At 51.5% G+C, this 57,671-nt stretch carries 57 protein-coding genes and 1 riboswitch (1 of these 58 running past the window's edge); of the genes, 17 read left to right on the top strand and 40 right to left on the bottom strand.

The features are described from left to right. The 20 genes from atpG to DYA43_RS14040 all read right to left on the bottom strand — a co-directional run. Positions 1-810 carry the 5' portion of a F0F1 ATP synthase subunit gamma gene (gene atpG, locus DYA43_RS14135; RefSeq protein WP_020430349.1) on the bottom strand. It extends 57 nt beyond the left edge of the window, so 810 of the gene's 867 nt are visible here — the first part of the coding sequence; it begins with the start codon at positions 808-810; the stop codon falls past the left edge of the window. A 43-nt stretch (positions 811-853) separates the two neighbouring features. Beyond that, entirely contained in the window at positions 854-2,395 is a 1,542-nt protein-coding gene (gene atpA / locus DYA43_RS14130; protein WP_020430350.1) for a F0F1 ATP synthase subunit alpha, read from the bottom strand. Positions 2,396-2,408: 13 nt separating this feature from the next. Beyond that, positions 2,409-2,942 carry a F0F1 ATP synthase subunit delta gene (gene atpH, locus DYA43_RS14125; protein ID WP_020430351.1) on the bottom strand — a complete coding sequence of 178 codons (534 nt, stop codon included), beginning with the start codon at positions 2,940-2,942 and terminating at the stop codon, positions 2,409-2,411. A 15-nt stretch (positions 2,943-2,957) separates the two neighbouring features. After that, a complete protein-coding gene (gene atpF, locus DYA43_RS14120) occupies positions 2,958-3,428 on the bottom strand; it encodes a F0F1 ATP synthase subunit B (protein WP_024373978.1) in 471 nt (156 codons plus the stop codon). 78 nt (positions 3,429-3,506) lie between these two features. Next, the gene (gene atpE, locus DYA43_RS14115) at positions 3,507-3,761 is read right to left on the bottom strand and encodes a F0F1 ATP synthase subunit C (RefSeq protein ID WP_002540812.1); all 255 of its coding nucleotides are present in this window, start codon (positions 3,759-3,761) and stop codon (positions 3,507-3,509) included. A gap of 54 nt (positions 3,762-3,815) precedes the next feature. After that, complete coding sequence (gene atpB, locus DYA43_RS14110) at positions 3,816-4,628, bottom strand: F0F1 ATP synthase subunit A (RefSeq protein ID WP_020430363.1); 813 nt, start codon at positions 4,626-4,628, stop codon at positions 3,816-3,818. Positions 4,629-4,631: 3 nt separating this feature from the next. Then, entirely contained in the window at positions 4,632-5,027 is a 396-nt protein-coding gene (locus tag DYA43_RS14105; RefSeq protein WP_024373979.1) for a F0F1 ATP synthase subunit I, read from the bottom strand. 187 nt (positions 5,028-5,214) lie between these two features. Beyond that, positions 5,215-6,096 (bottom strand): ParB/RepB/Spo0J family partition protein, encoded by an 882-nt coding sequence (locus DYA43_RS14100; protein WP_032082195.1) that lies wholly within the window; start codon positions 6,094-6,096, stop codon positions 5,215-5,217. A gap of 23 nt (positions 6,097-6,119) precedes the next feature. Beyond that, the gene (locus tag DYA43_RS14095; RefSeq protein WP_020430367.1) at positions 6,120-6,893 is read right to left on the bottom strand and encodes a ParA family protein; all 774 of its coding nucleotides are present in this window, start codon (positions 6,891-6,893) and stop codon (positions 6,120-6,122) included. Positions 6,894-6,908: 15 nt separating this feature from the next. Beyond that, entirely contained in the window at positions 6,909-7,541 is a 633-nt protein-coding gene (gene rsmG, locus DYA43_RS14090; protein WP_020430370.1) for a 16S rRNA (guanine(527)-N(7))-methyltransferase RsmG, read from the bottom strand. Next, positions 7,541-9,436, bottom strand: coding sequence for a tRNA uridine-5-carboxymethylaminomethyl(34) synthesis enzyme MnmG (gene mnmG / locus DYA43_RS14085; RefSeq protein ID WP_020430372.1), 1,896 nt, complete (start codon positions 9,434-9,436; stop codon positions 7,541-7,543). Before mnmG ends, rsmG begins: the two co-directional genes overlap by 1 nt. 495 nt (positions 9,437-9,931) lie before the next feature. Next, positions 9,932-10,366 (bottom strand): FMN-binding protein MioC, encoded by a 435-nt coding sequence (mioC, locus tag DYA43_RS14080; protein ID WP_061057055.1) that lies wholly within the window; start codon positions 10,364-10,366, stop codon positions 9,932-9,934. 298 nt (positions 10,367-10,664) lie between these two features. Beyond that, positions 10,665-12,026, bottom strand: a complete 1,362-nt coding sequence (gene mnmE, locus DYA43_RS14075; RefSeq protein WP_047461794.1) for a tRNA uridine-5-carboxymethylaminomethyl(34) synthesis GTPase MnmE — start codon at positions 12,024-12,026, stop codon at positions 10,665-10,667. A gap of 94 nt (positions 12,027-12,120) precedes the next feature. Further along, complete coding sequence (yidC, locus tag DYA43_RS14070) at positions 12,121-13,743, bottom strand: membrane protein insertase YidC (protein WP_020430377.1); 1,623 nt, start codon at positions 13,741-13,743, stop codon at positions 12,121-12,123. A gap of 2 nt (positions 13,744-13,745) precedes the next feature. After that, a complete protein-coding gene (gene yidD, locus DYA43_RS14065) occupies positions 13,746-14,003 on the bottom strand; it encodes a membrane protein insertion efficiency factor YidD (protein WP_075989131.1) in 258 nt (85 codons plus the stop codon). Further along, positions 13,970-14,293, bottom strand: coding sequence for a ribonuclease P protein component (rnpA, locus tag DYA43_RS14060; protein ID WP_020430379.1), 324 nt, complete (start codon positions 14,291-14,293; stop codon positions 13,970-13,972). The genes yidD and rnpA overlap by 34 nt, the downstream gene beginning before the upstream one ends. A gap of 46 nt (positions 14,294-14,339) precedes the next feature. Beyond that, positions 14,340-14,477: a 50S ribosomal protein L34 gene (gene rpmH / locus DYA43_RS14055; RefSeq protein WP_004728723.1), complete on the bottom strand. Its 138-nt coding sequence runs from the start codon at positions 14,475-14,477 to the stop codon at positions 14,340-14,342. 254 nt (positions 14,478-14,731) lie between these two features. Continuing rightward, positions 14,732-15,469: an amino acid ABC transporter ATP-binding protein gene (locus tag DYA43_RS14050; RefSeq protein WP_061057054.1), complete on the bottom strand. Its 738-nt coding sequence runs from the start codon at positions 15,467-15,469 to the stop codon at positions 14,732-14,734. Continuing rightward, positions 15,466-16,137 carry an amino acid ABC transporter permease gene (locus DYA43_RS14045; RefSeq protein WP_020430383.1) on the bottom strand — a complete coding sequence of 224 codons (672 nt, stop codon included), beginning with the start codon at positions 16,135-16,137 and terminating at the stop codon, positions 15,466-15,468. Before DYA43_RS14045 ends, DYA43_RS14050 begins: the two co-directional genes overlap by 4 nt. Positions 16,138-16,210: 73 nt before the next feature. Continuing rightward, complete coding sequence (locus DYA43_RS14040) at positions 16,211-16,957, bottom strand: amino acid ABC transporter substrate-binding protein (protein WP_020430384.1); 747 nt, start codon at positions 16,955-16,957, stop codon at positions 16,211-16,213. 309 nt (positions 16,958-17,266) lie between these two features. Here DYA43_RS14040 and dnaA point away from each other — a divergent pair, with 309 nt between their 5' ends. The 5 genes from dnaA (at position 17,267) to DYA43_RS14015 (ending at position 24,096) form a co-directional block, all read left to right on the top strand. Further along, complete coding sequence (gene dnaA, locus DYA43_RS14035; RefSeq protein ID WP_020430386.1) at positions 17,267-18,673, top strand: chromosomal replication initiator protein DnaA; 1,407 nt, start codon at positions 17,267-17,269, stop codon at positions 18,671-18,673. Positions 18,674-18,736: 63 nt separating this feature from the next. Continuing rightward, a complete protein-coding gene (gene dnaN, locus DYA43_RS14030; protein WP_020430388.1) occupies positions 18,737-19,837 on the top strand; it encodes a DNA polymerase III subunit beta in 1,101 nt (366 codons plus the stop codon). 17 nt (positions 19,838-19,854) lie between these two features. Beyond that, positions 19,855-20,934: a DNA replication/repair protein RecF gene (gene recF / locus DYA43_RS14025; protein ID WP_020430389.1), complete on the top strand. Its 1,080-nt coding sequence runs from the start codon at positions 19,855-19,857 to the stop codon at positions 20,932-20,934. Between the two features lie 18 nt (positions 20,935-20,952). Next, positions 20,953-23,370 carry a DNA topoisomerase (ATP-hydrolyzing) subunit B gene (gyrB, locus tag DYA43_RS14020; RefSeq protein ID WP_024373987.1) on the top strand — a complete coding sequence of 806 codons (2,418 nt, stop codon included), beginning with the start codon at positions 20,953-20,955 and terminating at the stop codon, positions 23,368-23,370. A 288-nt stretch (positions 23,371-23,658) separates the two neighbouring features. After that, on the top strand, positions 23,659-24,096 hold the full coding sequence (locus DYA43_RS14015; protein WP_020430395.1) for an Hsp20 family protein: 438 nt from the start codon (positions 23,659-23,661) through the stop codon (positions 24,094-24,096). A gap of 40 nt (positions 24,097-24,136) precedes the next feature. On the opposite strand, the gene DYA43_RS14010 is transcribed toward DYA43_RS14015, so the two are convergent. The 3 genes from DYA43_RS14010 to glyQ form a co-directional block, all read right to left on the bottom strand. Beyond that, positions 24,137-25,387: a valine--pyruvate transaminase gene (locus DYA43_RS14010; RefSeq protein ID WP_061057053.1), complete on the bottom strand. Its 1,251-nt coding sequence runs from the start codon at positions 25,385-25,387 to the stop codon at positions 24,137-24,139. A 186-nt stretch (positions 25,388-25,573) separates the two neighbouring features. Then, positions 25,574-27,640: a glycine--tRNA ligase subunit beta gene (gene glyS / locus DYA43_RS14005; protein ID WP_061057052.1), complete on the bottom strand. Its 2,067-nt coding sequence runs from the start codon at positions 27,638-27,640 to the stop codon at positions 25,574-25,576. A gap of 14 nt (positions 27,641-27,654) precedes the next feature. Continuing rightward, positions 27,655-28,572, bottom strand: coding sequence for a glycine--tRNA ligase subunit alpha (glyQ, locus tag DYA43_RS14000; RefSeq protein ID WP_061057051.1), 918 nt, complete (start codon positions 28,570-28,572; stop codon positions 27,655-27,657). A gap of 213 nt (positions 28,573-28,785) precedes the next feature. Further along, positions 28,786-28,901, top strand: a riboswitch (yybP-ykoY riboswitch). A 90-nt stretch (positions 28,902-28,991) separates the two neighbouring features. On the opposite strand from glyQ, the gene DYA43_RS13995 reads away from it, so the two are divergent. Continuing rightward, positions 28,992-29,546: a TMEM165/GDT1 family protein gene (locus DYA43_RS13995; RefSeq protein ID WP_020332593.1), complete on the top strand. Its 555-nt coding sequence runs from the start codon at positions 28,992-28,994 to the stop codon at positions 29,544-29,546. A gap of 141 nt (positions 29,547-29,687) precedes the next feature. Then, the gene (locus DYA43_RS13990) at positions 29,688-29,948 is read left to right on the top strand and encodes a hypothetical protein (RefSeq protein WP_020332592.1); all 261 of its coding nucleotides are present in this window, start codon (positions 29,688-29,690) and stop codon (positions 29,946-29,948) included. Positions 29,949-29,983: 35 nt separating this feature from the next. On the opposite strand, the gene tusA is transcribed toward DYA43_RS13990, so the two are convergent. Next, positions 29,984-30,232, bottom strand: coding sequence for a sulfurtransferase TusA (tusA, locus tag DYA43_RS13985; protein WP_020332591.1), 249 nt, complete (start codon positions 30,230-30,232; stop codon positions 29,984-29,986). A gap of 137 nt (positions 30,233-30,369) precedes the next feature. Here tusA and DYA43_RS13980 point away from each other — a divergent pair, with 137 nt between their 5' ends. Both DYA43_RS13980 and DYA43_RS13975 read left to right on the top strand, forming a co-directional pair. Next, positions 30,370-30,555, top strand: coding sequence for a hypothetical protein (locus tag DYA43_RS13980; RefSeq protein WP_024374367.1), 186 nt, complete (start codon positions 30,370-30,372; stop codon positions 30,553-30,555). Positions 30,556-30,690: 135 nt separating this feature from the next. After that, entirely contained in the window at positions 30,691-31,647 is a 957-nt protein-coding gene (locus DYA43_RS13975) for a LysR family transcriptional regulator (protein WP_020332589.1), read from the top strand. Between the two features lie 34 nt (positions 31,648-31,681). Here the strand turns inward: DYA43_RS13975 and acuI are convergent, their stop codons facing one another. The 6 genes from acuI to ilvG form a co-directional block, all read right to left on the bottom strand. Continuing rightward, complete coding sequence (acuI, locus tag DYA43_RS13970; protein ID WP_020332588.1) at positions 31,682-32,662, bottom strand: acrylyl-CoA reductase (NADPH); 981 nt, start codon at positions 32,660-32,662, stop codon at positions 31,682-31,684. A gap of 161 nt (positions 32,663-32,823) precedes the next feature. Continuing rightward, positions 32,824-34,356: a threonine ammonia-lyase, biosynthetic gene (gene ilvA / locus DYA43_RS13965; protein WP_061057050.1), complete on the bottom strand. Its 1,533-nt coding sequence runs from the start codon at positions 34,354-34,356 to the stop codon at positions 32,824-32,826. Positions 34,357-34,359: 3 nt separating this feature from the next. Beyond that, positions 34,360-36,201 (bottom strand): dihydroxy-acid dehydratase, encoded by a 1,842-nt coding sequence (ilvD, locus tag DYA43_RS13960; protein ID WP_020332586.1) that lies wholly within the window; start codon positions 36,199-36,201, stop codon positions 34,360-34,362. Positions 36,202-36,213: 12 nt separating this feature from the next. Further along, complete coding sequence (gene ilvE, locus DYA43_RS13955; protein ID WP_020332585.1) at positions 36,214-37,155, bottom strand: branched-chain-amino-acid transaminase; 942 nt, start codon at positions 37,153-37,155, stop codon at positions 36,214-36,216. Between the two features lie 11 nt (positions 37,156-37,166). Further along, the gene (gene ilvM, locus DYA43_RS13950; protein WP_014204160.1) at positions 37,167-37,451 is read right to left on the bottom strand and encodes an acetolactate synthase 2 small subunit; all 285 of its coding nucleotides are present in this window, start codon (positions 37,449-37,451) and stop codon (positions 37,167-37,169) included. A gap of 11 nt (positions 37,452-37,462) precedes the next feature. Further along, positions 37,463-39,109, bottom strand: a complete 1,647-nt coding sequence (ilvG, locus tag DYA43_RS13945) for an acetolactate synthase 2 catalytic subunit (protein WP_020332584.1) — start codon at positions 39,107-39,109, stop codon at positions 37,463-37,465. A 483-nt stretch (positions 39,110-39,592) separates the two neighbouring features. Between ilvG and DYA43_RS13935 the strand changes: the two genes are divergently transcribed. Together DYA43_RS13935 and yihG are read left to right on the top strand one after the other, a co-directional pair. Further along, on the top strand, positions 39,593-41,116 hold the full coding sequence (locus DYA43_RS13935; protein WP_020430404.1) for a YifB family Mg chelatase-like AAA ATPase: 1,524 nt from the start codon (positions 39,593-39,595) through the stop codon (positions 41,114-41,116). Between the two features lie 103 nt (positions 41,117-41,219). Further along, positions 41,220-42,113 carry a 1-acylglycerol-3-phosphate O-acyltransferase, YihG family gene (yihG, locus tag DYA43_RS13930; RefSeq protein WP_061057049.1) on the top strand — a complete coding sequence of 298 codons (894 nt, stop codon included), beginning with the start codon at positions 41,220-41,222 and terminating at the stop codon, positions 42,111-42,113. Between the two features lie 40 nt (positions 42,114-42,153). On the opposite strand, the gene DYA43_RS13925 is transcribed toward yihG, so the two are convergent. The 4 genes from DYA43_RS13925 to DYA43_RS13910 form a co-directional block, all read right to left on the bottom strand. After that, a complete protein-coding gene (locus tag DYA43_RS13925) occupies positions 42,154-42,753 on the bottom strand; it encodes a thiol:disulfide interchange protein DsbA/DsbL (protein ID WP_061057048.1) in 600 nt (199 codons plus the stop codon). A gap of 30 nt (positions 42,754-42,783) precedes the next feature. After that, positions 42,784-43,770, bottom strand: coding sequence for a serine/threonine protein kinase (locus DYA43_RS13920; protein ID WP_061057047.1), 987 nt, complete (start codon positions 43,768-43,770; stop codon positions 42,784-42,786). Between the two features lie 44 nt (positions 43,771-43,814). Next, the gene (gene ccoG / locus DYA43_RS13915) at positions 43,815-45,239 is read right to left on the bottom strand and encodes a cytochrome c oxidase accessory protein CcoG (RefSeq protein ID WP_020332579.1); all 1,425 of its coding nucleotides are present in this window, start codon (positions 45,237-45,239) and stop codon (positions 43,815-43,817) included. A 262-nt stretch (positions 45,240-45,501) separates the two neighbouring features. Further along, positions 45,502-45,768 carry a YihD family protein gene (locus DYA43_RS13910; RefSeq protein ID WP_061057046.1) on the bottom strand — a complete coding sequence of 89 codons (267 nt, stop codon included), beginning with the start codon at positions 45,766-45,768 and terminating at the stop codon, positions 45,502-45,504. A 600-nt stretch (positions 45,769-46,368) separates the two neighbouring features. On the opposite strand from DYA43_RS13910, the gene DYA43_RS13900 reads away from it, so the two are divergent. Both DYA43_RS13900 and trhA read left to right on the top strand, forming a co-directional pair. Then, positions 46,369-47,160, top strand: a complete 792-nt coding sequence (locus DYA43_RS13900; protein ID WP_061057045.1) for a sporulation protein — start codon at positions 46,369-46,371, stop codon at positions 47,158-47,160. A gap of 76 nt (positions 47,161-47,236) precedes the next feature. Further along, positions 47,237-47,881, top strand: a complete 645-nt coding sequence (gene trhA, locus DYA43_RS13895) for a PAQR family membrane homeostasis protein TrhA (protein WP_020332575.1) — start codon at positions 47,237-47,239, stop codon at positions 47,879-47,881. On the opposite strand, the gene DYA43_RS13890 is transcribed toward trhA, so the two are convergent. The 6 genes from DYA43_RS13890 to def are packed head-to-tail and all read right to left on the bottom strand — an operon-like array spanning position 47,878 to position 54,168. Next, positions 47,878-48,456, bottom strand: coding sequence for a DUF3157 family protein (locus DYA43_RS13890; protein ID WP_061057044.1), 579 nt, complete (start codon positions 48,454-48,456; stop codon positions 47,878-47,880). The genes trhA and DYA43_RS13890 overlap by 4 nt on opposite strands. 8 nt (positions 48,457-48,464) lie before the next feature. Beyond that, positions 48,465-49,910 carry a TrkH family potassium uptake protein gene (locus DYA43_RS13885; protein ID WP_061057043.1) on the bottom strand — a complete coding sequence of 482 codons (1,446 nt, stop codon included), beginning with the start codon at positions 49,908-49,910 and terminating at the stop codon, positions 48,465-48,467. Positions 49,911-49,922: 12 nt separating this feature from the next. Continuing rightward, entirely contained in the window at positions 49,923-51,299 is a 1,377-nt protein-coding gene (trkA, locus tag DYA43_RS13880) for a Trk system potassium transporter TrkA (RefSeq protein ID WP_020332571.1), read from the bottom strand. Positions 51,300-51,358: 59 nt separating this feature from the next. Next, positions 51,359-52,639, bottom strand: a complete 1,281-nt coding sequence (gene rsmB / locus DYA43_RS13875) for a 16S rRNA (cytosine(967)-C(5))-methyltransferase RsmB (protein WP_061057042.1) — start codon at positions 52,637-52,639, stop codon at positions 51,359-51,361. 50 nt (positions 52,640-52,689) lie between these two features. Continuing rightward, positions 52,690-53,637 (bottom strand): methionyl-tRNA formyltransferase, encoded by a 948-nt coding sequence (fmt, locus tag DYA43_RS13870; protein WP_061057246.1) that lies wholly within the window; start codon positions 53,635-53,637, stop codon positions 52,690-52,692. An 18-nt stretch (positions 53,638-53,655) separates the two neighbouring features. Further along, positions 53,656-54,168, bottom strand: a complete 513-nt coding sequence (gene def, locus DYA43_RS13865) for a peptide deformylase (protein ID WP_020332568.1) — start codon at positions 54,166-54,168, stop codon at positions 53,656-53,658. Between the two features lie 139 nt (positions 54,169-54,307). Between def and DYA43_RS13860 the strand changes: the two genes are divergently transcribed. From DYA43_RS13860 to DYA43_RS13845, 4 genes are read left to right on the top strand one after another with little or no spacing between them, the layout of a single operon-like run. Further along, positions 54,308-55,426 carry a LysM peptidoglycan-binding domain-containing protein gene (locus DYA43_RS13860; protein ID WP_061057041.1) on the top strand — a complete coding sequence of 373 codons (1,119 nt, stop codon included), beginning with the start codon at positions 54,308-54,310 and terminating at the stop codon, positions 55,424-55,426. Next, complete coding sequence (dprA, locus tag DYA43_RS13855) at positions 55,426-56,541, top strand: DNA-processing protein DprA (RefSeq protein WP_047461837.1); 1,116 nt, start codon at positions 55,426-55,428, stop codon at positions 56,539-56,541. The genes DYA43_RS13860 and dprA overlap by 1 nt, the downstream gene beginning before the upstream one ends. A 2-nt stretch (positions 56,542-56,543) precedes the next feature. Next, positions 56,544-57,020, top strand: a complete 477-nt coding sequence (locus DYA43_RS13850) for a DUF494 family protein (RefSeq protein ID WP_020332565.1) — start codon at positions 56,544-56,546, stop codon at positions 57,018-57,020. Positions 57,021-57,050: 30 nt separating this feature from the next. Further along, positions 57,051-57,638, top strand: coding sequence for a DNA topoisomerase family protein (locus DYA43_RS13845; RefSeq protein ID WP_024374494.1), 588 nt, complete (start codon positions 57,051-57,053; stop codon positions 57,636-57,638). Positions 57,639-57,671 lie beyond the last annotated feature (33 nt).

Raw genomic sequence — 57,671 nt, 5'->3', positions numbered from 1 at the left:
ACGGGCTTTGTTGTACACAAGTTCTAAGTCATCAATCAGATTTGAGGCGTTATCCGTTGCAGCCTTCATCGCAACCATTCGAGCCGCTTGCTCACAAGCAAGGTTCTCAACCACACCCTGGTAAACCTGAGACTCTACGTAGCGCAGCAATAGCGCATCCAGTAGAGGTTTTGGTTCAGGTTCATAGATGTAGTCCCATGAATGCTCACGCTGCATCTCTTCGCTGTCCGATTTAGGCAAAGGTAGCAATTGATCGATCTTTGGTTGTTGTACCATGGTGTTCACGAATTCGTTGAACACTACGTACAGACGATCCAACTCGCCGTTATCATATTTCTTCAGCATCACGCCAACAGAACCGATCAAGTCTTCCAGTGATGGGCTATCGCCCAGACCAGATACCTGAGCCGCTACTTTAGCGCCGCTGTTGTTGAAGAATGCCGTTGCTTTTGAACCAATAATGGCCAAATCAATTTCAGCACCCTTCTCTTTCCACGCTTGCATGTCTGTAACAGCTTTCTTGAACAGGTTAATGTTCAAACCACCACACAAGCCACGGTCGGTAGAAATAATGATGTAACCAACACGTTTCGCTTCACGCTCTTCTAGATACGGATGACGATACTCTAGATTCGCGTTGGCGACATGACCGATCACTTTACGCATAGTTGCCGCGTATGGACGAGAAGCTTCCATGGCGTCTTGAGAACGACGCATTTTTGAAGCTGCTACCATTTCCATCGCTTTCGTAATTTTCTGAGTGCTTTTCACACTACCGATTTTATTACGTATCTCTTTTGCGCCGGCCATCGTTACTCTCCATTAGTTGGTGGCAAAACTTGCCACCGACCTATTACCAAGTTTGGGTTGCTTTGAAATCGTCAACCAGCTTCTTCAGCTGAGCTTCGATGTCATCGTTGTAAGCACCCGTCTTGTCGATCTGCGCTGCTAGTTCAGCGTGTTGACCGCGAGCGTACGATAGTAGAGCCGCCTCGAAATCCAGAACTTTGCTCAGTTCTACATCTGCAAGGTAACCGCGCTCTGCTGCGAAGATAGTCAGAGCCTGATCAAAAACAGACATTGGAGCGTACTGCTTCTGTTTCATCAGTTCTGTTACTTTCTGACCGTGCTCAAGCTGACGTTTAGTCGCATCATCCAGATCCGAAGAGAACTGCGCGAATGCTGCCAGTTCACGGTACGCTGCAAGTGCAGTACGGATACCGCCTGACAGCTTCTTGATGATTTTCGTCTGAGCTGAACCACCTACACGAGAAACTGAGATACCTGGGTCAACTGCTGGGCGAACACCCGCGTTGAACAGTTCAGTTTGTAGGAAGATCTGACCATCGGTAATCGAGATTACGTTAGTCGGTACGAATGCGGATACGTCACCAGCTTGGGTTTCGATGATAGGCAGAGCAGTCAGAGAACCGGTCTTACCTTTCACTTCACCGTTAGTGAAACGTTCTACGTAGTCAGCGCTTACACGAGCAGCACGCTCAAGTAGACGTGAGTGGAGGTAGAAAACGTCACCAGGGAAAGCTTCGCGACCTGGCGGACGACGTAGCAGTAGAGAGATCTGACGATAAGCAACAGCTTGCTTAGAAAGATCATCGTAAACAATCAGTGCATCTTCACCGCGATCACGGAAGTATTCACCCATTGCACAACCTGCGTAAGGCGCAAGGTATTGCAGAGCTGCAGACTCAGAAGCTGACGCTACCACGACGATAGTGTTCTTCAGAGCGCCATGCTCTTCAAGTTTACGTACTACGTTCGCAATAGTAGAAGCTTTCTGACCAATCGCTACGTAAATTGAGTAAATACCTGAATCTTTTTGGTTAATGATCGCATCGATCGCCATCGCTGTTTTACCAGTCTGACGGTCACCGATAATCAGCTCACGCTGACCACGGCCGATTGGAATCATCGAGTCCACTGATTTGTAACCAGTTTGAACAGGCTGATCAACTGATTGACGGTCGATTACGCCTGGTGCAATCACTTCTACAGGAGAAGTCAGAGTTGCATTGAGTGGACCTTTACCGTCAATTGGTTCGCCCAGTGTGTTCACTACGCGGCCAAGCAGTTCAGGACCAACTGGCACTTCAAGAATACGACCAGTACCAGTTACTTTTTCGCCTTCCTTAAGGTCAGCATATGGGCCCATTACAACCGCACCAACCGAGTCACGCTCAAGGTTAAGTGCTAGTGCAAAACGGCCACCCGGTAATTCAATCATTTCACCCTGCATCACGTCCGCTAGGCCGTGAATACGGATAATACCATCGCTTACCGATACGATAGTACCTTCATTACGAGCTTCACTAACAACGTTGAAAGACTCAATACGCTGTTTAATTAGATCGCTAATTTCCGTGGAATTAAGTTGCATGCTCCAATCCCCATTAAGACTGCAAGGCATCGCTCAGGCGGTTCAAACGACCACGCGCTGAGTTATCGATGACTAGGTCTCCGGCTCGAATTACTACCCCACCAAGTAGGGTCTCATCTACACTGCAATTCAGCTGAACTTTGCGTTCCAGACGCTGCTCAAGTTTGCTGCTGATGTCTGCCAGTTGCTGCTCTGAAAGTTCAGTTGCTGAAATAACTTCAACATCGACTTTCTTCTCATGCTCTTGTTTCAGGGCATGGAATTGAGCACAAACATCCGGAAGGGCCTGTAAGCGGCCATTCTCAGCCATTACCTTCAGCAGGTTCTGACCATGTGCATCAAACTGATCGCCACAAATTGCGACAAAGATTTCTGCCAATTTCTCAGCAGACGTCGAACTGGTTAACAGTTCTTTAATCTGGTCGTTCATTGCGACTTCGGCAGCGAAAACAAGCATCTGGCTCCATTGATCCAGTTGTTGTTTTTCCACCGCAAATTCAAATGCTGCTTTAGCATAGGGGCGTGCAATTGTAGTCATATTAGACATTCGGCGCCCCCAGACTTAAAGTTTTGCAGTAATGTTGTCGAGAATATCTTTGTGCGCATCTTTATCGATAGTACGCTCAAGGATCTTCTCAGCACCAGCAATAGCCAGAGTTGCAACTTGTTTGCGCAGCTCATCGCGGGCACGGTTACGCTCAGACTCAATTTCAGCATCAGCTTGAGCAAGGATTTTCTGGCGTTCTGCCTGAGCTTCCTCGCGCGCTTCATCCAAAATTTGCGCTTTACGTTTGTTCGCAGCCTCAATGACCTCAGTTGCTGTGCGCTTCGCTTCTTTTAATGAATCAGAAGCGTTGGCTTGTGCTAGGTCCAAATCTTTCTTTGCACGCTCAGCAGCTTGCAAACCGTCAGCAATTTTCTTCTGACGCTCTTCAATCGCTTTAATGATTGGCGGCCATACATACTTCATGCAGAACCACACAAACAGTGCGAATGATATTGCTTGACCTAGCAGAGTTGCGTTCATATTCACAACAGCTACCCCTCTATATGGACTAAGTGTTAATCAAAGACAAACCACCAAACGGGGTTTGTCGCTGGCAAAACGTGATTAACCTAGTTGACCAACAAATGGGTTCGCGAATGTGAATAGCAGTGCGATTACGATACCGATCATTGGAACCGCATCCAGCAGACCTGCGATGATGAACATCTTAACTTGTAGCATAGGAGCCATTTCTGGTTGACGAGCAGCGCCTTCCAGGAATTTACCACCTAGAAGTGCGAAACCAATCGCAGTACCAAGAGAAGCAAGACCGACGATGATACCTACGGCGATTGCAGAAAAGCTCAGTAAAGTTTCCATTACTATCTCCAATTATAGTTGTTGGCTTAATGTGCCCAAATAAAAGCTAATTTATTAATGATCACTGTCTTCGTGTGCCATTGACAGATAAACGATTGTCAACATCATGAACACGAAAGACTGAATCAGGATTACCAGAATATGGAAAATAGCCCACGGTAGTGAACCCATCCATTGTAGCCACCATGGTAGCATTGCTGCGATTAGAATGAATACAACCTCACCCGCGAACATGTTACCGAATAGACGCATACCTAGAGACAGCGGTTTTGCTAGTAGCGAGACCACTTCAATAAGTAGGTTAAACGGAATCATCACTGGGTGGTTAAACGGATGTAGTGCTAATTCTTTCGCAAACCCACCTAGACCTTTCACTTTGATGCTGTAGTAAATCATCAGAGCGAACACGCCTAGAGCCATAGCCATGGTGATGTTCACATCAGCAGACGGAACCACTTTTAAGTAAGGGATACCGAGCCAATGCTGTGCTGGATACGGCAAGAAATCAATTGGCACTAAGTCCATGATGTTCATTAGCAATACCCAACAAAAGATAGTCAGTGCCAGCGGTGCTATTAGTGGATTGCGTCCATGGAAGGTGTCTTTGACGTTGGTATCGACAAATTCAACCACTATTTCAACAAAACACTGTAGCTTGCCTGGTACACCCGCTGTTGCCTTCTTCGCCACTGAACGGAACACCCAAAGGAAGATCAGTCCGGTAAACAAAGAAAAAAACAGGCTATCGATATGTACGTTCCAGAAACTTGTTTCCTCCGCAACCAGACCTAACTTGTAAAGAGATAGGTTGGAAAGGTGGTGTTCAATGTATCCGGACGATGTTAGCGCTTCACCTGGCGCAGCCATAACTCATCCTATTTTTTTGTTGTTAATGAATAGCACTGGCGCACAGATATTAATACCTAGTGCCAGCAAATAGGTTAGTTTTAGGGGAACAAGTTCCACCTGCATATACATGTAGGCGACAGAGAACAGAGCGACAGTGATGAGAATTTTAAGTGCTTCGCCTGTGTAGAAAGAGGCCGTGATTCGCTTTGCAGCGCGAGCTCCACTATACATAAAAGCACACAGCGCAAAAACTGCATTGGCAAAGACAAAAATGCCTCCACCAACTAGCGCTGAAAATCCCCATTCAGCATTTACGGCAATCGCCATCCCTGCTGCCACAACTATAACCGCGCCAAACTGGATCATTAACAATTGCTTTGCAAGCGCTCGTCCTGGCCTAGCTAACGCAGCTACCATGTATTCGTACCTCTAGTAATATCCAACACACCACTCAAAAACGGGGCTGGAAATTGGCGAAAATTATACGGTGACGGCAACTGATTGCAATTACAACGCCGCAAAAAGTTACAATTTTGTTTACACACCGACATATTTCGCTAAAGAAAACTTATTTTTCACAATTGATTTAAATCAATTATCTCACTTAGCCCTGCAGCTTGGCAATTAGTTGCTCCAATTTGTGAGGCTCATCAAGACTTATTGTGACTTTTGACTTTCCGCTTTTCGAGCGGACGATTGAAACTTTTGCCCCAAGTTTTTCACTCAGATTTTGTGACATTTGTTGTATTTCTACGTCTTCTGGCACATTTTTTACATCAGAGGTCTCTGAGAGGCATTTTTTCACTAATTGCTCTGTCTGACGTACGGTCAATTGCTTCTTGGCCACGCGCGCAGCCACTTCAATTTGTTGCTCGCCTTCCAACATCAGCAAAGCGCGGGCATGACCCATTTCCAACTGACGGGTTTCCACCAAACGCTTGACGCTGTCATCCAGCTGATTCAAGCGCAGCAGGTTACTTACCGTTGCACGCGATTTACCAATCACATCGGCGACTTGCTGATGCGTTAGCTTAAATTCGTCTTGTAACCGCTCCAACGCTTGCGCTTCTTCGATCACATTGAGATCTTCGCGTTGAATGTTTTCGATCAACGCCATCGCGATCGCCGCGCGATCTTCTACGCGTTTGATCAGACACGGGACTTGCTTCAGGCCAGCCTGACGAGCGGCACGCCAGCGACGTTCACCAGCAATAATTTCGTAGCCACCAAACTCCAGCGGACGCACCACAATCGGCTGAATGATGCCTTGTGACTGAATCGAAGCCGCGAGCTCTTCCAGCGCTTCTGGAGACATATCTTTACGGGGTTGGTAAATGCCCGGCTTGAGGTTGGTGATCGCAAGATCGGTCAACTCGCCGTCACTGGACATAGCCTGACTTTGAGAAGCCACATGTTGTTTTTCACGAGCCAGAGAGCTGGTGGACAGCAGTGCATCCAGCCCTTTTCCTAAACCACGTTTAGACATGCAAACGAATCCTTTAGTTGGTGTTATGCGGGTACTTCTTCACGACGCAACATTTCGCCAGCTAAAGCAAGATACGCTTTGGCCCCTGCGGAGTACTTGTCGTAATACATGGCTGGTTTGCCATGACTTGGCGCCTCAGCGAGGCGAACATTGCGAGGAATAACTGTGCGGTACACTTTGCTACCAAAGTGTTTTTTCAATTGATCAGAAACTTCGTTAGCGAGTCGGTTACGCGGATCGTACATGGTACGAAGCAGACCTTCGATCTTCAGATTGTCGTTCACCACTGCGGCTAACTTGCTGATGGTGTCCATTAACGCAGTTAAACCTTCCAAGGCAAAATACTCACATTGCATCGGCACTAAAACCGAATCGGCCGCCGCCATCGCATTGATTGTAAGGAGGTTTAAAGAAGGAGGACAATCGATAAAGATGAAATCATAGTTATCGCGAACTGGCGCGAGGGCGTTTTTGAGGCGGACTTCGCGGGCAAACACTTCCATAAGTTTGATTTCTGCCGCGGTGACATCACCGTTGGCGGCAATCAGGTCATAATGGCCTGTGGTTTTACGGCACACCACTTCTTCAAATGGTGCTTCTTCCACCAACAACTCATACGCGGTGGCATCCACCTGATACTTATCGACGCCGCTGGCCATGGTTGCATTGCCTTGCGGGTCCAGGTCGATCACCAGAACTTTGCGTTTAGTGGCTGCCATGGAGGCCGCCAGATTAATACAAGTCGTTGTTTTTCCTACGCCACCTTTCTGGTTGGCGATCGCTACGATTTTGCCCACGGTAATGCCTCGCTATTATCCCTTGCGCGATAAGATTACAAGATGACGCTCACCTTCCAACTCAGGAACATTCAAAGCTTTGATGTCGGTCACAGAACACCATTCCGGCAACTGTGCGATCTCTTCTTGCGGCAATAGACCTTTCAACGCCAAGAATACGCCTGTATGAGCACGCGGCAGGTGATGACACCACTCTACCATGTCTGTGATGGAAGCAAATGCACGGCTCAGAACGCCATCGAAGCCTTCTTCGCCATCGTAGTCTTCCACCCGGCTTTGAACTGGGGTGACGTTAGCAATCTTGAGTTCATGCAGTACCTGCTTGATGAAGCGAATGCGCTTACCCAGGCTGTCGAGCAGGACAAAGCTTTTTTCCGGATTCATGATGGCCAGGGGAATTCCAGGCAAACCAGGTCCGGTACCAACATCGATAAAACGCTCACCCACCAACAGCGGGCTGACCACGATGCTATCCAGAATGTGTTTCACCATCATTTCCATCGGATCGCGCACCGATGTCAGGTTGTAGGCTTTGTTCCATTTGTTGAGCAGCTCAACGTAGCCGACCAACTGCTCACGCTGATGCTCAGACACCTCTAGGTCGGTCTGAGCAATCAGAGCATCGAGTTTAACTCGTAGCGAATTCATTACGCGGCTTCTCCTTTTTTGAGCATGCCGTGTTTTTTCAGGTGCACCAGCAGAATAGAAATGGCCGCTGGTGTAATACCGGAAATGCGCGAGGCGATACCGATGGTCTCCGGCTTCGCGTTATTCAGTTTCAGTACGACTTCATTCGACAAACCTTTGACCGCTTTGTAATCAAGGTCGACAGGCAGCTTGGTGTGTTCATGGCGCAGGGATTTTTCAATCTCATCCTGCTGACGCTGAATATAACCTTCGTATTTAACTTGAATTTCAACTTGTTCCGCCGCTTCAAGATCGTCCATCGCCGGAGCAAAGGTTGGCAATGACGTCAGCATTTCGTATGTCATTTCAGGACGACGCAGCAGATCTTCGCCGCTGGCTTCACGCGACATTGGCGTTTTCAACAAGGCGTTCAGTGCATCCACACTGTCAGAATTCGGGTTCATCCAGGTCTCTTTCAGACGCTGACGTTCCGTTTCCATATTTTCAATCTTCTGATTGAAACGCGCCCAACGTGCATCGTTGATCAGACCCAGTTCACGGGCTTTTTCAGTCAAACGCAGATCAGCGTTGTCTTCACGCAGCAGCAGACGGTATTCCGCACGTGAGGTAAACATGCGGTACGGTTCTTTGGTACCCATGGTCGACAAATCGTCAATCAGAACGCCCATGTAAGCCTGATCACGACGAGGACTCCAGCCCTCTTTGTCCTGACTGAACAAACTCGCGTTCAGACCAGCCATCAGACCTTGTGCCGCCGCTTCTTCGTAGCCAGTAGTACCGTTAATCTGACCCGCAAAGAACAGGCCTTGAATAAACTTGGTTTCGTAAGTCTGTTTCAGATCGCGCGGATCAAAGAAATCGTATTCGATCGCATAGCCCGGGCGGACAATATGCGCGTTTTCAAAGCCTTTCATCGAACGCACGATCTGCACCTGCACATCAAATGGCAGACTGGTGGAAATACCGTTCGGGTAGAGTTCTGTGGTTGTCAGACCTTCTGGCTCGATGAAAATTTGGTGACTGTTTTTATCCGCAAAGCGCATCACTTTGTCTTCGATCGACGGGCAGTAACGTGGACCAATGCCTTCAATCACCCCCGCATACATCGGGCTGCGATCCAGGTTGGCACGAATCACGTCATGCGTTTTTTCGTTAGTGTGCGTGATGAAACATGGAATCTGACGCGGATGCTGTTCGCGCTTACCCATGAATGAGAACACTGGCGTAGGGTTATCACCATGCTGCGCTTCCAACACGGAGAAATCGACACTGTTGGCGTCGATACGTGGTGGTGTGCCGGTTTTCAGACGATCCACGCGGAATGGCAGTTCGCGCAGGCGCTGAGCCAATGCGATCGATGGCGGATCCCCTGCACGGCCACCTGAGAAGTTTTCCAGTCCAATATGGATCTTACCGCCCAGGAAGGTACCAACGGTCAATACCACCGCTTTAGCGTGGAATTTGAGGCCCATTTGGGTGATGACACCGCGTACCTGATCATTTTCAACGATCAGATCGTCAGCGGCCTGCTGGAACAGTGTCAGATTCGGTGTGTTCTCGAGTGCATGGCGAACGTAAGCTTTGTACAGCGCACGGTCAGCCTGAGCACGAGTTGCACGTACTGCTGGGCCTTTGGAGGCGTTCAGTGTGCGAAATTGAATACCCGCATGATCGATAGCTTCCGCCATCAGACCACCCATCGCATCCACTTCTTTAACTAAGTGGCCTTTGCCAATACCGCCGATTGCCGGGTTACAGGACATCTGGCCCAGGGTGTCGATATTGTGAGTAAGAAGTAACGTACGTTGGCCTGTACGAGCGGCTGCGAGCGCGGCTTCCGTTCCTGCGTGACCGCCACCAACCACAATGACGTCAAATGTTTCGTGATAAAGCATGAACGACCTCAGGTATTCATTGAGACTAAGGGATAAAATAAAAGAGACGTATTCTACCTTCTTTCCAGTGGCTAGAAAATCGCTTTTCTGCTTTTTTCCATTCAGGGCTTTTAAGTAAATAATATATAAAGATCTATATAGAGATCTTTTTATTGGATCTACTATTAGGATCGACGATCTCTGTGGATAAGTGAAAAATGATCAACAAGATCATGGATCTTGATTGGATCAGAACATGTGATCATCAACTGATCTGATCGAGGATTAACTGGGATCAAAATGGCTACTTATGCACAGGGGTAGATTTGGATCTAAGTTGTTATTTGGATAAATATAGGTTAATCACCGGATAAATGCAGAGTTATACACAGATGTTTGGGTTGAAAAAACACCAATCTGTTGATGCATCAATGCTGAATATTATTCACAGCGGTTTGGCTGGTGGCTTTGCTGAATGAAAAAAGCGACCTTTGGCCGCTTCGGGGAAGTGTTTAGTCAGAACTTTTCGATGATCTCATTGAGCCATATTTCCGCCGCATCTTCCGGTACCGGATGTTCTTGGACGTCAATCATCAAACAGTCTGCCAGTGGCGTGGCACCGATGTCTTCTAGTAAATCAAAGGCGTGCTGACCTGCTGCGCAGAAAGTGTCATAGCTTGAGTCACCAATCGCCACCACGGCAAACTTCAGCTCGTGAGTGTTGGGTGGCGTGGTTTGCAGGGCCTGAATAAATGGCTGGATATTATCCGGATACTCACCGGCACCATGAGTTGAAGTGATGATCAACCAGGTACCCTGAGCCGGAATGTCGGCCAATAACGGCTGATTGTGAATCGTGGTCTCTTTACCCTGCGCCTGCAGCAAATCGCTGAGGTGATCTCCGACGTATTCCGCGCCGCCTAAGGTACTGCCTGTGATGATATGAATCATATAAACCCCGGTGAATTTCGTGTGAAACGAAAGAAGTGAATAATCGACTTGGGGTAGAAGAATACAGGGGTAAGTTGTGGATAGTAAAGCCTGAGATCGTGCGAGTGGCTGATTTAATAAGGATCCTGTCTATGCACAAGCTCATCCACAATGTGGATCGCCGTTGTTTGATCGTATGAGCGGCTTAGAGTATGTGTCGGTAATCTTTGTTGGGAGTATAAACCAAGGAAAGGCATGGTAGGCGAGAGAATTTGAGCGGGAAACAGGCTAAGAGCCGAATGACTCTTAGCTGCGAAGTTTATTTACCGATACAGAATGACGAGAAAATACGACCAAGCAGGTCATCTGAGCTGAACTCACCGGTGATTTCATTCAGGTGTTGCTGCGCCAGACGCAGCTCTTCTGCCAGAATCTCTCCCGCCATATAGCCTTCCAGCTGTTGCTGGCCGATATCCAGGTGCTCAGCGGCACGCTCCAGCGCATCCAGATGACGACGGCGAGCCATAAAGCCACCTTCCTGATTGCCGGCAAAGCCCATGCACTCTTTCAGGTGTGAACGCAGCGCATCGACACCTTCACCAGTCTTCGCTGACAAGCGGATCAGGGTCGGTTGATTGACATGGCAGATCCCCAGCGTTTCGCCGGTCTGATCGACTTTGTTGCGGATCACCGTCATACCCATGCTGTCTGGCAGGCGATCGACAAAATCCGGCCAGATGTCTTGGGGATCGGTGGCATCGGTCGTGGTGCCATCGACCATAAACAGTACGCGATCGGCTTGGGCAATCTCTTCCCAGGCGCGCTCGATACCAATTTTTTCCACTTCATCCGACGCATCACGCAAACCAGCGGTGTCGATAATGTGCAGTGGCATGCCGTCGATGTGAATATGTTCACGCAAGACATCGCGCGTGGTGCCGGCGATATCTGTCACAATCGCGGACTCTTTACCCGACAGGGCGTTCAGCAGGCTAGACTTGCCAGCGTTAGGACGACCCGCAATGACCACTTTCATCCCTTCACGCATGATGGCGCCCTGATTAGCTTCCTGGCGCACCGCGTTGAGGTTATCAATGATGGCCTGCAAGTCAGCAGACACTTTGCCATCGGCGAGAAAATCAATTTCTTCTTCCGGAAAATCAATCGCCGCTTCGACGTAGATGCGCAGATGAATCAGTGACTCCACCAGCGTATGAATGCGTTTGGAAAACTGGCCCTGCAGCGATTTGAGTGCCGATTTGGCCGCTTCTTCTGAACTGGCATCAATCAGGTCGGCAATCGCTTCTGCCTGAGTCAGGTCCATCTTATCGTTGAGGAACGCGCGCTCAGAAAATTCCCCGGGGCGTGCCGGACGTACACCCGCAAGCGTCAGAATACGCTTGATGAGCATGTCCATGACGACGGGGCCGCCGTGACCTTGCAGCTCGAGTACATCTTCACCGGTAAACGAGTTGGGATTCGGGAAGAAGAGGGCGATACCCTGATCCAGTTCCACGCCAGACTCGTCTTTGAAAGGCAGGTATTCTGCGTAACGTGGTTTGAGTGTACGGCCTGTTACCGCCAGAGCTACCTCTGCGGCTTTCGGACCAGAAACACGAATAATGCCGACGCCGCCGCGGCCCGGAGCCGTGGCCTGCGCGACGATAGTATCGGTAGTCATAACCTTTACCTGTATAAAATCGAATTAGCGTCATTGTAATCAGCAAGCAACAAAAAGGCGACCTTTTGGCCGCCTTTGCTGATTCGCTTAATGCTTACTTGGTGTGTAAGCCTTTCTTCTCCAGCCCTTTGTAAATCAAAGTCTGCTGAATCAGAGTCACGATGTTCGATACCAACCAGTACAGAACCAGACCTGACGGGAAGAACAGGAAGAAGAAGGTGAACATAACCGGCATAAAGGTCATGATCTTCTGCTGCATTGGATCCGTCACGGTGGTTGGGCTCATCTTCTGGATGAAGAACATACTTGCACCCATCAGCAGTGGCAGGATGTAGTACGGGTCTTGTGCAGACAAGTCGTGAATCCAGCCAAAGAATGGTGAGTGACGCAGTTCGACCGATTCCATCAGTGCCCAGTACAGAGAAATGAAGATAGGCATCTGTAGGAAGATTGGTAAACAGCCGCCCAGCGGGTTCACTTTCTCTTTCTTGTACAGTTCCATCATTTCCTGGCTCATGCGCTGACGATCATCGCCGATGCGCTCACGCATAGCTTGCAGTTTTGGTTGCAGCATGCGCATTTTCGCCATTGAGGTGTACTGTGCTTTGGTCAGCGGGTACATCGCACCACGTACGATGAAGGTCAGACAGATGATTGCCACACCCCAGTTACCAACGAATGTTTGAATCACAGACAGCAGCCAGTGCAGTGGTTTCGCGATGAACCATAGCCAACCGTAGTCAACCACGAGGTCAAGGTTTGGCGCGGTAGCGGCCATTTGATCTTGCAGTTTAGGACCTACCCACAGGGTGGCTTTGAAATCCGCTTGCTGGCCATCGGCGATGGTTTTGTTTGGCATACGTACGCCAATATCACCCAGGTTGCCGATCACGCGCGAGTACAGGTTGGTACCTGGTTCATTGCGTGGAATCCAAGCTGAAGCAAAGTAGTGTTGAATCATTGCCGCCCAACCCTGACCGTTTGGCAGGTTCATCGCTAGGTTGCGATCCTGCATATCGTCAAAGCTGTATTTTTTGTAACGGGTATCTTCGGTTGAGTAAGCACCGCCACGGTAAGTTGGCATTGCCAGGCTACCGCCTGAATCCAGCAGGTTTTGACGCAGGTGCGCGTACATGCCCAGAGTGGCATTGTTACCTGAATGGTTGACCACGTTGTATTCAACGTCGATAGCGTAATCACCACGCTTCAGCACGAAAGTTTTGGTGTATTCGATGCCGTTGGCCTGGTAAGTCATCGGAATGCGCAGTTCATCCTGGCCATCAGCCAGAGTGAAGCTATCCGCGTCAACCGTGTAAGTCGGGCGGTCGCTGCTGCTCAGATCGATACCTTGTGGACCGATCAGGCCGCTTTGCGCGATGAATTGATGACCTTGAGTATTTTTCAGAAGGACGAATGGGTTTTCTGAGTCCAATTCTTCAGAGTATTGGTTCAGTTTTGCCGTGACGACATCGCCGCCAACTGTGTCAATTGACAGAGTCAGTACATCCGTGGTGACAGTAATCACTTTTGCCGCAGCACTGCTTTGCGATGGTACTGGATCGAACTCATCGGCTAAAGACGGTGCAGGAACGGCACTGCTGGTTTGAGCCTGCTCAACCGCTTGAGGTGCCGGATTCTTTGCTACTTGCCACTGTTGGAAAAGTAAAAAAGAAACCAGAGCCAAAGCGATTAACAGGATATTACGTTGAGAATCCATCGTTATTTATCTCTGTCGTGTTTTTGGACTGGTGGAACGGGGTCAAATCCCCCTTCGTTCAAAGGGTGGCATTTTAATAGACGTTTGCCGGATAACCAACACCCTTTTACAAATCCGTGAGCTCTCAACGCTTCTATCGCGTAAGTAGAGCAAGTGGGAGTAAATCGGCAACGCGGGCCGATCAGCGGACTAATAAACCACTGGTAGAGTCGGACTAAACCAATGGCTAGCCACGTGAAGGGCGAGAGAGGCGATGCCATAACTTGTCGAACAAAGTGAACATTTCTTCATTGCTCAAATCTTGGGCGCTTTTCTTCGCAATGACAACAAAATCTTTGTGTGCAAGTTTATGTTGATTGAGACGAAAGCTTTCGCGGGCCAAACGCTTAAAGCGGTTACGACCGACGGCTGTTTTGATTTGTTTCTTTGGAACCGCTAACCCTAAACGAGGATGAGAAAGGTTATTATCGCGTGCAATGATGGTGAAATGGGGGGAGCCTGCTCGATGAGCTTGCTGAAAGACATTTTGATAATGCTCGGGAGTTAACAAACGTAACTCCCGATTAAATGCGTACGTACTCAAAATAAGCTAGCGATTATTTTGACAGGCGCTTACGGCCTTTTGCACGACGTGCATTGATTACTTTACGACCGTTCGCAGTCGCCATGCGTGCACGGAAACCGTGAGTACGCTTGCGCTTTAGAACTGTAGGTTGAAAAGTGCGTTTAGACATGGTTATTACCTTTACTGATCAGTAGTTTTTAGGTTCATAAAACCCGGCGTGGGCAATACGTCTTCTCTTTATATAAAAGAAAGGACATTCCGACGCCTCTCAACAAAGAGGCGGAATTGTAATCACAGTCACAAAAGGTGTCAATGATTGGGTTTGCCAAAACCCCAGTGCGATGAACGAAAAACGGTCAATCGCGGGCTTCCTTCTTTCCGGTCGGCCGATTATACGGAGTCTCGATAAAATCTCAAGGATCCTTAGTCGATCCCAACCTGATTGAGGAATTTTCTTAAGCGCGGATCCTGTGGACGGTCAAAGATATCCTGTGGAGAACCTTGCTCAACAATATTCCCTTCTGCCATAAAGATCACGCGATCGGCGACCTCTTTGGCAAATTGCATTTCATGGGTCACCACCAGCATCGTCTGGTGCTGAGTGGCGAGTTTCTTCATTAAACCAAGTACTTCGCCTACCCATTCCGGGTCCAGCGCAGAGGTCGGCTCATCAAACAGCAGCAGTTCCGGTTGCAGCGCCATCGCGCGACCAATACCGACGCGTTGTTGCTGGCCGCCGGACAGTGCTGCCGGGTAGCTGTCGCCGCGATCGCCCAGACCGATATCTTCTAGGATCTGCTGCGCGCGGTTCAGTGCTTGATCTTTCTTCCAGCCGCGTACGGTCATCAGGCCTTCGGCAATGTTCTGACGTGCGGTCAGGTGGGCAAACAGCGCGTAGTTCTGAAATACAAACCCGGTTTTACGTCGCAGGGCCAGCACTTCGGCTTTGGTGTGTTTTTGCGTATCCACTCTGACATCATCAATCGTGATGCTGCCCTGATCGGCCTGCTCAAGAAAGTTCACGCAGCGCAGCAGGGTGGATTTACCCGTGCCGCTCGAGCCGATAATCACAATGATTTCGCCCTGATTGATCGTAATATCGATGCCTTTCAGCACTTCGGCGTTACCGAAGCGTTTATGAATATTGGATAACGTGATCATCGTACATACGCCTTATTCAGTTTGTTCTCAGCCCAGATTTGCATGCGGGTCAGTACAACCACCACCGCCCAGTAAATCAGTGCCACTGCCAGGAAGGCTTCAAAGAAGCGAAAGCTGGAGGACGCTTCCATCTGCGCTTTAGCCATGATTTCCGCCACGCCGAAGGTAAACGCCAGCGAAGTCGATTTGATCATGTCGATGAAGTAGTTCATCAGGGACGGCAGCGCGACGCGGCTGGCCTGCGGCAAAATAATGCGGCGCATCGCCTGGCCAGTGGTCATACCGACTGACAGACTCGCTTCCATTTGACTGCGGTCGATACCGATGATGGCTGCGCGAATGGTTTCAGCCATGTAAGCGGCGAAGTGCAGCGTCAAACCAATCACGGCTGCGCTGAACGCATCAATACCGATTAATAGTGGGAAAATCTGTGGCAGGCCGTAGTACAACAGGAACATTTGTACCAGCAGCGGAGTGCCACGAAAGAAGCTGATGTACAACTGGCTCAGAGCGTTTAATACCGGCACCTTAAAGACGCGGATATTGGCCAGCAGCACGGACAGAATCAGTGCGAAGAACATGCCCCACACTGCCATTTCCATGGTGGTGCCCAGATACTTGAGCAGTATCGGCATCAGCCCCAGCATGTATTGAAAATCAAACCCCATTTACATCCCCTTAAAGACAACAAAAGGCGGAATCCTGCGATTCCACCTTATTTATTCGGTTTGCTGGTCTAAGTTATTTCGTAATATCCGTACCGAACCATTTTTCAGAAATCTGGCTCAGTGTACCGTCTGCACGCATCGCAGCAAGTGCTTGGTTTACTTCAGACTGCAATTTATGGCCTTTATCGTTGTTCAGGAATGGCCACGCGTTTTCGATGGTTTCGAACGGAGAACCAGCCAGTTGCAATGGCAGACCCGTTTTGTCGATCACTTCCAGTACCGACAGGCGGTCCATGACGAATGCATCGATTCGGCCCAACGCCACGTCGCGCTCAAAACCAGTATCGTAGGTTTTGATGTCGATTTTGCCGTCTTTATCGTAGGCACGCAGCAGTTGTTCGAAGTTTGACCCCAGGTTAACCGCCACGGTTTTACCGGCCAAGTCTTCAATGCCTTGAATGCTGTCGTTGCCTTTACGTACCGCGATTTGCGCGCCGTCAATCACGTAAGGTGCTGAGAACAGGTATTTCGCCTGGCGCTCTTTAGTGATTGTGATCTGGTTAGAGATGGTGTCGATACGACCGGTTTCCAGCAGGCCAAACAGGCCAGAGAAATTAGAGGTCACGTATTCCACGTGGTAATCGTTACGTTTACCGATCTCGTTCCACACATCCACTTCAAAGCCTTGCAGTTGATCTTGTTTAACAAACGTGAATGGGAAGTAGCGGCCAGACATACCCACTTTCACGTCGGTTGCCGCTTGTACAGTCGCTGCGGATAGGGCCAGCGCAGCCACTGCTAATTTAATCCAGTTTTTCATCTTGTGACTCCTTATGATTATGGGACGTGATGTTACTGGTAAATAACTCAATAGAATAAATAACCAGTTGTTATTAATCATAACTGGACGATCGCCCTTTTTGGGGATAACTCCTGATGATCATAGAATATGTGGATCAATGTGTGAGTAAATTTAGGACGCTCTGTGTGGATCTTGCCAAATGATGAGAAAATATTGTGAATAACTTGGATCTTATTCACTGGATCGTCGATCAATCGCTGGCGATCTGAGTTATCAACAGGTAGAATTGCCAGTCTTTACCGATCATTGATTTAGAGTGAGGGAATCGTGTCATCTTCGCTTTGGTTGCAGTGTCTGCAACAGCTTCAAGAAGAGCTACCAGCCGCAGAATTCAGCATGTGGGTTCGTCCGTTACAGGCGGAGCTCAATGACAATACTCTCACTTTGTTTGCCCCGAACCGCTTTGTGCTCGATTGGGTGCGTGACAAGTACATCAACAACATCAATCGTCTGCTGCAAGAGTTTTGCGGGCATGATGTTCCGAGCCTGCGTTTTGAAGTCGGCAGCCGCCGGGTTGTGGCGCCAAAACCTGCGCCAACCCGCACCGCCGCTGATGTGGCCGCGGAATCTTCGGCGCCGGCGCAACTGGCACAACGCAAGCCGATTCACAAAACCTGGGACGACGACGCAGCCGCTGCGGCGGACATTGCACACCGTTCCAACGTGAACCCGAAACACAAATTCAATAACTTCGTCGAAGGTAAGTCGAACCAGCTTGGCCTCGCGGCCGCACGCCAGGTATCTGACAATCCGGGCGCGGCGTACAATCCGCTGTTCCTTTATGGCGGTACGGGTCTGGGTAAAACTCACCTGTTGCACGCGGTCGGCAATGCCATCGTCGATAACAATCCGAACGCCAAAGTGGTCTACATGCACTCGGAACGTTTTGTGCAGGACATGGTAAAAGCGCTGCAAAACAACGCGATTGAAGAGTTCAAACGCTATTACCGCAGTGTGGACGCGCTGTTGATCGATGACATTCAGTTCTTTGCTAACAAAGAGCGTTCGCAGGAAGAATTTTTCCATACCTTCAACGCGCTGTTGGAAGGTAACCAGCAAATCATTCTGACATCCGACCGTTATCCGAAAGAGATCAACGGGGTGGAAGATCGCCTCAAATCTCGTTTTGGCTGGGGTCTGACCGTCGCTATTGAGCCGCCAGAGCTGGAAACCCGCGTCGCGATCCTGATGAAAAAAGCGGAAGATCACCAGATTCATCTGCCGGATGAAGTGGCGTTCTTTATTGCGAAACGTCTGCGTTCTAACGTGCGTGAACTGGAAGGGGCGCTGAACCGCGTGATTGCCAACGCCAACTTTACCGGTCGCCCGATCACCATCGATTTCGTGCGTGAAGCGCTGCGCGATCTGCTGGCGCTGCAAGAGAAGCTGGTCACCATCGACAACATTCAAAAGACCGTTGCCGAGTACTACAAGATCAAAGTCGCAGATCTGCTGTCCAAACGTCGTTCACGTTCGGTGGCACGCCCACGCCAACTGGCGATGGCGCTGTCCAAAGAGCTCACTAACCACAGTTTGCCGGAAATCGGCGATGCGTTTGGGGGCCGTGACCACACGACCGTGCTGCACGCCTGTCGTAAGATTGAGCAACTGCGTGAAGAAAGCCACGATATTAAAGAAGACTATTCGAACCTGATTCGTACCCTTTCTTCTTAAAATCGCGCTATGCTTAGCGCTGATTTTTCACGTCGTTTATCCAATATCGTTTAAGAGCACACTATGAAATTTACGATTGAACGTAGTCACTTCATTAAACCACTGCAACAAGTCTCCGGTACGTTAGGCGGACGAGCAACGTTGCCGATTTTGGGTAACCTGCTGCTGAAAGTAGAAGACAATCAGCTTTCCATGACTGCGACCGATCTGGAAGTCGAACTGGTGAGCCGAGTGACGCTGGAAGGCGATTTCGAAGCGGGTAGCACCACCGTGCCAGCGCGTAAATTCCTCGATATCTGCCGTGGCCTGCCGGATGCGGCGGTGATCACTGTGGTGCTGGAAGGCGATCGCGTGCAAGTGCGCTCAGGCCGCAGCCGTTTCTCTCTGGCGACGTTACCGGCCAGCGATTTTCCGAACATTGAAGATTGGCAAAGTGAAGTGGAACTGTCGCTGACTCAAGGCGAGCTGCGTGGTCTGGTCGAGAAAACGCAGTTTTCGATGGCAAACCAGGATGTGCGTTATTACCTTAACGGTATGCTGTTTGAAATTGACGGCAGCACGCTGCGCAGCGTGGCGACCGATGGTCACCGTATGGCGGTATCGCAAGCCGAGTTGGGTGCCGATTTCGCCAACAAGCAAATTATTGTGCCACGCAAAGGTGTGCTGGAGTTGGTAAAACTTCTGGATGCACCGGAGCAGCCAGTGGTTCTGCAAATCGGCAGCTCTAACCTGCGTGCTGAAGTGAACAACTTTGTCTTTACGTCCAAGTTGGTTGATGGCCGTTTTCCTGATTATCGCCGCGTATTGCCGCAAAATACCAACAAAACGCTGCAAGCAGGTTGTGACGAACTGCGTCAGGCGTTTTCGCGTGCCGCGATTCTGTCAAACGAGAAATTCCGTGGCGTACGCGTCAATCTGGATGGCGGCGAAATGCGCATTACCGCCAACAACCCAGAGCAGGAAGAAGCGGAAGAGATGCTCGACGTCAATTTTGATGGCGAGGCGATCGAAATCGGTTTTAACGTCAGCTACGTGCTGGATGTGCTCAATACACTGCGCTGTGAGAACGTGCGCGTGTCGATGTCCGATGCAAACGCCAGTGCGCTGATTGAAAACGTCGACGATGACAGCGCCATGTACGTGGTGATGCCAATCCGTCTGTAACGGATGATTATCGCGCAATGCCGCTTACCCGACTGATTGTTCAGCAATTTCGCAACATTAAAGCCTGTGATATTCAATTATCATCAGGCTTTAACTTTCTTATTGGCCCCAATGGCAGTGGCAAAACCAGCGTGCTGGAAGCCATCTATCTGCTTGGTCATGGCCGCTCTTTCAAAAGTGCTCTGACCGGGCGCGTAATTCAGAACGAGTGTCCGGAACTCTTTGTTCACGGTCGTTTTTTGACCTCGGATCAATTTGAGCTACCGATTGGCATTAATAAGCAGCGCGACGGCTCAACAGAGGTTAAAATAGGCGGTCAGTCCGGACAAAAGTTGGCGCAATTGGCTCAGGTTCTGCCATTGCAACTGATTCACCCGGAAGGGTTTGAATTGCTCACGGACGGACCGAAACAGCGCCGCGCGTTTATCGACTGGGGCGTGTTTCACACCGAAGCGGCATTCTTTGATGCCTGGGGTCGGTTCAAACGGCTCAACAAACAGCGTAATGCGCTGCTCAAGACCGCGAGCAGCTATCGCGAGCTCAGCTATTGGGATCAGGAACTGGCCAGACTGGCGGAAAATATCGACCAGTGGCGCAGTGCGTATGTTGAGCAGATGAAAAGTGTGGCAGAGGAGTTGTGTCGCACATTTTTGCCAGAATTCGAGATTACATTGAAGTATTATCGGGGCTGGGAAAAAGAGACGCCGTATCATGAGATACTGCAAAAAAACTTCGAGCGTGATCAATTGCTTGGATACACGTTCAGCGGTCCTAACAAAGCAGATTTAAAGATTAAAGTGAACGGAACGCCAGTGGAAGATGTTCTGTCACGAGGTCAGCTCAAATTGATGGTTTGCGCCCTGCGTGTCGCGCAAGGGCAGCATTTGACAGAGCTGACCGGGAAGCAATGTATCTATCTTATCGATGATTTTGCTTCCGAACTCGATAGCCAGCGTCGCAAGCGTCTAGCCGATTGCTTGAAAGCGACGGGGGCTCAAGTTTTTGTAAGTTCTATTACTGAAAGCCAGGTTGCCGACATGATCGAGCCTAACAGCAAGATGTTTCATGTGGAACATGGCACAATAGGGCAAGGATAAATAGTGAGAGAGTAACTCATGTCGAATAATTACGATTCATCGAGTATTAAAGTACTGAAGGGTCTAGACGCGGTACGTAAGCGTCCGGGTATGTACATCGGCGACACTGATGATGGCACCGGTCTGCACCACATGGTTTTTGAGGTGGTGGATAACTCGATTGATGAAGCGTTAGCGGGTTACTGTAAAGACATCATCGTGACCATTCACGAAGATAACTCGGTATCGGTCAGCGATGACGGTCGTGGTATTCCGACCGAGCTCCACCCTGAAGAAAAAGTCTCTGCGGCAGAAGTTATCATGACGGTTCTGCACGCTGGTGGTAAGTTTGATGACAACTCCTACAAAGTTTCCGGTGGTCTGCACGGGGTAGGTGTGTCAGTGGTAAACGCGCTGTCGGAAAAAGTGGTACTGACCATTCACCGCGGTGGCAAAGTTCACACCCAAACCTACCGTCACGGCGTTCCTGAAGCGCCGCTGGCTGTGATCGGCGATACTGACCGCAGCGGTACCATGGTGCGTTTCTGGCCAAGCGCTGAAACCTTCACCAACATCGAATTCCATTACGAAATTCTGGCAAAACGCCTGCGTGAGCTGTCGTTTTTGAACTCTGGCGTCTCCATCAAGCTGGTGGATGAGCGCGAAGAAGACAAACAAGACCACTTCATGTACGAAGGTGGTATTCAGGCATTCGTGACCCACCTCAACCGCAACAAAACACCAATCCACGAAAAAGTGTTCCACTTTAACTCTGAACGTGAAGACGGCATCAGCGTAGAAGTGGCAATGCAGTGGAACGATGGTTTCCAGGAAAACATCTATTGCTTTACCAACAACATCCCACAGCGTGATGGCGGTACTCACTTAGCTGGTTTCCGTGGTGCGTTGACCCGTACTTTGAACAACTACATGGACAAAGAAGGCTTCTCGAAGAAAGCCCAAGCGGCAACATCAGGTGATGATGCGCGTGAAGGCTTAACGGCTGTGGTGTCGGTGAAAGTGCCAGATCCTAAATTCTCGAGCCAAACCAAAGATAAGCTGGTTTCTTCGGAAGTGAAATCCGCGGTTGAGTCAGCCATGAATGAGAAGCTGGCGGATTTCCTGGCGGAAAACCCAAGCGAAGCGAAAAACGTTTGTTCGAAGATTATTGATGCGGCGCGTGCGCGTGAAGCAGCGCGTAAAGCACGTGAAATGACGCGTCGTAAAGGCGCACTGGATCTGGCTGGTCTGCCAGGCAAACTGGCGGACTGTCAGGAAAAAGATCCAGCGCTGTCTGAACTCTACATAGTGGAGGGTGACTCAGCGGGCGGTTCTGCAAAACAAGGTCGTAACCGTAAGAATCAGGCGATTCTGCCGCTGAAAGGTAAAATCCTTAACGTAGAGAAAGCGCGTTTTGACAAGATGCTGTCTTCGCAAGAGGTGGCTACGCTGATCACCGCACTCGGCTGCGGCATCGGTCGTGACGAGTACAACCCGGATAAACTGCGTTACCACAACATCATCATCATGACCGATGCGGACGTCGATGGTTCGCACATTCGTACGCTGCTGCTGACGTTCTTCTACCGTCAAATGCCAGAGCTGATCGAGCGCGGTTACATCTACATTGCTCAGCCACCACTGTACAAAGTGAAGAAAGGCAAACAAGAGCAGTACATCAAAGATGAAGATGCGATGAACCAGTACCAGATTTCTCTGGCGCTGGATAACGCTGAGCTGCACGTGAACCCGGATGCGCCTGCACTGGCGGGTGAACCACTGGAGAAACTGGTACAGCAGTACAATGCCGCCATCAAACTGATTGAACGTATGAGCCGCCGCTACCCGCACTCGCTGGTACACGAATTCATCTACATGCCTCGTCTGACTGCTGAACAGTGTCAGGATCAGGCGGCAGTGGAAGCGTGGAGCCAACAGTTGATTGAACAGCTGAACGCGAAAGAAGTTGGCGCGAGTCAGTACAACTGCGTGGTAGAGCACAACGCCGAGCAGAACGTTTACTCGCCAAAAGTGAAGGTACGTACGCACGGTGTGACTCACGATTACCTGCTGAGCGTGGATCTGCTGAACTCACGAGAGTACGGCAAACTGGCTGAGCTGTCAGAAGCGTTGCACGGTCTGATTGAAGAGGGTGCGTACATTCAACGTGGTGAGCGTACACAACCTGTGACCAGCTTTGCTGCTGCACTGGACTGGTTGATCAAAGAGTCACGTCGTGGCCTGTCTGTACAGCGATACAAAGGTCTGGGTGAGATGAACCCGGATCAGCTGTGGGAAACCACCATGGACCCGGAAACTCGTCGTATGATGCAAGTGACCATCGATGATGCTGTGGGTGCCGATGAGCTGTTTACCACACTGATGGGTGACCAGGTTGAACCGCGTCGTGCGTTTATCGAAAACAACGCACTGAAAGTGGCGAACTTGGACGTATAAGTCCGCTCCCTCTCTGATATACAAACGGCGCACTTTGGTGCGCCGTTTTTCTTTACTGCAGATGCCAAAGCTCGCTGTACAGCACCTTACCCACCACCGATTTCGGCCTTTGCCATCGGTGCTGCAAAAAATTTTCTTTATGCGCCTTGAAAGTGTAAATGATGACCATATATCTATCAGTGAAGCAGGAAATGCTGCGGTAAGCGGGTTTCCAGAGATTCGTCCTAAGGGAGAGTCGGCTTCATCTGTTGATCATCAATAATATTGCTTCATAGAAGGATAGCGATTATGAGAACTGTAGATTTCACACCTTTATACCGTAACGCGATTGGTTTTGACCGTCTGTTGAATATGATGGAAGCCAGCGCCGCGAAAAATGCTCAGGGCGGTTACCCTCCATATAATATCGAACAGCAAGAAGAGAACAAATACCGTATTACCATGGCGGTAGCTGGATTCGCGGAGGAAGAGCTGGACATTACTCAGCAAGAAAATACGCTGATTGTCCGTGGTGAACGTCAGCCGGAAGAGAACAAAAACTACATCTACCAGGGCATTGCGGAACGCGATTTTGAACGTAAGTTCCAACTGGCAGATTACGTGAAAGTGATTGGTGCAGTGATGGAAAAAGGGTTGCTGCACATCGACTTAGAACGTGAAATTCCGCAGGCGATGCAGCCACGTAAAATTGCCATCAACGGCAAAAATTTACTTGAGAATCAATAATGAAAAAGCCCGCTTCGGCGGGCTTTTTTGTGTGCGGAGATTAACCTTCCAAATACGCTTTCTGCACTTCTTCAGCGATGATGGCAATGCCTTGCTGCATCGCGTCATCGCTCTGCACGTAGTTCATACGTAAGCATTGATGGGCATGTGCCCAATCCTCTCTCTGGCCAATGAAGAAATACTCACCCGGTACGATCAGTACGCCACGTGCTTTGAGGCGGCGGTACAGTTCCATGGTGGTGATTGGCAGCTCATCAAACCACAGCCACAAGAAAATAGCGCCTTCTGGTTTATGAATGCGAAAACGTGGGTCGTTGATAGCCTGTTGCAACAGCTCCACCGCACGTTGTGATTTCTGGCGGTAGAACGGTTTGATCACCTCCTGGCTTAGACGCAGCAGATCACCTTTTTCAATGATGCGGTGCGCCAACGCCGGGCCGACACTGCCCGGGGCGAGGCTGATGATACCATTCATATTGGTCAGCGCCTGAGTGATGGCTTCGCTGGCAATCACAATCCCGCAGCGCACGCCTGGCAGGCCCAATTTGGACAGACTCATGCACAAAATGGTGTTGTCGTTCCAGAACGGTTCCACATCTTCAAAAATGATGTTGGGAAACGGCACGCCGTAAGCGTTGTCGATGATGAGCGGAATGTTGTTGTCGCGCGCCAGTTTATCCAGCTTATGTACCTCTTCTTCCGTCAGTACGTTGCCGGTTGGGTTGGTCGGGCGGGATGCACAAATGGCGGCCACGGACTCATCGACTTTGAGCTGCTCAAAATCAACGTGATATTTGAACAGGCCATTGTCGAGCAGTTCGATTTCCGGATGGTAGGAGACAAAGATATCCTCGTCGATGCCCGCATCGCCATAGCCGATGTATTCCGGTGCCAGTGGCAGCAGAATTTTCTTAAAGCTGCCGTCAGGCTGACGGCCGGCCAGCAAATTGAACAGATAAAAGAAACCGCTCTGGCTGCCATTGGTCAGGCTGATATTTTTTTCGCTGATGTCCCAGCCGTAGGTGTCGCGTAGCAGTTTGGCCAATGCTTTCACCAGTACATCTTTGCCCTGTGGGCCGTCGTAGTTGGTCATGGCGGCAATCAGAGAGCCGTCGGCGAGCATCTCTTCACTGGTGAGTTTGAAGTAATCGAGCATTTCCGGAATGGCGGCCGGGTTGCCACCTCCGAGCATGATGGCGCCCGGTGTGCGCAAACCATCATTCAAATCGTCCATTAACTGGGTAATACCGGAATACCGATTAAATTTCTCGCCAAAAGTTGAAAACTGCATTGTTCGACTGCCTAAAAGAGTTGTGTTTGTATATTGTCGTTTAGCGGGAGGAATCTCCGCCATTTAGAGTAGTTCTTGAACATACCGCAATGCTTTTGCGAGGCAAAGTACTATTTTGTCTTAGATCAAAAAACAAAGCCCAACTCCGAGGAGTTGGGCTTGAATAGTTTACTGCTTAATGAGCACTTATTTCTGCAGCAGCGAGATATCCGCGATTTGCAGGAACAGGTTACGCAGGTTATTCAGCAGCGTCAGACGGTTTTTCTTCAACGCTTCATCATCGGCCATGACCATCACGTTGTCGAAGAATGCGTCAACAGGTTCACGCAGACCTGCCAGCTGGCTCAGTGCCTGCTGGTAGTTACCGGTGGCAAATGCTGGTTCCAGCGCTTCAGTCATCACTTCTACTGCTTCAGCCAGCGCTTTTTCCGCATCTTCTTGTAGCAGGGCCAAGTCAATCTCTTGCGCCAGTTCGCCGTCGAATTTCGCCAGGATGTTACCCACACGTTTGTTCGCCGCCGCCAGAGCTTCAGCGGCTTCCAGTGCACGGAAGTGCGATACCGCTTTCACGCGTTGGTCGAAGTCAGCTGGTTTGGTTGGGTGACGTGCCAGCACGGCCTGAATGATGTCCACGCTGAAGCCTTCGTCCTGATACCAGGCACGGAAACGGCCCAGCATGAATTCGATCACTTCTTGCTCAACGTTGTCGTTGCTCAGGCGATCGCCAAACAGCGATTTCGCTTTTGCGACCAAATCCACCAGATCCAGGTTGTAGCCGTATTCCACGATGATACGCAGTACGCCCAGAGACGCGCGGCGCAGAGCAAACGGGTCGCTGCCTTTAGGTGCCTGACCGATACCGAAGATACCCACGATGGTATCCAGCTTGTCGGCCATAGCCAGTGCAGATGAGACACCGTTGCTTGGCAGTTCATCGCCAGCAAAACGCGGCATGTATTGCTCGTTCAGTGCAACAGCTACTTCTTCCGCTTCACCGTCGTGGCGAGCATAGTGCATACCCATCACGCCTTGGGTGTCAGTAAATTCAAACACCATCGAGGTCATCAGGTCACACTTGGCCAGCAGACCTGCACGTTTGGATTGCTCAACATTCGCGCCGATTTGCTCGGCAATGTAGCCAGCCAGTTCGGTGATGCGATCGGTTTTGTCTTTGATGGTGCCCAGTTCTTTCTGGAAAATCGCATTTTCCAGCTGTGGCAGACGGTCAACCAGCGGCTTCTTACGGTCCGTATTGAAGAAGAACTCCGCATCCGCCAGACGGGGACGAACCACCTTCTCGTTACCTTCGATAACATGGCGAGGCTCTTTGGACTCGATGTTTGACACGAAGATAAAGTTTGGCAGCAGGTTCTTGTGGGCGTCGTAAACCGGGAAGTATTTCTGGTCACCTTTCATGGTGTATACCAGCGCTTCTGCCGGAACTTTGAGGAATTTCTCTTCAAATTTCGCCGTCAGGACAACCGGGAATTCCACCAGCGAGGTCACTTCTTCAACCAGATCGTCTTCCAGATCGGCGATACCGCCCAGTTCTGCCGCGGCTTTTTGTGCGCCGTCGATGATCATCGCTTTACGGGTTTCGTAATCAGCAATCACTTTACCGCGCTCCAGCAGAATCGCAGGGTACTGCTCAGCCGAATCGATGGTGAATTCAGGTTCACCCATGAAACGGTGACCACGGATGATGCGGTCTGATTTCACGCCCAGAATTTCGCCTTCGATCAGTTCGTTGCCGAACAGAATCGTCAGGGTTTTTACCGGACGGATGAATTGAGTTTCTTTATCGCCCCAACGCATTGGCTTGGCGATTGGCAGGTTTGCCAGTGCTTTGGCGGCCATATCAACGACCACAACAGACGTGTCCTGACCTTTTACCTGCTCTTTGAACAGTAGCCATTCACCTTTGTCGGTGACCAGGCGTTCTGCTTGCTCAACGGTAATACCGTTGCCGCGTGCCCAGCCTTGCGCTGCTTTGGTTGGGTTGCCGTCAGCATCGAATGCCACGCTAACCGCAGGACCACGTTTTTCAACCACTTTGTCTGGCTGACCTTCGGCCAGGTTAGCCACTTTCAGTGCCAGACGACGTGGGGTTGCGTACCAGGTTACGCCATCGTGTGCGATGTCTGCGCTTTGCAGTTCTGCTGCAAAGTTTGTTGCAAACGCTTCAGCCAGAGTACGAAGTTGTTTTGGAGGCAGTTCTTCCGTACCCAGCTCAATCAAAAATTCTTTTGCCATGTGACGTCTTCCCCTTACTTCTCTTCGGACGTTTTACACATTGGGAAGCCCAGAGCTTCACGAGATGCGTAGTAAGCTTCGGCAACTGACTTGGTCAGGTTGCGAATACGCAGAATGTAGCGCTGACGCTCGGTTACGGAGATCGCTTTACGCGCATCCAGTAGGTTGAACGCGTGCGCCGCTTTCAGAATGCGCTCGTACGCTGGCAATGGTAGCGGTTTTTCCAGTTCCAACAGGTGGACACACTCTTTTTCGCACTGATCGAAGAAGGTGAACAGGAAATCAACATCCGCATGTTCGAAGTTGTAAGTAGACTGTTCCACCTCGTTTTGGTGGAAGATGTCACCGTAGGTGACTTTACCCAGAGGGCCATCGGTCCATACCAAGTCATACACAGAATCCACGCCCTGAATGTACATGGCCAGACGCTCAATACCGTAAGTGATTTCACCCGTTACCGGTTTACACTCCAGGCCGCCTACTTGCTGGAAGTAAGTAAACTGCGTCACTTCCATGCCGTTCAGCCACACTTCCCAGCCCAGACCCCAAGCGCCCAGCGTTGGGTTTTCCCAGTTGTCTTCCACGAAGCGAATGTCGTGTACACGTGGGTCAACGCCCAGCACTTCCAGAGAACCCAGGTACAGTTCCTGAATGTTGTCTGGTGACGGTTTAATGATGACCTGGAATTGGTAGTAGTGTTGCAGACGGTTTGGGTTCTCACCGTAGCGGCCGTCAGTCGGACGACGTGATGGCTGAACATACGCCGTGGCAATTGGCTCAGGACCAAGAGCACGCAAGCATGTCATTGGGTGAGACGTACCTGCGCCCACTTCCATATCTAATGGTTGAACAATGGTACAGCCTTGTTGGGCCCAATAATCCTGCAGCGCGAGGATCATACCCTGAAAGGTTTTGATATCGTATTTTTGCATAGTCAGGTTCGCGCGATTCTTCTGTCTGAATTGATAAAAAATAACGATCAAGTATACCGAGTTATTCCCCGACAAAGTAGAGGAAATCTTGCTTAATTAATCGGCGAAAATCTCTTTTAATGGAGTTTTTGTCGTTTAAGCGGCGCAAATTTCTCAATGTTGCGGCTTTTCGCCATCTTGGGGTTGAGATTCGTGGCGAGGCTGGATAGAATTCATCCCGTCTTTGGGGAGTAGCTTATCGATCAAATCACTTCATTTGGTCGGTTCGTTCGTCAACACAATTGGTGCACAATCACCATGGCGTTCGAGACTCGGTGCCTACCGGGTTTAGCAAGACCTTAGACAAACATCACGAACCGGGGTGGGGCGTGTCTGTTTGTCTATGGTTATATAATTATCCCTGCCCCAATGAGCAAGTCGTGAGCGTTTTAGCTATCTCTATTACTACTGTTGCACTGGCCGAAATCGGGGATAAAACCCAGCTTTTGTCGTTATTACTCGCCAGTCGATACCGTAAACCGATCCCTATTATTGCTGCTATTTTTCTGGCTACTATCGCCAACCATGCCTTGGCGGCGTGGCTCGGGGTTGTCGTGGCCGATTATCTGTCGCCTGACGTATTGAAATGGGTGCTGGTGGTGAGCTTTTTGGCGATGGCCGCCTGGGTACTGATCCCGGATAAACTCGATGATGACGAAGACATTTCCAACCGTGGCCCGTTTGTCGCCAGCTTCATTGCGTTTTTTGTGGCGGAAATTGGCGACAAAACCCAGATCGCGACTTCGATTCTGGGGGCGCAGTACGCGGATGCTCTGTCGTGGGTCGTGCTCGGCACCACCATCGGTATGTTGCTGGCGAACGTGCCAGTGGTGCTGATCGGTAAATTGTCGGCCGACAAAATGCCGCTGGGGCTGATCCGTAAAGTGACCGCAGCGCTGTTTGCGGCGTTAGCGGTTGGCGCGGCGTTTTTCTGAAAAATAAACGTTCGTTGAAACAAACCATTAGCACAGATCACGCTCTGATGATTTCCGGTGCAGAGCGTGATATTCGCCATATTCGTGTCATACTTGTCATGCTAGTGTAAAGGTCAACCATCATCGCGAGAGGGTAGGTGTATGCTGACACGTTATATGGGAATGAGCGCTAAAAGTCAGAGTTACTTGTTTACTTTTGGTTTGGCGTTAACTTTGCTTGGCATGTCGTTAACGGATATGTGGTTACCGATGGTGGCGGGTGCCATCATTATGGCCGGACTTACGGTTGAGTCTTGGATTCGAGTGGCTCACATCATTCCGATGCATGAAGAAATGCGCGCGATGCAAAAGCAGATTCATCGTTTGCAGGCGGAAATCCGCTCAATCGAACAGCAAGAATAAACAAAAGGCTGCCATTGGCAGCCTTTTTTGTCTCTCTACTCCAGCCCTTTTTTTATCAGGTACTGGTAGGGCAGCTCGTCGGTCTTTGCCGCGAGCAGCTGATGATCCATAAAGCGGCAGAAGCTCGGAATGTCGCGTGTCGTCGATGGGTCATCGGCTTTGATCAGCAACACTTCACCGTCTTTCATCGTACGAATCGTCTTCCTGACCATCATCACTGGCTCTGGGCAGCGTAATCCTTCCGCTTCTAAAACTAACGTGGCTAATTCAGGATTAAAAGTCATGGTCAAACCTAATGGATGTCACAAATTAGGCCTAGATAATACTGGCGAGGAAAAAATATTCAATAAGCGCTTGGCAAAGTGATCTTTTTGTTTTAATTTGGTTAACAAGTTGGTAACAAATCGCTAAGGAGTGCAATATGTTGACAGCACTGGACAGACTGACCATCTACTCGGTTCTGTGTTTTATTTCCTTTTGCGCCCTTGTGATGCGATCACCAGCCGAAACCTCATTAATGCCGCTACTCGGCGTGAGTGCTTCGATATTTGGGATTTGGCTCGAGATGCATCGCTGGCAAGGTGCATCTGGTGAGCAAGAACATTAACACACACTTGTCAAACTACGCTCAATTACATTCCGACACTATCCCCATTTTTCTTGGGCTTCCCCGCCGAAAGGCGGGATTTTTTTTGCCTATTGGTTACACTCTCCCTATTCGTCATAAACCCCGGACTTCAGTGTGGAATTGGAAGATATTTATCGCCGCGATCTCAATCTGTTGATTGCATTGCGGGTTTTGGTGGAAGAGTGCAGCGTCAGTAAAGCGGCGGAGCGGCTTAATCTCAGTCAGTCAGCCATGAGTCGTGTGCTTGGCCGCCTGCGCAGCCTGCTTGATGATCCGCTGTTTACCCGTCAGGGGCAGCATCTGATCCCGACCGAAAAAGCACTGGCGTTTAACCGTGAACTCGGTGAGCCGCTGGAAAGCCTGCGTCAATTGTTGTCACCAGCCGAGTTTGATCCCAAGTCCTGTGCTCAGACGTTTACCATTGCGACCACTGATTACGCGATGCAGACCATTTTGCCGTTTGCGTTGCCGCGTATTTATCAGGAAGCGCCCAATGTGGCGTTTGAGTTTCTGCCGCTGCAACACGAGCGCTTAGTGGATCAGCTCACTTACGATGGCGCCGATCTGGCGATTTGTCGTCTGATTCGTTCGGTCGAACCGCTGCAAAGTGAAGTGCTGGGGCGTGTCGGGGTGCTGTGCTTACTCTCGCGTCACCATCCGTTGGCGCAGCAGTCGATGACCTTGCAGGATTATCTCGATTTCCCTCATGCAATGATTGCCATCAGTGATGGGGTAAAAGCGCTGCTTGATCAGGCGTTGGAAGGATTACCTTCCAGACGAATGGTGCTCAGGGCGTATCACTTGGAAGCGGCGTTGGCGATTATCGACACCATGCCGCTGATCATCACGGTACCGGCAGACTTGGCGTATCTGGTCGCGGAACGTTATGACCTAGTGGTGAAGCCACTGCCGTTTTCCTTTACGCCGTTCGATTATTCGATGATTTGGCATCCGCGCTGCGAACATTCCCCGGCGCAGGAGTGGCTGCGTAGCATGGTGAAGGAGGAGTGCAGCAAATTGATTGCCAAGCGGGTTGAAGATATGGGCTTAGACGAATCAAGGCCCGATTAGGGCCTTGAGATAGAGAATGTCGTGAGCGCGAAAATTACAGCTTGATCACCACGCGGCCGGTGACTTGACCATTAGTGATATCTTGCGCGTATTGCGGCGCTTGCTCCAGACCAATTTCGGTACACGCTTGCTCGAAGTAACTCGCAGGCAGCAGCTCTACCAGTTTTTCCCATGCGGCAATGCGTTTTTCGCGCGGACAGTTGACCGAATCGACACCTTGCAGGCGCACGTTGCGCAGAATAAATGGCATGACCGTGGTGGGCAGATCAAAACCACCCGCCAGACCACACGCGGCAACGGCGCTGTTGTAGTCCATCTGTGCCAGGACTTTCGCCAGCACTTTGCTGCCAACAGTATCAATCGCACCAGCCCACACTTGTTTTTCCAGCGGGCGTGCTGGCTCTTCAAACTCGCTGCGGTCGATGATGCGGCTCGCGCCCAGTTTTTCTAACAGCGGACCGTTTTGTTCCGCGCGACCGGTCACCGCGGCCACTCGATAACCCAGCGTGGCCAGCAGAGTCACTGCGACAGAACCCACACCACCACTGGCGCCAGTCACCACAATTTCGCCGTCCTGCGGTTGGATACCGGCATCGAGCAGTGCTTGGACACACAACATCGCGGTAAAACCGGCGGTGCCGATCATCATCGCTTGTTTGCCATCAAAGCCTTGTGGCAGCGGAACCAGCCAGTCACCTTTGAGGCGTGCTTTTTGCGCCATACCGCCCCAGTGGTTTTCACCCACGCCCCAGCCAGTGAGGACCACATCGTCACCTGCCTGATAGCGTGCATCCTGTGAGCTGATCACTTTGCCTGCCAGATCGATGCCCGGCACCATTGGAAACTGACGAATAATTTTGCCTTTGCCCGTGATGGCCAGGCCATCTTTGTAGTTCAGTGATGAATAATCGACGGCGATCAGCACGTCACCTTCCGGCAACTGCGCTTCATCAATCTGCTCAATACTGGCCAGAGTACGTTTATCTTCTTGATTCAAAATCAAAGCTTGAAACATGGGGTTCTCCACACATGGCTAAACATTAACTCTAGTCTAGATCTGATAGGTCTATGAATTAAATGAAACTTTAGCATTATATCTATGCGCAAAAAGCATAGTCATAGTAAGGGTATTGCGAAGAGAGAAAAAACAAGCCACCGCAATGGGTGGCTTGAGTCTTATTTGGCGAGGAAGAAGCGATAGGCCGGGTTGTCGGTTTCATCTTTATAGTGATAACCGAGTTCGACCAAATGCGCTGAGAAGCGCGACAGATCGTCATCACTGAGTTCAAAGCCACACAGCACACGGCCGTAATCTGCACCGTGGTTGCGGTAGTTGAACAGGCTGATATTCCAGTGGGTACCCAGCGTGCTGAGGAATTTGAGCAGCGCGCCCGGATATTCCGGAAACTCAAAGCTGTACAAACGTTCTCTGAGTGGCTTGGACGGACGCCCGCCAATCATGTAACGAATGTGCAGTTTGGCCATTTCATCATCGGACAGGTCCTGAACCGGATAACCGGACTGACGCAGTTCGTGAATGATGGTTTTCAGCTCTTCCTGACCGCCCATCAGACGCACACCGACAAAAATGTTAGCCAGTTGGTCGTCACTGTAGCGGTAGTTGAACTCGGTGACCGCCCGGCCGCCGATGATTTGGCAAAATTCAAAGAACGCGCCTTTGCGCTCTGGAATGGTGACCGCCAGCAGACCTTCACGTTTCTCACCCAGTTCGCAACGTTCGGACACGTAGCGCAAACCGTGAAAGTTGGTGTTGGCGCCGGACAGCACAGTCGCCAGTTGCTTATCTTTCAGCCCATTCTGTTCTGCAAATTTCTTCAGCCCTGCCAGAGCCAGCGCGCCAGACGGTTCGGCAATGGCGCGGGTGTCTTCGAAAATATCTTTTACCGCCGCACAGATTTCATCGCTGGACACGGTAATGTGGCCATCGAGATACTGCTGACACAGACGAAACGTTTCATCGCCGATGCGTTTTACGGCTACGCCGTCGGCAAACATGCTGACTTGATCGAGCACCACTGGTTCACCGGCATCCAGCGCTGCTTTGAGGCAGGCCGAATCTTCCGGCTCAACCGCAATCACTTTGATTTCCGGCATCAGCTGTTTGACCAGCACCGCAACACCTGCCGCGAGGCCGCCACCGCCGACGGGCACAAAGATGTAATCGAGATGGCCGTTTTGCTGCAGCATTTCCATGCCGATGGTGCCCTGACCAGCAATCACCAGCGGGTGATCGAACGGTGGCACAAAGGTGTAGCCACATTCCTGCGACAAGCGCTCAGCTTCGGCTTTGGCTTCATCAAAGTTGCTGCCGTGCAGTACGACATTGCCGCCAAAGCCGCGCACCGCTTCGACTTTGATGTCCGGCGTGGTGCGAGGCATGACGATAGTGGTACGAATGCCCAGTTTGGTGCCAGAGAGCGCCATACCCTGAGCGTGGTTGCCTGCGGATGCGGCGATCACGCCGGCATTTTTCTGTTCTTCCGTCAGACTGGCCACCATGTTGTACGCGCCGCGCAGTTTGAACGAATGCACCGGCTGGCGGTCTTCACGTTTGATTTGCACCTGATTACCAATGCGCGCCGACAGACGCGGCATGGCTTGCAGGGGAGTCACGTTCGCCACTTCATACACCGGCGCACGCAATATCTGGCGCAGGTAATCTGCGCCAGTTTGTTGAGTGAGCGTCATAAGCTAGCCCTCTAGCTTGGATTTGTCTCGCACCGCTCCTTTGTCAGCACTGGTTGCCATGCTGGCGTAAGCTTTAAGTGCAAAAGAGACTTCACGTTGACGATCGACCGGTTTCCAGCCGAGTTTATCTTGCGCTTCGCGACGCGCCGCCATCTCTGCATCAGAGATTTGCAGCACAATCGAACGATTCGGAATGTCGATCGCGATGGTATCGCCATTTTTCACCAAACCGATCGCACCGCCGTTCGCCGCTTCCGGAGAGGCGTGACCAATCGACAGACCCGACGTCCCGCCGGAGAAACGGCCGTCGGTCAGAAGCGCACACGCTTTGCCAAGGCCCATGGATTTGAGGTAGGTGGTCGGGTAGAGCATTTCCTGCATGCCCGGACCGCCTTTAGGGCCTTCGTAACGAATGACGACCACATCACCGGCTTTGACTTTGCCGCCCAGAATGCCTTCAACCGCATCTTCCTGGCTTTCAAACACCACGGCTGGGCCTTCAAATTTAAGAATGCTGGCGTCCACGCCGGCGGTTTTGACGATACAGCCATCAAGGGCAATGTTGCCTTTCAGTACCGCCAGACCACCATCCTGACTGAATGCATGCTCTTTGGTACGAATACAGCCTTCCTGACGGTCGTCATCCAGCGTGTCCCAACGGCAATCTTGCGAGAATGCCTGAGTGGTACGAATGCCCGCTGGTCCTGCGCGGAAGAAGGTTTTCACAGCTTCAGAGTCGGTTTGTTTGACGTCGTATTGTGCCAACTGCTCGGCAAGCGAAATGCCCAGCACGGTACGCGTGTCATCATGCAGCAGGCCTGCGCGTTGCAGTTCACCCAGAATACCCATCACGCCACCTGCGCGGTGCACATCTTCCATGTGATACTTCTGCGTCGATGGTGCCACTTTACACAGGTGCGGAACCTGACGTGACATGCGATCGATGTCGGTCATGTCGAAATCCACTTCACCTTCTTGCGCCGCGGCCAGCAGGTGCAGCACGGTGTTGGTCGAGCCGCCCATCGCGATATCCAGCGCCATCGCGTTTTCGAACGCATCTTTGGTGGCGATGTTGCGTGGCAGTGCGGTGGCATCTTCTTGCTGGTAGTAACGCTTGGTCAGATCGACGATGCGACGACCAGCACTCAAAAACAGCTCTTTACGATCCGCGTGCGTGGCCAGCAGTGAGCCGTTGCCCGGCTGAGAAAGGCCCAGCGCTTCGGTCAGACAGTTCATGGAGTTGGCGGTAAACATGCCCGAGCACGACCCACAAGTCGGACACGCAGAGCGTTCCACTTGCTGGCTCTGCTCGTCCGAAACGTTTGGATCGGCACCCTGAATCATGGCATCCACCAGATCGAGCTTGATGATTTGATCGGAAAGCTTGGTTTTACCCGCTTCCATCGGACCGCCAGAGACAAAAATGGTCGGAATATTGAGGCGCATGGACGCCATCAGCATTCCCGGGGTGATTTTGTCACAGTTGGAGATACACACCATGGCGTCGGCGCAGTGGGCGTTCACCATGTATTCCACCGAGTCGGCGATCAGTTCTCGTGATGGCAGCGAGTAAAGCATGCCGCCGTGGCCCATTGCGATACCGTCATCGACCGCAATGGTATTGAATTCTTTGGCGATGCCGCCCGCGGCTTCGATTTCACGCGCCACCATCTGACCGAGGTCTTTGAGATGGACGTGACCCGGCACGAACTGGGTGAATGAGTTCACCACGGCAATAATCGGTTTACCGAAATCTTCTTCTTTCACACCGGTTGCGCGCCACAGTGCGCGTGCACCAGCCATGTTGCGTCCATGAGTGGTGGTGGCCGAACGATACTTAGGCATAATCTTGTCTCCTTACTTCGCTTGCTCTGGGTATACGTAATCCAACCAGCCCCACTTATCTTCCGTGGTGCCGTTGAACAGGCCGAAGTAGGCCTTCTGCATCGCTTCGGTCACAGGACCGCGTTTGCCGATACCAACGGTGATTTGGTCAATGCTGCGCACCGGTACGATTTCCGCTGCCGTGCCAGTCATGAACACTTCGTCGGCCAGGTACAGGGCTTCACGGGAAATATTGGCTTCACGCACTTCATAGCCCATGTCTTTGGCCAGCGTCATGATCGAATCACGTGTGATGCCCGGCAGGATTGAGCTGGTGGTCGGTGGCGTCAGGATCTCGCCGTTCTTGACCACAAAAATGTTCTCGCCCGCGCCTTCAGACAGGTAACCATCCACGCTCAGTGCAATCCCTTCTGCGTAGCCGTGACGACGTGCTTCACCGCCTACCAGCAGAGAAGACAGGTAGTTACCGCCCGCTTTGGCCGCGGTTGGAATGGTGTTTGGTGCGGCGCGGTGCCAGCTGGAGATCATCGCATCCACGCCATTTTCCAGCGCTTCTTCACCCAGATAGGCGCCCCAAGGGAATGCGGCGATGATGACTTCCATTTCGGTGCCAGCCGGCGGACACACGCCAAGGCCCACGTTGCCGACAAACGCCAGCGGACGAATGTAGGCGCTGTCGAGTTTGTTGGCGCGCAGTGTTTCGCGGGTGGCTTCCATGATCTCTTCCTGAGAATACGGAATCGGGAAGCGGTAGATCTTGGCAGAATCAATCAGGCGCTGAGCATGCTCACGGTGACGGAAAATGATCGGACCTTTTGGCGTGTTGTAGCAGCGCACGCCTTCAAATACGGAGGTGCCGTAGTGCATGGCATGGGTCAACACGTGAACGGTCGCGTTTGCCCATGGCATCAGTTCACCATTGAACCAAATATAATCTGCAGTTTTAGTTGCCATGATTGCCTTCCTTAAGCACAAATCTTTTGTTGTAAGTTGTTATTTGGGAGCTCGTTGCTCTTGATGGGGGTCACATCAACGCTGCGGATATCCCATAATTTCTCAATCTGGTTAATCAGTGTGTTTATCGGACGATCGCTGTCGACGATGATTTCCACACTGGCAATTTTGCTTTCGTGGTTTTGCGTTGCCGCTACCTGTTTAATGATAAAGCCACGGTGGCGAACCACACGGAGAACACGCTCCAGCAGCACCGGTTTATCGTCTGCTTTGATGTCGAGTAAGTATCTTTGCATGATGGCGTCTCCTAGGTGTTCTCTAACATATCATTGTTGGACGCGCCTGGCGGTACCAACGGCCACACGTTCTCTTCTTCGTCGATCGCAACGTGCAGCAGGTAAGCGGTTTTACTCTCCAGCATCTCTTTCAGAGCGGGTTCCACTTCTTCTTTTCTGGTGATGGTTTTGCCCGGAATATCGAAGGCTTTCGCCAGCATGATGAAATCCGGGTTGTCATCGAGAATGGTTTCACTGTGGCGGCCGTCAAAGAACAGCGATTGCCACTGGCGCACCATGCCCAAACGCTGGTTATTCAGCAGCACCATCTTGACCGGGATCTGGCGACGTTTAAGCGTGCCCAGTTCCTGAATGTTCATCATAAACGAGCCGTCACCGGTGATGAGAATCGATTGGTCATTCGGGCGAGCCACCGCTGCACCCATTGCAGCTGGCAGGCCAAAGCCCATGGTGCCAAGGCCCGCGGATGAGATGAAGTTTTGCGGATCGCGCGGCTGAATGTGCTGCGCTGCCCACATCTGGTGCTGGCCGACATCGGTCGACACCATGGCGCTGTCCGGCATCATGTCAGACAGTTGTTTGAGCAGCAGCGGGGCAAAAATCGCTTCACCCGGGTGGTCGTAACGCCATTTGAATCCGCTGCGCAGGCTTTCACTGTGGTGAACCCAAGGCGAGATATCGTGGCTCAGTTCAAGCTGAGGTAAAATGGTGTTGATGTCGCCGCGCAGTGCCGCATTGGCCTGACGCAGTTTGTTAAATTCCGCCGCATCGATATCAATGTGAATGACTTTGGCGTGGGGTGCAAAGGTATCCAGCTTACCGGTCACACGGTCATCAAAACGTGCGCCAACAACGATCAGCAAATCGCTTTCCTGTACCACTAAGTTACCGGCTTTGGTGCCGTGCATACCCAGCATGCCAAGATAATGCGGATCGTGACGCTCGATGGTGCCCAGGCCTTTTAATGTGCTGACCGATGGCATCGGATTGAGACGCAGAAATTCGCGTACCGTGTCGGTGGCTTTGGCCAGTTGCACACCGCCGCCGACATACAATACCGGACGTTTGCTTTGAGCCAGCAGCGCTTGCGCTTGCGCCAGTTGCTGTGGATCGACCTGAGGTATCGCAGGAGGAGTAAAAGCGGGCAAAACGGAAACCGGCGCCTGACCCAGTTGCACATCTTTAGCGATATCAACGATCACAGGGCCTGGACGGCCGGTTTTGGCGACTTCAAATGCTTCCGCCAGGGTTGGCGCAAGTTCATTAATATCGGTAACGAGGTAACTGTGTTTGGTACACGAGAGTGACATACCAATCACATCCATTTCCTGGAAGGCGTCAGTGCCGATGTGAGAACTGGCAACCTGACCGGTAATTGCAACGAGAGGGACTGAATCGAGGAAGGCATCGGCAAGGCCGGTGACTAAGTTGGTAGCGCCTGGGCCGGAAGTGGCCATACATACAGCCACGTCCTGTGTGGCTCTTGCCATGCCGATAGCGGCCATGGCGGCTCCCTGTTCGTGTCGACACAAAATGTGTTCAACACCACCATCATACAAAGCATCATAGATTGGCATGATGGCGCCGCCGGGGTAACCAAAAACGGTTTTGATTCCCTGCTGTTTTAATGCGGCTACGACTAATTGAGCTCCGGTCATCGTAAGCCTCCCGAACAGCGATCCGACTCGCTGTTTTCTGTTGTGTTGTGCTTGCACCTCATGTGCTGCTCCCCATTCTTCCTGCCATGTCTGATGAGAGATTCATCAGCATGTGCTTTTTTTAAGTCTAACAGTTGTAAAAAAACCCCCGGACTTTTCAGTGCGGGGGTTTTTCGAATCTGGTGTTTATTTTGCGCCCACAAGCCCCCGCGCGGTCATAATCAGGACCACGATAATAAGGCTAATCAGAGAGTTGAAACGGGCGTATAAGTTCATCGTAATAATTCTAAATGTTGTCGTAATATCATACGAAATTGTTTGCGTCTCTAGTGGTAACACACATCTCCGTTACATGACAAGCAAAAACTCATTCTTTTTTCACATTCCCGTTTTAACCCTCCGCGTTATATAACAACTTTCGCAGCCCGCAGTCGAACTCAATCTGTGTGGTGAATGGTTTTTAATCAATAACTAAGGAAAGTCATGGGGCTTGCTATCATTCATAGCCGTGCCAGCATCGGTGTTCAGGCACCAGCGGTGACGGTGGAAGTACACATCAGTAACGGTATGCCGGGGTTTACGCTGGTTGGTTTGCCGGAGACAACCGTCAAAGAATCCCGCGATCGCGTGCGCAGCGCCATCATCAATTCCAAGTTTGAATTTCCCGCCAAACGCATTACCGTCAATTTAGCGCCCGCTGATCTGCCCAAAGAGGGCGGCCGTTTTGATTTGCCGATCGCGCTCGGCATTCTGGCTGCCTCGGATCAGATTGCCCGCACCCAATTGAGCGACCACGAATTCATCGGTGAGTTGGCGCTGTCGGGGGAAATTCGCAGCGTGAAAGGCGTGCTGCCCGCAGCCTTGGCGGCCAATCAGGCGCGGCGCAGTTTGGTGGTGCCCCATTTCAATGGCGATCAGGCGGCGCTGGTGGGGAAAGAGCAACATAAATCGGCGCGCACTCTGCTTGAAGTGTGTGCCGATCTGTGTGGTCAACAGACGTTATCGCTGTTTCAAAGTGACGCGCGCGACGCCAGCGTACCGCGTGAGCGCGACTTGCAGGACATCATTGGTCAGCAGCAAGGCAAGCGGGCGTTGGAGATAGCAGCGGCGGGCAACCACAATCTGCTGTTTCTCGGCCCGCCGGGCACGGGTAAAACTATGTTGGCCTCGCGTCTGTGCGATCTGCTGCCAGAGATGACTGAGGCCGAGGCGATGGAGACTGCATCAGTGGCCTCGCTGACGCAGCAGGAAATCAACCAGCACAACTGGAAACAGCGTCCGTTTCGCGCGCCGCATCATTCCAGCTCCATGGCTGCACTGGTAGGTGGCGGCACTATTCCCCGCCCCGGAGAAATCTCACTTGCTCACAATGGCCTACTGTTTCTGGATGAAATGCCGGAATTTGAACGCAAAGTGCTCGATTCACTGCGCGAGCCGCTGGAGTCCGGCGAGATTATTATTTCCCGCGCGCAGGGTAAAACCCGTTTCCCAGCGCGTTTTCAGTTGGTTGGCGCGCTCAATCCCAGTCCGACCGGGTATTACGAAGGCAATCAGGCGCGGGTGAATCCGCAGGGGATTTTACGCTATTTGAGCCGTTTGTCGGGGCCGCTGCTGGATCGCTTTGATATGTCGATTGAAATTCCGGCATTGCCCAAAGGCACTTTGTCACACGGCGGCGACCGCGGCGAGCCGACGGCGGTGGTGCAGGCGCGGGTCTTTCGCGCACGTGAAACCATGCTGGCACGCAGTGGCAAAGTGAATGCGCTGTTGCAAAGCCGTGAAATCGAAACTTATTGCCCGCTCAGTCAGCCGGATGCGGAATTTCTGGAAAATGCGCTGCACCGCCTGGGGTTGTCAATCCGGGCCTATCACCGCATCATCAAAGTCGCGCGCACCATTGCCGATTTGAGCGGTGAGGCACACATTCAACGGGCGCACCTGGCCGAAGCGCTCGGCTATCGCGCTATGGACCGGTTACTCAAACAGCTCACCGCCCAATCGGTCTAGGGCGGCAGTACTCTGACCATTGGCAGACGTATTTCTTTCAGCGGGCAAGCGAGTATAATTGCTCGCTGTTTTTTTATTCAATTTTTTGAAAACTATAAATTCTATGCTCGCTTACCTTCTGCTTGTCCTCAATATTGTGCTGGTGATCCTCAATACCATGTTCAGTTCGTTACTGATCTGCGCGATTGCGCTGGTCAAACTGCTGCTGCCGACGCCGAGATTGAAAGCGATGGCGACCAGCATGGCGGACAAAGCGATGTGGCTGTGGGCGACACTTAATGCGCGTATTCTGGCGATGTCAAACCGCGTCGAGTGGGACATTCAGGGCGGGGAAGGACTGAGTAAGCAGGGCTGGTATCTGATGATCAGCAACCACCTCAGCTGGACGGACATTGTCGTGCTGTGTTGTGTGTTCAAAGATCGCATTCCGATGCCGAAGTTTTTCCTCAAACAGCAACTGTTGTATGTGCCGTTTGTCGGCATGGGGTGTTGGGCGCTGGATATGCCGTTCATGCGTCGCTATTCGCGGGAATACTTGATTCGCCATCCACACAAACGCGGCCAGGATCTGGCGACCACGCGTCGCTCGTGCGAAAAATTTAAGTTTCATCCGACGACGGTGGTGAACTACGTCGAAGGTACGCGTTTCACTCAGTACAAGCAGCGCGCGACCCGTTCGCCTTACCAGCATCTGCTGGCACCGAAAAGTGGCGGGATTGCGTATACGTTGGCAGCGATGGGTGAACAATTCTCCAATATTATCGATGTTACGCTGGCCTATCCGGATAACACCGATAAGCCGTTTCGCGATATGTTAATGGGCCGGATGCACCGCATTGTGGTGCGTATTCGCGTGTTGCCGGTCGATGAGCAGGTACGCGGTGACTATTTTCATGACAAACCGTATAAACGCCAGTTCCAGCAGTGGCTGACTGCGCTGTGGCAACGCAAAGATCAGCAGTTGGCTAAGCTGTATCAGTCAAAATCGGACGTATAAAAAAAGGAGCCTCAGGCTCCTTTTTTCTTGGCGGACAAACTTACTTGCTCAGCAGGTAGTTCACCAGATCAAAGTACTCGTCCATCGTTTTGATGCCTTGCGCCTGAACCAGATAGTGGTTGTTCACCACGACAGAAGGAACGCCGGTCAGGCCGCTTTCCTGAAACTGCTTGTCAAAGCGGCGCACCATAGAGTCCACCGCGAAGCCGTTAAACGCAGCGTCGAATTTCGCACCGTCGATGCCTTCATCAACGAAGATCTGACGCAGCTCGGCATCATTTTTTGGTGGCTTGCGCAGGTTGTGAATGCGGTCAAACATCACTGGGATCATTTTGTCTTCAACGTTCAGTGCAATCATGGTCGCGTAGGCTTTGCTCATCGATTTGCCCATGTCACCACCCATGAATGAAACGTGGTTTTTTTGCAGCTTCACGCCTTCCGGCAGCTTGGTTTTTAGCTGAGAGATGATCGGTTCGAACGCGTTACAATGCGGACAGTAGAACGAAAAGTACTCAGTGACGCTCGGTTTTGAGGAAGGCTCTAAGTTGAGCACTTTGTATTGTTCCCCTTCTTTGAACTGCGCGGCATGGGCCGACAGGCTTAACATCAGGGTTGCAACCAGTGCAAACAGCTTTTTCATCGTGGACTCCATTATTCCTTTGAAGGCTTGTTACCATTGTGGCATCAGCGAGAGCGGAGGCTCTTCTAATGCTGCGATTTGTTCTTTGAATGCCAATACCTGACTCTCCCAGTATTTTGGATCATTAAACCAGGGAAAGGCGAGCGGAAAGGCCGGATCTTGCCAACGTTTTGCCAGCCATGCCATGTAGTGCACCATTCGTAGACCGCGAAGTGGCTCGATAAGTTTCAATTGATTAAAGTTAAAATCGCAGAACTCTTGATAGCCTTCAAGCACAATATCGAGTTGGGTAAGCTTGTCGTTGCGATCGCCATTGAGCAACATCCACAAATCCTGTACCGCCGGGCCATTACGAGCATCGTCAAGATCGACAAACATCGGGCCATCCCGCCACAAAATATTGCCCGGGTGGCAGTCGCCATGCAGGCGAATCAAGGCTTGACCCGGTTGCCAGTGCTGCTCGATTCTGCTGATCAACATATCCAGATCGTGGAAAAAACTGTTTTCTAAATGCATCGGAATACATTGTGCGTTATGCAGCAGCGCGCGCGGCTGATAGAGATACTCATCCAGGCTGATCGTCGGGCGATGAATGAACGTTTTGCTCGCGCCCACCTTATGAATGCGGCCGAGAAAGCGTCCGACCCATTCCAGCTGTTCTTCATTGTCGACTTCAAACTGGCGCCCGCCAACGCTGTTAAACAGCGCAAAATGGTAACCCTGATAGTGGTGCAGTGAAGCGCCGTTGATCACCAGTGGTGCGGCGAGCGGGATCTCGGCGTCGGCCAGCTCCAGTGCAAAGTCGTGCTCTTCCTGAATCTGTTCGATGCTCCAGCGCTGCGGGCGGTAAAACTTGACCACAAAACGGCGGCGGTCTTCATCGCTGAACTGATACACGCGGTTTTCGTAACTGTTGAGCGCCAGAAAACCCGATTCAGCGCGAATACCGATGCTCTCTAGCGCGTACCACATAAAGTCGGGCGTCAGGGCATCAAAATGAAAGGTTGCTAGTGTCATTGATTAAAAAGGGCTCATTGCTGAGCCCTTTTCCATGTCGAGTGTTAAAGCTTTTTAATAAACCGGCTTTCCACTTGCATTGTGAATTGGTTGCTGTCATCGGTGAGTATAAACTGAATTGTCGCAACCGGAGAGCTGAGATTGTCAGGTTTGACCCCCAGACTCATCGGCAGGTTGAGCACTTCGCCCGGTTCCACCTGCACGGTTTGTTTGCCATACCACGATACATCCGTCAGACCACTGACATCGAGTTTGTAGGTTTGGATGTGCTGAGTTTTGTTGATCACCTTGAGGGTGTAAGTATTTTCAATCTCGCCGGAGCTGTTAGTTCGGAACAGCTGATTCCGGTCACGAATAACGCTGAGGCCGGCTGGATCAACCGCCGCCACCTGCGCAAAGAACAGCCCGATCATCACCAGTAACACCGCACCGTAACCCAGCAGTTTCGGCCGCATCACTTTGGTATGCTTGCCTGACAAACGGTGCTCAGTGGTGTAACTGATCAGCCCTTTGTCGTAGCCCATGCGCTCCATGGTGGTGTCACATGCGTCAATGCAGGCACCACAGTTGATGCACTCATATTGCAGGCCATCACGAATATCGATACCGGTCGGGCACACCTGAACACACAAATCACAATCGATACAGTCACCCAGACCGAGCGCTTTTTTGTCGGCTTTACGTGAGCGAGGGCCGCGCTGTTCGCCGCGCTCGGTGTTGTAACCGACGATGAAAGTATCTTTATCGAACATCGCCGATTGGAAACGTGCGTACGGGCACATGTGAATACACATGATAGAACGCATCCAGCCCGCATTACCGTAGGTACAAACGGCAAAGAACATCACCCAGAACACCGGCCAGAAGGTCGAGTTGAAGGTAAAGAAGTCGATAACCAGATCGCGTACCGGCACGAAGTAGCCCACGAACGTGAAACCCGTCGCCAGAGCAATCGCAAACCAGGCGATGTGTTTGGCGGTTTTGCGCATCGCCAGATTGGCGGTCATTTTACTGCCGTCTTGCTTACGGCGCTTGTTGGCACTGCCTTCCAGTTTTTCTTCAAACCAGATGTACATGAACGTCCATACGGTTTGCGGGCACAGGTAACCACACCACACCCGGCCTAAAAAGGTAGTGATAAAGAACAGGCCGAACGCCGCGATCATAAACAGCAGTGCCAGCAGGGTCAGATCCTGCGGGTAGAGCGTTGTGCCGAAGAAATTGAACTGCTGGTGGCCGATATCGAGCAGAATGGCCTGGCGATCGCCGTAGGAAATCCACGGTACCAATCCAAACAACAGCAGCAGAAACCAGCCTCCGTAACGGCGCAGCTTCTGGTAGGTCCCTTTGCTTTCGCGCACGTAAATGCGGTTGCTCGGGTTGAACCGGTCTCCTTCCTGACCTTTATGGGTCTTCGGGTTAAAGACTTTCGGAGTCACATCTTTGATGTCGATCTTGTCCTGACTCATCAAACTATCCTTTTGGGCATCATGGTGCGATTTCTGGTGCTCACACTCTTTTTGACATTGCTTAACCCTTTTTACGCAAATGGCGTAGAAGGGGGGGAATAAGGTTGCTTCATAAAGTGGTGATTATAGCGGCAATAACGTTTTTATTTCTTTAACGCAATCAACCTTTAACAACAAATATCCTTACATTTTTGCCAGTTATCCTTCACACGGCGGATAAAAAAAGAGCGGCCGTTGGCCGCTCTGTGCATTATGAGAGGGTTTATTCAATGATGCCGCGTGCGCGCAGGATCGCGGTTTTGAAATCTTCTTCGTAGTCTTTTTTCAGGCCGGGAATCACTTCGTCTTTGGCACTGTTGCGCATTTTGAGATGGTAGATCAGCACATCGTCAGTCAGCTCTTCCAATCGCCCTTGGTAACCCGCTTCGCCAGCCAGTTTGACGATAAACTGAATCAGGTTCAGTTCAGAATCTTTATACCATTCCGGCTCCAGCAGTTGCAGTAATTCTTCGACGCGATGACACTTCATGGCTTTCTCCACAAACTTTGTAATGATTTGCAGTAAAGGTATCAAATTGCGCGGGGAATACAATGTGTAGCGTGGACGTTAGCTGAAATGAACGAAAAGAAAAAAGCGCAGGATAAACTGCGCTTTTCTATTAAGCGGCCTGGACCACTTTTGTTGTTGGCGATGCAGAGACTGCATTTTTCTCGACAAGAGTAGGCGCGGGCGCGATTTTTTTCGCAACCGGTGCAGTAGCAAAACCACTGCGACGGCGCATTGCACTACGGTTGGTGTGCGAAAACCTGACAGCTGTTGGGCGCATTCATTAACCTAACGGTCAGGCATATCCATTGCCGATGTAATGGCCTGAACAACTATGAGTTGATCTTCTGCATCTGAATAAAAATGAAGAAGGGTGGCTCTTTCTGGCGAGCGCCAATCCAAATAATTGTTCAGGAATAACGATATGCTTGCATATCGAAGTTAGAGTAGCACCAAGTTTGCAAATGATCGATAGTTAACCAATGTTTATGCTAAAGAAAAATGGATGCGTAGTGTGAGGCTCGCCATTGTGTTCGGAATCTTTTCCGCTTTACACTGGCTGCTCATCAACAGGAGGTGTGTATGTCATTTCTGAAGAAAACCCTCGCCAGTTTCGGGATCGGATCGGCGAAAGTTGACTCTGTCTTGCAGCAGGAAACGCTGATTCCGGGCCAGAAAGTGAAAGTGACGATTCACGTGTATGGTGGTGCGACGGAACAAGCGATCGACAATATCGAACTCAAACTCTGCTGTCGCTATATCGAAGAAGCGCCGATTGAACGGGGTCAGCAAGAAGGACATCGCACTCGCCGCGTGGCGCAAACCTACACACTCGCCGATTGGTCGCTGCCTTATGCCTTTACCATCATGGCCGGAGAAACCCGCGATTTTGAAGTGGAACTGGATGTGCCGTGGAATACGCCCGTGACGATCGGGGATGCCAAAGTGTGGCTCGAAACCGGATTGGATATTGCTATGGCTCTCGACCCGGGCGACAAGAACATTCTGACTGTGCGTCCGGATCCGTTGATGGATGGCATTTTCACTGCCTTGGAAGAGCAGGGCCTGCGCCTGCGCCAGGTTGAATGCGAAGCCGCCAAAGGCTTTGCTCTGCCGTTTGTGCAAGAGTTTGAATTTGTGCCGACCGATGGCCCGTTCCATGGCCGTTGGCGTGAATTGGAAATCGTTGCTTACCGCGACAAAGACCAGCTGCAGATGTGGTTTGAAATCGATCGCTTCCAACGGGGGGCGAGCGGCATGCTGGCAAGCTTGCTGGGCAAAGGTGAGCTCAAACGTCAACTGACGATCGCCAGTTCGCAGTCGCCTGTGCAGGCGGGTGAGCAAGTATTGCAGTTTCTTGATACGACATCGTAAGCATAAAATCGAGCTTACATGTGTACGCTGAGTGTGCCATACTAGAGCGAAGTTATCGCTCTAGTATGGGAATCGTATGTCGAATACTGCTTACAGCGTCAAAGAAGAAGTCGCCAATGCGATCAGTCATGGCGTCGGGTTAATCCTCGGCATTGTCGGTCTGGTGCTGCTGCTGGTCAAAGCGGTCGATCACCGGGCTGATGCACTGACGATTGTCAGTATGAGCATCTATGGCGGCAGCATGATTGCGCTATTTCTCGCCTCGACGCTCTATCATGCAATCCCACATCAGAACGCCAAACGCTGGCTGAAAACTTTTGACCACTGCGCCATCTACTTACTGATTGCCGGCAGCTACACACCGTTCCTGCTGGTCAGTCTGCGCACACCATTGGCGTTTGGTCTGATGATTGTCATCTGGTCGATTGCGCTGATCGGCATCATCATGAAAATCGCTTTTGTCTATCGCTTCAAACGCTTGTCATTGGTGACGTACCTGACGATGGGGTGGCTGTCGCTGATTGTGATTTATCAGTTGGCACTGAATCTGGATGTGGGTGGGCTGACGTTGCTTGCCGCGGGCGGGGTGGTGTATTCGCTGGGCGTTATTTTCTATGTGGCGAAGCGCATTCCGTACAATCATGCCATCTGGCATGCGTTTGTGCTGGCCGGATGCGCCTGCCACTTTCTTGCGATCTATCTCTATATCGATCCGGTTTAACGCGACTCAACCTGAGTAACGCTGGCGCGGATTTGATAGCGCGGCGCTTCGTCGACTTTTACTTCAATCGCCTTACCTGCCACAGAAGCTTGCGGGCGTAAGTAGGTGTCGGCCATGCGTTTGATCGATTGCCAGATGGTCGTGGTCTGCGTGGTCAGCAGGTTGCCCTGTTCATCAAGAATCTCGACCTGAAGCACAATGTTGATCACCGATTGCGTGCTCTGGTTGGTGATGGCGGTCGGTAAAATCAACTGGCCATCGCGGTAACGGGCGCTACCCAGCACGATATCCACCCCAGAATTGCTCAGTTGCAACGTCGGTTTGGTGCTGCCAAGTTCAATCATGCTGCCGCGTTGCGCTTTGACCAGTGGAGCCGCCAGGACGGGAGCCGCCGCAACAACCTCAGGTTTCGCTGGCGCGACGGACATTGAGTTTGACGTCTCAACTGGCTGCACATATTGCCAAGTAAAGTCATCATTAAGCTGCACGTCGCGGCCATCTTGCAGAGTGACGATTTCGCCCGCCAGCGCCACAGGCGCCCAGCTTGCCATCATCAGAGTGATCAGATTTTTCATGTGTATCCTTAACGTCGCCAGAACGCTGGGAAGAACAGCACCAGAATGGTGAGGATTTCCAAGCGTCCCATCAACATACCAAAACTTAAAATCCACTTCGCGCTATCAGGCAGCGAAGCAAAGTTACCCGTTGGACCAATCACACTCCCCATACCCGGGCCGACGTTGGCGACCGCAGTAATCGCGCCGGAGATACTGGTGATTGGGTCGAGTCCCATGGCCGACAACGAGCCGGCGATGGCGATAATCGTAATAATAAACGTCAGACCAAACGCCACCACCGAACGGACGATGTCTTCGTTCACCGGGCGCTGATTGTAACGCTGAACGAACACACCGGACGGGTGGATCAGTTTCATCATCTGCTTATTGAGCAGCGCAAAACAGATTTGAAAACGGAAAATCTTGATCCCACCGGAGGTGGAACCGGAACAGGCACCCACCATCATCAGAAACGCAAAAATGGTACTTGGCAGCGCGCCCCAGGCGGTGAAGTCATCGAGACCATAACCTGTGGTCGTCACCACTGACACAATGTTGAACATCGAGACGCGCAGCGCATCCAGCATCGCATAGCCATTATTGAAGTGCAGCCAGGCGGCGACAATCAGGCTGCTGATGACAAACAGCAGGAAGAAGCCCTGCACCTGAGCGTCTTTAAACAGCTCTTGTGGGCGGCGTTTACGCATGGCGGTGACAAACAGCAGAAATGGCAGACCACCAAGGAACATAAACAAAGTTGCGACCCAGTGTGAACCGTTGGAGAAATGGTTCATTGAACCGTCGGAGGTCGAATAGCCGCCGGTAGAAAGAGTGGTGAACGCGTGGTTGATGGCATCAAACAGACGCATGCCGGTAACCATATAGCCGATGATGCACAGACCAGTCAGCACCAGATACACCACCACGATGTTCTTCGCCACGGTTTTGGCGCGCGGGCTGCTTTTATCTGACCAGTCGGACGATTCGGTTTGGAACAGGCGCATACCACCGACGTTGAGCATCGGCAGCACCGCTACCGCCATAACGATAAAGCCGACTCCGCCAAGCCACTGCAAAATAGAACGCCACAGCAGAATGCTGGGAGCCATGTCATCGAGGCCGCTGAGCACCGTGGAGCCAGTGGTGGTGATACCGGACATGGTTTCAAAGTAGGCGTCGGTGAAACTGATGTGGTTGATGAACACGAACGGCAACGCGGCGAACGCGCTGGCGATGGTCCACACCAGACTGGTGATGAGGAACATGTCGCGCACACTGAGGCGGAAATTCGCTGTCCGGCCAATCGACAGACAGATAAATGCCGCGATGTGCGTGATGATCACCGCCTGAGCAAAGTCGAGAAAGCCGCCCGTCCCGGTGAAAAATGCCACCAGAGTCGGGACGTACATAAACAGAGCCAGTTTCGATAAAACCAGCCCGATGACAAACATGATGGGGCGTAAATTGAGCATAACGCCGGGAACCTATAGGAAGAACGGACTCGGTTGGAACAGGGCTTCCACGTCGGGCACGTATTTCTTGTCGACGAGGAACATCACGACGTGATCATCCTGTTCAATAACAGTGCGATCGTGGGCGATCAGCACTTCTTCACCACGCACGATGGCACCAATCGTCGTGCCCGGCGGCAGTTTGATGTCGCCCACAGCGCGGCCAACCACTTTGGAGGTGGTTTCATCACCATGCGCGACAGCTTCAATCGCCTCTGCTGCGCCACGGCGCAGTGAAGAAACGTTGACGATGTCGGCGCGGCGAACGTGAGTCAGCAGGGCTGAGATGGTCGCTTGCTGTGGTGAAATCGCCACGTCAATCACGCCGCCCTGAACCAGATCGACGTATGCCCCGCGCTGAATCAGCACCATCACCTTTTTCGCGCCCATGCGCTTCGCCAGCATGGCGGACATGATGTTGGTTTCATCTTCGTTGGTCAGCGCGATAAACACATCCACCTGATCGATGTTCTCTTCGGTCAGAAGCTCCTGATCGGCGGCATCACCACAGAAGACGATGGTGTTTTCCAGCTCTTCCGACAGCTGTTCCGCGCGCTGGTAGTTGCGCTCAATCAGTTTCACGCTGTAGCTGTGTTCCAGACGCTTGGCGAGGCTGGCACCGATGTTACCCCCACCGACAATCATGATGCGGCGATACGGTTTTTCCAGGCGTTGCAGCTCACTCATCACGGAACGGATGTGGTTGCTGGCCGCGACGAAGAACACTTCATCGTCGGCTTCAATAATGGTGGTGCCTTGCGGACGAATCGGGCGTCCTTGACGGAAAATCGCCGCCACACGGGTATCGATGTGCGGCATGTGTTCGCGCAGTGCAGATAGCGCATTGCCCACCAGCGGGCCGCCATAATAGGCTTTGACCGCGACCAGGCTGACTTTCTCTTCCGCAAAGCTGACGACTTGCAGCGCGCCAGGGTATTGCACCAAGCGCTCGATATAACTGGTCACCAGCTCTTCCGGGGCGATCAGGTGATCGACCGGGACCGCGCCGGACTGGAACAAGGCTTCTTTCTCCGCCAGATACTCCGGCGAACGGATACGGGCAATACGGTTTGGCGTGTTAAACAGAGTGAACGCGACCTGACAGGCCACCATGTTGGTTTCATCGGTGTTGGTCACGGCAACAAGCATGTCAGCGTCCTGAGCGCCGGCTTCGCGTAGCACGTCCGGGTGGCTGGCATGGCCGTTCACCACGCGTAAATCATATTTATCTTGTAGTTCGCGCAGACGGTCGCTGTTTTTATCCACGACAGTGATGTCGTTGTTTTCCCCGACCAGGTTTTCCGCCAGCGTACCGCCGACCTGACCTGCACCAAGAATGATGATTTTCATACCTTATTCTCTTGTTATTGCACGCCAAAGGCAGCCCGAGAGCTGCCTTTGCATCGTTTTTACGCTTGTTTAGTCAGAACGGCATAGTAGAAGCCGTCCATATCCTCTTCACCAGGCAGAATCTGGCGGCCCGGATTATCCAGCTCCGAACCCACAAGCTGCGCGTCAGATGTGCGCGCTAAGAAATCTTTCACCTGCAGCACGTTTTCCTGCGGTGTAATTGAACACGTTGCGTACACCAAAGTACCACCCGGTTTCAACTGTTGCCACATTACGTCGAGAATTTCGCGTTGTAGCTCCGCTAATGCCGCAATATCTTCCGCGCGGCGCAGCCATTTGATGTCCGGATGACGGCGAATTACGCCCGTTGCCGAACACGGTGCATCGAGCAGAATGCGGTCAAACTGGCTGCCCTGCCACCATTCTTGAGGGTAACGGGCATCGCCGCACACCACTTTGGCGCTCAGGTTCAGGCGTTTGAGGTTGTCATGCACGCGTTTGAGGCGGGTATCGTCACAGTCGATGGCAACCACTTCGCTCCCTTGCGTCCGTTCCAGAATATGGGCGGTTTTGCCGCCCGGTGCGGCGCAGCAATCAAGAATCAGCTCGCCATCCTGAGGCTGCAGATAGTGCAGAGACAACTGCGCGGCTGCGTCCTGAACGGACACCCAGCCTTTTTCAAACCCCGGCAGTTTGGTGACATCACACGGCGCGGCTAATTTTAGTGCGTCTTCAGCCTGTGAATGTACGCTGCTATCAATGTTTTCATTATTGAGCAGCGCCTGATACGCATCGCGGTCGTGGTGCTGATGGTTCACTCGCAGCCACATCGGCGCTTTGCTGTTGTTGGCTTCAACGATCGCTTCCCACTGCTGTGGGTAGGCGCTTTGCAGCAATTTCAGCAGCCAGCTTGGATGGCCGTATTTACCGGCATTGTGGCTGACAGCCTGAGCATCCAGTTGTTCCTGGTTGCGCTGATAGTTACGCAACACGGCGTTAATCAGGCCACGCAGGCGCGGACCTTTGAGATCTTGGGCGCCTTCAACCGTTTCACCCACGGCCGCATGCGCAGGAATACGCATAAAGCTCAGTTGGTAAATGCCCACCAGAATCAGGTGGTGGAACACACGTTGTTTGCCTTTGAGCGGGTTATCCATCAGTGCGTTGGCGATGGATTCCAGTCTTGGCAGGTAGCGCAGCGCACCGTAGCAGATTTCCTGCAACAGAGCGTGATCGCGAGGACGGATGTTTTGTTGAGCCGCCGGAAGTGCCATCGACAAAGACTGACCTTTATCGACAACTTGGAACAGAACCTGAGCGGCAGCAGCGCGAACATTCATAGTTAAACCTAATACAAAAAGTAACGACCCTACTCAGTAGGGCCGTGAGATTAATTCAGTTGGGAGCCAACTTCAAACCAGCTTGCTCTGGCGTTGAGGATGTCCTGCACCGGCAGGGCTTTTTTGCCCGGAATCTGCAGGCTTTCCAGTACCAGAATCTCTTCACCAGTGGCGACATAAATGCCGGTTTTGTCTGCTTTGAGAATGGTCCCCGCCGCTTGGTTGGAACTGCCCGCTTCGACGCGCGCCTGCCAGACTTTGATCTGGTTGTCAGCGACCGCGAAGTGGCTCATTGGCCACGGGTTAAATGCACGTACGCAGCGCTCAATCGCCTGAGCACTCCGAGTCCAGTCAATTTTGGCTTCTTCTTTACTCAATTTTTGTGCGTAGTTCGCTAGGGCGCCGTCCTGTTTGACCGCGACTGCCGTACCTTGTGCGATATCGCTCAGGCATTCAACCAGAGCTTGCGGGCCGAGTTCTGCCAGCTTGTCATACATGGAGCCGCTGGTGTCGCTGGCTTCAATCGGCAGCGTGGCAATCTTGAGCATGTCGCCGGTATCAAGACCGACATCCATCTGCATGATGGTCACGCCTGTTTCCGAATCACCCGCCCAAATCGAGCGTTGAATCGGTGCGGCGCCGCGCCAGCGTGGCAGAATCGAACCGTGCACGTTGATGCAACCCAGTTTAGGTGTATCAAGCACAGCTTTTGGCAACAACAAGCCATAAGCCACGACGACCATGATGTCGGCATTCAGTGCAGCCAGCTCTTGCTTGGCTTCATCAGATTTGAAATTTTCTGGTTGATATACCGGAATGTTGTGCTCGAGCGCCAGGTTTTTGACCGGGCTGGCGGTGAGTTTTTTACCGCGGCCGGCTGGGCGATCCGGTTGAGTGTAAACCGCGATCACCTCGTGCTCCGAAGACAATAACGCCGCCAAGTGACGGGCGGCGAAATCCGGAGTACCTGCAAAGACAATACGTAATGATTGGCTCAAGGTCACCTCTCTGTATGTTTATTGATTCTTTTCGTTGAAGCGTTTGATTTTTTCCAGCTTCTCTTTGATGCGGTTGCGTTTGAGTGGCGACAGGTAGTCGACAAACAGTTTGCCTTCTAGGTGGTCCAGCTCGTGCTGTACACAGATCGCCAGCAGATCATCGGCTTCAAAGCTGTATTCGTCACCGTTGCGGTCTAACGCTTTGACGGTCACTTCTGCGGCGCGAGGGACCAGAGCGCGAGCGCCAGGTACAGATAGGCAGCCTTCTTCAATGCCGTCTTCACCGCGTTTTTCTAGGATGACCGGGTTGATCAGAACCATTGGCTCATCACGAGTTTCTGAAATATCGATCACCACGATACGCTGGTGAACGTCAACCTGAGTTGCAGCAAGGCCAATGCCTTCTTCGTCGTACATGGTTTCAATCATGTCGTCGACGATCTTCTGAATCTCTGGGGTGACTTTCTCAACCGGCTTAGCAACGGTGCGAAGACGATCATCCGGGAATGTTAATACTTGTAATACAGACATATACACTCGAAAAATTGAACTGTGCCGAAACAGCTTAACGCTTGTTGGCTCAATTCTAGACATTTTATGACCTAAATGACAGCATCCTGCGAGATTTCTCCGAATCCTTCTTAATTCTTTCGACCAGGGAAGCAAGGTCATGACCAGACTGACAAGTCGTTTCGCCTCAGTATTACAACCTCGTTTATTGCCGCTATTTCTGGCTGCATTCGGTGCTTGCGCGCAGCCGGCGCCGCCGTTGGTGCTGAAAGACGATGCGCCGACGACGTATACGGTGGTGAAAGGGGACACCTTGTGGGATATCTCTGCGTTGTATCTAGACAGCCCTTGGTTGTGGCCACGGTTATGGCAAATCAACCCTGATATCAATAACCCTGATCTTATCTATCCCGGCGATAAACTGACGTTGGTTTGGCGTGATGGTCAGCCTACGCTGAGCCTGAAACCGATGGTGAAACTCAGCCCGAAAGTTCGCGTTATGGAGAAACAGTCGCTACCGACGGTCGACGAAGAGTTGTTGTTGCCCTATCTGCACACCGATCGCCTGGTTGACGCTACGGAGATAAAAGAGAGTCTTCGTGTGATGGGCGCTGGTGATGGGCTGCAATACCTGACGGCAGGCGAGCCCGTTTATATTGCCGGACCTCAAACTCATGCGCAGTGGGGAATTTATCGCCCGATGACGGAGTTTGAACGCGACGGCCAGGTGATGACTGCTCTGCGACTGATTGCGACTGCTCAGCTTGGCAGCAACCGTCAGCAAACCAGTGAGCTGCTGGTGCGTCAGCAACGGCATGAGATTCGCGTAAACGACATTGCATTGCCGGAAACCGGGTTGGAAGGGTTAAACTTAACGACATCCTTTTTCCCAAGGCCTGCACCGCAATCGCTCACAGCCCAGATTTTGGGTTCGTTGGAAGGCAGCCAGTATGCGGGTCAAAACCAGGTCGTGGTCATCGACAAAGGGACAGATGACGCGCTGGTTCAGGGCAGTATGTTTGAACTGTTCCGCTCAGGAGTGGCGGTGTATGCCGATGATGGACACTACAGCTATGAGTCTCAACACGGTGACGATGCATTGGTATTGCCTGCGTACAAAATTGGTAGCCTGATGGTGATTCGTCCTTATGCGGCGTTTAGTCTTGCGCTTATCACCGAAAGTATGGAGCCGATTGATACCGCGGTGCAGGCACAATCTCCGCAGACGCCAGAGCTTGAAGCCACCGCAAGTGTGGTTCAGGCAGAGCCTGCCAGTTGATGCTCGAACGCGATCTGGCTGCTTGGCTGGCTTTCAGTTTTACTCCTCAACTCGGTATCCGAACATTGCAGCGTTTAGCCAGTCGTTACGCGCTGTCTGACCTCAAACAACACCTGAATCGTGACGGCTTGGCCGTAGGACTGAAAGACAACCAGATTCAGTATTTGCAGCGGCAGGCCGATCAAGACGTCGATGCCTGCCTGCGTTGGAGTGAGCAGGCTGATAATCGCCATATTCTGACGCCGTTTCATGCGTACTATCCCTCGTTATTGACCGAAATCGCCGCCGCTCCGCCAGTGCTGTTTGTGGAGGGGCGGCTTGAAGCGCTGCGTGCGCCGCAAATTGCTATTGTCGGCAGTCGCAACGCCAGTATCGACAGTCAGCAAATCGCTCATCAATTTGCCACGCAATTGGTCGAACACGGTTTGGTGGTCACCAGTGGTCTGGCGCTTGGTATTGATGGCTACGCGCATGATGGCGCACTCAAAGCGGGTGGGGAAACTATTGCGGTGCTGGGCTCGGGGCTGGAATGTATTTATCCGGCTCGCCATCGCGCGTTGGCGGGGCGTATTGTTGACAGAGGCGCCTTGGTGTCGGAATTTCGCCCTGATGCCAAGCCTCGACCTGATCATTTTCCGCGTCGTAATCGTATTATCAGTGGGTTGTCATTGGGCGTTCTGGTGGTGGAAGCGGCGGAAAAAAGTGGCTCGCTCATCACCGCGCGTTATGCCGCCGAACAGAGCCGAGAGGTGTTTGTCGTGCCGGGCTCAATTCGCAACCCGAATAGCCTCGGCAGTAACCAGTTGATTCGACAAGGGGCGTGTTTGGTACAACATGTCGATCATATTCTCGAAGAAGTCAGCAGTTTGATGGACTGGAGCCGAAATCAGTCACAACCTGAGCAGACAGAACTTTTTTCTGGCACATATAACGAAGAAGAATTGCCATTTCCCGAGCTGTTAGCTAACGTAGGGGGAGAGGCTACACCAGTTGATATTCTTGCAAACAGGACCAATATACCTGTCCAGGATGTCATGATGCAGCTCCTGGAGCTTGAGCTTTCAGGGCATGTTGTTGCAGTTTCCGGTGGCTATATTCGTAAGGGGAGGGGCTAGCTATGATGATGGATATTCTGATGTATCTATTTGAAACTTATATCCATAGCGATGCAGAGTTGCAAGTGGACCAAGACGAACTCGAAGATGAACTGCTTCGGGCCGGATTTCACCAAAAAGACATCTACAAAGCCCTTCACTGGTTAGAAGAGCTGGCTGCGCTGCAGCAGACCGATGCACATTCCGCGATCGCAACCAGCGCGGCCACATCAGTGCGTATCTTTACCGCGCAGGAAATGGAGCGTTTGGATACGGAATCGCGCGGTTTTTTGATGTTCCTTGAGCAAATCAAAGTGCTGACACCTGAAACGCGTGAGATGGTGATTGATCGCGTCATGGGCTTGGAAACCAATGAGTTCGAACTTGATGACCTCAAGTGGATCATTCTGATGGTGTTATTTAATGTGCCAGGGAATGAAAATGCTTACACGCTAATGGAAGAGCTGTTGTACAGCAAAGAGCAAGGTATTGTTCATTAAGTAAGATCAGTGGCAACGTAAGTAGTACACATGAGCGGTAAAAAAATCGATCACCAGTTGTTTTCAGCCCATGAGCAGGCGCTGAATCACGAACCGTGTCCCAAATGCGGCGCTGCGTTGCAGCTTCGACACGGCAAACACGGTCCTTTCTTGGGTTGCAGTCAGTATCCTGGCTGCGACTTCATTAAACCCCTACATCAGAATGACGGCCATATCATCAAAGAGCTTGGCGTGCCGTGCCCGGAGTGTGGACATGAACTGGTGTTACGGCAGGGACGCTACGGTATGTTTATCGGCTGTAGCCATTATCCTGAATGTCATCATATTGAGTCGCCGGACACGGCACCACAAGAATTGGTGGTAGAAACCCAGATTACTTGCCCCGAATGTGGCAAAGGCCATTTGGTTGAACGTAAGAATCGCTTTGGCAAGGCATTTTTTGCTTGTGACGCGTTTCCAAAATGCAAATTTGCACTCAATCAACCACCCGTGATGGGGCAGTGTCAAGCGTGCGGTTATCCGTTGCTGATTGAAAAGAAACTCGCCAGTGGTACCAAGTATCAGTGTGCCGACAAAAAATGTGGTCACACTCAAACTGAAATGAAAAACGGCGCTTAATCGCGCCGTTTTTGTTGGTATTGAATTCAGGGT

Origin of the sequence: Vibrio fluvialis (genome assembly GCF_900460245.1) — a bacterium.
Taxonomy (GTDB): Bacteria; Pseudomonadota; Gammaproteobacteria; order Enterobacterales; family Vibrionaceae; genus Vibrio; species Vibrio fluvialis.
The sequence above is the reverse complement of the archived record's forward strand: the minus strand, read 5'-3'. Positions and strand labels throughout refer to the sequence as shown.

Coding starts and splice junctions, on each gene's coding strand:
- atpA (WP_020430350.1), bottom strand. CDS start 2,395: ATGCAACTTAATTCCACGGAAATTAGCGATCTAATTAAACAGCGTATT.
- atpH (WP_020430351.1), bottom strand. CDS start 2,942: ATGTCTAATATGACTACAATTGCACGCCCCTATGCTAAAGCAGCATTT.
- atpE (WP_002540812.1), bottom strand. CDS start 3,761: ATGGAAACTTTACTGAGCTTTTCTGCAATCGCCGTAGGTATCATCGTC.
- atpB (WP_020430363.1), bottom strand. CDS start 4,628: ATGGCTGCGCCAGGTGAAGCGCTAACATCGTCCGGATACATTGAACAC.
- DYA43_RS14105 (WP_024373979.1), bottom strand. CDS start 5,027: ATGGTAGCTGCGTTAGCTAGGCCAGGACGAGCGCTTGCAAAGCAATTG.
- DYA43_RS14100 (WP_032082195.1), bottom strand. CDS start 6,096: ATGTCTAAACGTGGTTTAGGAAAAGGGCTGGATGCACTGCTGTCCACC.
- rsmG (WP_020430370.1), bottom strand. CDS start 7,541: ATGAATTCGCTACGAGTTAAACTCGATGCTCTGATTGCTCAGACCGAC.
- mnmG (WP_020430372.1), bottom strand. CDS start 9,436: ATGCTTTATCACGAAACATTTGACGTCATTGTGGTTGGTGGCGGTCAC.
- mioC (WP_061057055.1), bottom strand. CDS start 10,366: ATGATTCATATCATCACAGGCAGTACCTTAGGCGGCGCGGAATACGTC.
- mnmE (WP_047461794.1), bottom strand. CDS start 12,026: ATGACTACCGATACTATCGTCGCGCAGGCCACGGCTCCGGGCCGCGGC.
- yidC (WP_020430377.1), bottom strand. CDS start 13,743: ATGGATTCTCAACGTAATATCCTGTTAATCGCTTTGGCTCTGGTTTCT.
- yidD (WP_075989131.1), bottom strand. CDS start 14,003: ATGGCATCGCCTCTCTCGCCCTTCACGTGGCTAGCCATTGGTTTAGTC.
- rpmH (WP_004728723.1), bottom strand. CDS start 14,477: ATGTCTAAACGCACTTTTCAACCTACAGTTCTAAAGCGCAAGCGTACT.
- DYA43_RS14050 (WP_061057054.1), bottom strand. CDS start 15,469: ATGATCACGTTATCCAATATTCATAAACGCTTCGGTAACGCCGAAGTG.
- DYA43_RS14045 (WP_020430383.1), bottom strand. CDS start 16,137: ATGGGGTTTGATTTTCAATACATGCTGGGGCTGATGCCGATACTGCTC.
- DYA43_RS14040 (WP_020430384.1), bottom strand. CDS start 16,957: ATGAAAAACTGGATTAAATTAGCAGTGGCTGCGCTGGCCCTATCCGCA.
- dnaN (WP_020430388.1), top strand. CDS start 18,737: ATGAAATTTACGATTGAACGTAGTCACTTCATTAAACCACTGCAACAA.
- recF (WP_020430389.1), top strand. CDS start 19,855: ATGCCGCTTACCCGACTGATTGTTCAGCAATTTCGCAACATTAAAGCC.
- gyrB (WP_024373987.1), top strand. CDS start 20,953: ATGTCGAATAATTACGATTCATCGAGTATTAAAGTACTGAAGGGTCTA.
- DYA43_RS14015 (WP_020430395.1), top strand. CDS start 23,659: ATGAGAACTGTAGATTTCACACCTTTATACCGTAACGCGATTGGTTTT.
- DYA43_RS14010 (WP_061057053.1), bottom strand. CDS start 25,387: ATGCAGTTTTCAACTTTTGGCGAGAAATTTAATCGGTATTCCGGTATT.
- glyS (WP_061057052.1), bottom strand. CDS start 27,640: ATGGCAAAAGAATTTTTGATTGAGCTGGGTACGGAAGAACTGCCTCCA.
- glyQ (WP_061057051.1), bottom strand. CDS start 28,572: ATGCAAAAATACGATATCAAAACCTTTCAGGGTATGATCCTCGCGCTG.
- DYA43_RS13990 (WP_020332592.1), top strand. CDS start 29,688: ATGCTGACACGTTATATGGGAATGAGCGCTAAAAGTCAGAGTTACTTG.
- tusA (WP_020332591.1), bottom strand. CDS start 30,232: ATGACTTTTAATCCTGAATTAGCCACGTTAGTTTTAGAAGCGGAAGGA.
- DYA43_RS13980 (WP_024374367.1), top strand. CDS start 30,370: ATGTTGACAGCACTGGACAGACTGACCATCTACTCGGTTCTGTGTTTT.
- acuI (WP_020332588.1), bottom strand. CDS start 32,662: ATGTTTCAAGCTTTGATTTTGAATCAAGAAGATAAACGTACTCTGGCC.
- ilvA (WP_061057050.1), bottom strand. CDS start 34,356: ATGACGCTCACTCAACAAACTGGCGCAGATTACCTGCGCCAGATATTG.
- ilvD (WP_020332586.1), bottom strand. CDS start 36,201: ATGCCTAAGTATCGTTCGGCCACCACCACTCATGGACGCAACATGGCT.
- ilvE (WP_020332585.1), bottom strand. CDS start 37,155: ATGGCAACTAAAACTGCAGATTATATTTGGTTCAATGGTGAACTGATG.
- ilvM (WP_014204160.1), bottom strand. CDS start 37,451: ATGCAAAGATACTTACTCGACATCAAAGCAGACGATAAACCGGTGCTG.
- ilvG (WP_020332584.1), bottom strand. CDS start 39,109: ATGACCGGAGCTCAATTAGTCGTAGCCGCATTAAAACAGCAGGGAATC.
- DYA43_RS13935 (WP_020430404.1), top strand. CDS start 39,593: ATGGGGCTTGCTATCATTCATAGCCGTGCCAGCATCGGTGTTCAGGCA.
- yihG (WP_061057049.1), top strand. CDS start 41,220: ATGCTCGCTTACCTTCTGCTTGTCCTCAATATTGTGCTGGTGATCCTC.
- DYA43_RS13925 (WP_061057048.1), bottom strand. CDS start 42,753: ATGAAAAAGCTGTTTGCACTGGTTGCAACCCTGATGTTAAGCCTGTCG.
- DYA43_RS13920 (WP_061057047.1), bottom strand. CDS start 43,770: ATGACACTAGCAACCTTTCATTTTGATGCCCTGACGCCCGACTTTATG.
- ccoG (WP_020332579.1), bottom strand. CDS start 45,239: ATGAGTCAGGACAAGATCGACATCAAAGATGTGACTCCGAAAGTCTTT.
- DYA43_RS13910 (WP_061057046.1), bottom strand. CDS start 45,768: ATGAAGTGTCATCGCGTCGAAGAATTACTGCAACTGCTGGAGCCGGAA.
- DYA43_RS13900 (WP_061057045.1), top strand. CDS start 46,369: ATGTCATTTCTGAAGAAAACCCTCGCCAGTTTCGGGATCGGATCGGCG.
- trhA (WP_020332575.1), top strand. CDS start 47,237: ATGTCGAATACTGCTTACAGCGTCAAAGAAGAAGTCGCCAATGCGATC.
- DYA43_RS13890 (WP_061057044.1), bottom strand. CDS start 48,456: ATGAAAAATCTGATCACTCTGATGATGGCAAGCTGGGCGCCTGTGGCG.
- DYA43_RS13885 (WP_061057043.1), bottom strand. CDS start 49,910: ATGCTCAATTTACGCCCCATCATGTTTGTCATCGGGCTGGTTTTATCG.
- trkA (WP_020332571.1), bottom strand. CDS start 51,299: ATGAAAATCATCATTCTTGGTGCAGGTCAGGTCGGCGGTACGCTGGCG.
- rsmB (WP_061057042.1), bottom strand. CDS start 52,639: ATGAATGTTCGCGCTGCTGCCGCTCAGGTTCTGTTCCAAGTTGTCGAT.
- def (WP_020332568.1), bottom strand. CDS start 54,168: ATGTCTGTATTACAAGTATTAACATTCCCGGATGATCGTCTTCGCACC.
- DYA43_RS13860 (WP_061057041.1), top strand. CDS start 54,308: ATGACCAGACTGACAAGTCGTTTCGCCTCAGTATTACAACCTCGTTTA.
- dprA (WP_047461837.1), top strand. CDS start 55,426: ATGCTCGAACGCGATCTGGCTGCTTGGCTGGCTTTCAGTTTTACTCCT.
- DYA43_RS13850 (WP_020332565.1), top strand. CDS start 56,544: ATGATGATGGATATTCTGATGTATCTATTTGAAACTTATATCCATAGC.
- DYA43_RS13845 (WP_024374494.1), top strand. CDS start 57,051: ATGAGCGGTAAAAAAATCGATCACCAGTTGTTTTCAGCCCATGAGCAG.